This is a genomic window from Pseudohongiella sp. (assembly GCF_040877505.1).
Taxonomy (GTDB): Bacteria; Pseudomonadota; Gammaproteobacteria; order Pseudomonadales; family Pseudohongiellaceae; genus Pseudohongiella.
In genome coordinates this window covers 115,344-173,014 of sequence record NZ_JBBDNQ010000032.1, presented here as the reverse complement: position 1 = coordinate 173,014, position 57,671 = coordinate 115,344, and the positions used below count along the sequence as shown (strand labels likewise).

Sequence of the window (57,671 nt, the reverse complement as noted above, 5' to 3'; positions counted from 1 at the left end):
CGGCTACTACAACGAAGTTGATAAATTCCCGGTCTTCACCGTGAAAAAAATCACCCATCGCAAAGACCCGATTTATCACAGCACCTACACCGGCCGGCCGCCGGATGAACCTGCGATGCTGGGTGTAGCACTCAACGAAGTTTTTGTGCCGTTACTGCAAAAGCAGTATCCGGAGATAGTGGATTTCTATCTACCGCCCGAAGGCTGCTCCTATCGGCTGGCCGTTATCAGTATCCGCAAACAATATCCCGGTCATGCCAAGCGCGTGATGATGGGCGCATGGTCATTCCTGCGCCAGTTCATGTATACCAAATTTGTTATTGTCACCGATGACGATGTCGACATCCGCAACTGGCATGATGTGATCTGGGCGATGACCACGCGCATGGATCCGGCGCGTGACACCATCATGATTGAAAACACCCCCATCGATTATCTGGATTTTGCTTCACCGGTCTCCGGGCTGGGCTCAAAAATTGGCATGGATGCGACCAACAAATGGCCGGGGGAAAGTACCCGCGAGTGGGGCACGCCAATTACCATGGATGAAAGCGTAAAGAAAAAAATCGACGACCTGTGGGGTGATCTGGGGCTCTAAGCTCCTTTGCCCCGCTTGGTGCCCCAGCGCATAGGATTCAACCAGCTTAACAAGCTAAACACCAGCTTCAGCACAGCCAGGACCAGCAACATAACCACCAGCAAGGCGAACAGGCTGGTTTCAAAGGTGTAGTTGCCGTAGGCAATCAGAATGTAGCCCGGGTCACGCGCCAGCTGGACAGCCAGAAACACACCAGCAATCAGCGACAGCAGAATCAGAACAAACAATTTTCTCATGCGATTTCTCCGTGCTTTCTCATCACCGGGGCTGCCGGCTGCCAATCGCCAGTTGTCAATCACCCGTTGTCAATCAAGAGCCCGTGCGCTGACATCAGGCGACGACGCGCTTGCCAGCTGCCGAATCAGTTCCGCAGTCGCCGACAGATCTGGTAGTGCCACCTGGAATTCAATACTTTGCAGCGCCTCAATCTCGGCAATCAGCTGACGGCTGCGCTCACTGTCGGACTCGAAATAGCGCTGCAGATTCATGATCGCCTGCGCCAGAATCTGCCGGTAAAGCAATTGATCGCCCTGTAACATCGCCAGTTGCGCCTGCTCCAGTTTCTGCTGCAATTGCTGTTTGAGAATACTTTCCTGCTGTGGCGGCAACATTTCCGATGGCGTCTCCTCCCATTCACGCCAGACAAAGATACTGCGCAGCAATGCCAGCCCCGCATCCATCCAACTGTCTTGAGCGGCAGCATCGGGCGTATGCTGCCACTGCGTCTGTACCTGCTCCTGATAACTTTCCTGCCGCGACCCTGCTACGCTCAGTTGGTCAAGGCTGTCACCCAACATGACAAGTTGCTGTGACAGAGCTGCGCGATCAGGCAAACTGACAGCCTGAAGTGAGCGCAAATCATCAGCCAGATTCTGCCTCGCGGTCTCTACCAGCAAGCCACTCTGATCTGCCAACAGCGAATCGATTGTGCGCAACAGCAAGGCGGCAGAATCAATATCCGATTCCAGCTGCAACTTCTGCTGCGCCAGCCGCATCAGATAATTTGCCTCTGCATTCAGCCAACGCGTGTCACGCTGCTGCAGATTGCCCACTTGCCGCTGAAGCGCCCCGACCAGTGCTTCCACATCACTCAGATCCCTGCTGACCTGTTGCTGCAGACGGTTCATTCTCTGCTGGTCACTCTGTTCCTGTGTGTCCACTTCGGCCAGCGCATCCTGCAGTGCGTCGTTACTCACCCGCAACAACGCAGCCTGTTCAGTCAGATCCGCCTGCAGGGCATCCCGCTCCGCTTCCAGATCCGTCCGCATGTCAGCCATGACCTGTTGCAGGCGAGCATTCTCTTCCTGCACGTCCGCGACCACCCGGGAATACCTGTCCTGTGACAACCATTGCTGGTAGCCCAGCCAGCCGGTAGCACCAGCCAGGGCCAGTACCAACAGGAAAAGCAACCCAATGGCCAGTTTTGCGCCCGTACTGCCGCGTTTGGGAGCAGCATGATTCTTGCGCCCTATTTCATCCAGAACCGTAGCGGTATCTATTTTTTTTCTGTTCTGAAACGGGTCGTCATTTACAAGTGGCTTATCTGTTTCGGACATGGTTTTACCTCAATGACGCAGCAATACCGGCCAGCGCCTCTAATACAGTTTCATCGTCGGCGGCACCGGCATTGCTTACCCGGGTCAAACCAACACTCAAGGCGTACTGACGAATCCGCTCCGAGGGCACCAGCACCGGAATCGAAGCAATGGCAGACGTATCGTTGTGCAAGGCGTGTAACAGCACATCCAGAATCTGGGCACTGGTTATCACGATAACATTGATTTGTTCACGCCTGATCATATTGAGCACCATATCACTGCCATAATCCGGCGTGTGCCGATGGTACAACTCAAGATAGTCCACCGTGGCGCCACGGCTACGCAGGGTTTCCGCGATCAACTCCCGACCACCAACACCCCGGAACAAGGCAATGCGCCGGCCATTGATATCCTGTAATCCCGGCAACGCAAGCAGATGCTCGCTGGTCACTCCCTTATCCGAATACAATACTGGCCAGTCCATAACCAGCAATGCCCTGGCCGTGCCGGGCCCGACGGCGTAAGCTGACAGGCCGGTGGGCAACTGAGGCCACCAGGCGTCAATCCATTCCAGGCCGATACGGGCGGCATTGGTGCTGATAAAAATGGCCGCATGATATTGATCAAGACTCAGAATCCGGTTTTTAATGACTTCGCAGGCATCACGGTCGGTCACCGCTGCAATTTCGATCAGCGGCAATTCACAGACCCGGCCGCCCTGCGCTGAAATCGCCGCCACCAGACCTGCCGATTGCAACTGCGGCCGCGTCAATAACACATTGAGTCCGCCCAGCCGTGCCTGCTCACTCATGCCAGTTCCCGCACCCGTTTCCCGCACCCGTTTCCTGCACCCGTTTCTTGCACCCGTTTCTTGCACCCGTTCAGCAATAGTTTAGCAGCCTGTCAGTTCCCAGACTCCTCATAAAGCGCTTCCAGAATTTCGCCAGCGCCCTGCGCCAGTAAATCCTCTGCCGCTGCGCTGCCCAGCGCTTCTGCATCTTTGCGATGACCGCTGCGCTCGGTACGCAGGATTCGGCTGCCGTCAATGTCACCAACCAGGCCACGGAGATGCAGCTGATCGCCGTCCAACTCAGCATAACAGGCTATCGGCACCTGACAACCACCTTGCAGGCGACGATTCAACGCCCGCTCCGCGACTACCCGATCCGCCGTGTCCTGATGATGCATGTCTGACAACATGGCGATTACCTCGGCGGCGTCTTCACGGCACTCGATGCCCACGGCGCCTTGGCCACCTGCGGGCAATGACAGGTTCTCGGGGATGAACTGCGCGATTCGCTCGTCAAGTTTCAGGCGCAATAATCCGGCGGCGGCCAGCACGATGGCATCGAACTCACCACTGTCCAGTTTACCCAGCCGGGTGCCCACATTGCCGCGAAGACTGCCGATTTGCAGATCGGGCCGCAGGCTCAACAATTGGCACTGCCGGCGCAGGCTGGCTGTGCCGACACGGGCGCCCTGCGGCAATGCGTTGATACTTGCGTAGTGGTTGGATACAAAGGCATCGCGCGGATCTTCGCGTTCGCAGATCACAGGCAGGAACAGACCAGGCGGAAACTCCATGGGCACGTCCTTCATGGAGTGCACGGCGATATCCGCCTCGCCGGACAGCATCGCGGTTTCCAGCTCCTTCACAAACAGCGCTTTGCCACCTATTTTTGCCAGCGGTGTATCCAGTATTTTGTCGCCACGGGTCGCAATCCCTACCAGCTCTACGCGCAAACCGGGGTTCTTCGCCATCAATGCATCGCGCACAAACTCCGCCTGCCACAAAGCCAGCGGGCTACGACGGGTTGCGATGCGGATCAGATCTAGTGCCATAATTCTTCCATTGCCAATTGCCTGGGTAACTCTGAATGATTGCCCGTCATTCTACGCCAAAACCGCCCGGAATGCGCCCCGCCAGCCGCCTGCATGTTATACTGCGCCGCAATCGACAAAGCGGGTATAAGACTATGAGCGAAGACAACAAAGCAGCGAGCACCCTGTGGGGCGGCCGCTTTTCCGAAGCCACCGATGCCTTTGTGCAGCGATTCACCGCCTCGGTCAGCTTTGACCAGCGCATGTACCGACAGGACATCGCTGGCTCGGTTGCGCATGCCCGCATGCTGGAGTCCGCCGGCATCCTGACGGCCGACGAATGCGCGGATATCCTGCAGGGCCTGGCCGGGATCAAAGCTGACATTGAAAGCGGCAACTTCGACTGGTCGGTTGAGCTGGAAGATGTCCACATGAACATCGAATCGGCGTTGACCAAGCGTATCGGCCTGACCGGCAAGAAACTGCACACCGGTCGTTCACGCAATGACCAGGTCGCCACCGACATCCGTCTGTATGTGCGCGACGAAATTGACGTCATCGCCAGTGAACTGACCCGGCTTCAATCGGCACTGCTTGCACTTGCTGAGCGCGAAGCCGACACCATCATGCCCGGTTTTACGCATCTGCAGACCGCGCAACCCATCACCCTGGGCCACCACCTGCTGGCCTGGTACGAAATGCTGGATCGTGATTACAGTCGTCTGCAGGACTGCCGCAAGCGCATGAATATCTCGCCTTTGGGATCGGCCGCGCTGGCCGGCACCAGCTTCCCGATTGATCGGCACTTTACTGCTGAGCAACTGGGTTTTGATGCCCCCAGCCGCAATTCACTGGACTCTGTCAGCGACCGCGACTTTGCCATCGAACTGGCCGCCTGCGGCAGCCTGATCATGACGCACCTGTCGCGCTTCTCTGAAGAGCTGGTGCTGTGGACCTCGGCGCAGTTTGATTTTATCGATTTGCCGGATCGCTTCTGCACCGGCTCATCCATCATGCCGCAAAAAAAGAACCCCGATGTGCCCGAACTGGTACGCGGCAAGACCGGCCGTGTGCACGGCCACCTGATTGCCCTGTTGACGCTGATGAAATCACAGCCACTGGCTTACAACAAGGACAATCAGGAGGACAAGGAGCCATTGTTTGATCTGACTGACACTCTGCGTGACTGCCTGAAGGCCTACGCCGACATGATCCCCGCTTTGCAGGCGAAAAAGGAGAACATGTACCTGGCAGCCAAAAAGGGATACGCCACTGCCACCGATCTGGCAGACTACCTGGTCAAAAAAGGCCTGGCTTTCCGCGACGCCCATGAAATTGTCGGCAAGTCAGTGGCCTACGGCATACAGCAGAAAAAAGATCTGAGTGAGTTGAGCCTGGACGAACTGAAGCAGTTCTCTGATGTGATCGCTGATGACGTGTTCGTGGTGCTGAGCCTGGAAGGCTCTGTGCAGGCCAGGGATCATATTGGCGGCACCGCACCGAAGCAGGTACGCATTGCGGTCAGAAACTGTCGGGAGCTACTACTAAAACGCGGGTAGACGCTGATAGAATCAATGCAGATAGTACCAACGCAGATAAAAATCGACCCTGACCCGGGATTTAAAGACCCGGGTCAGGGTCTGCCCCAATTAAGCCCTGCTGTCGGGAGGTTCCTTCCCCCTGCAACGTCCGATGTTGTAACCAGCCGGGACAAGTTTTACACAAACCGCCACAAGCGCCTATTAGCCAGATGGGTTAGGCCGATCAGGCGTTTTCATGGCATCCTGCAAAGCCTGACGCAAAACATAATAATCTACCGGCTTCACCAGCACGTTGAACCCCGCCTCCCGAATCTCGGCCAGCCTTGCCGATGACACATTGCCTGTCGCAAGCAAGATACGCTGCCTGGGCAGGTATTGCAGGAGGTCACGTGCGATGTCCAGTCCGGTGACCTCGTCGTGCAACATGTCATCAAGCAATACCAGCTCAAATTCATGGTCGCTTGCCATCAGACGCTCCAGTTGTTCCGGGGAGGCAGCACTGACCACGTGACAGCCCCAGGTTCTTAACAGCCCGGTGACAGCATCAAGAATCGCCGGATCATCATCTACCACCAGCGTTCTGACACCCTCCAGATCGCCCTCAGGCTGGTCAGAGCGTGATTGCAACGATTCGTCGCCACCATTTACCACCGCACGTCCGGGCACATGCACACTGAAGGTACTGCCCACACCCGGCTCGGACTTTAACGTCAATTTCATCTCCAGCAAGGCTGCGATGCGTTTGACAATCGCCAATCCCAGCCCCGAACCCTTACCCTTGCTACGGGCCCGGTTGCTCACCTGATAATAGTCGTGGAAGATTCGTTGCTGGTCGTCCGGCGCTATCCCGATACCGGTATCAATCACGGAAATGTTCAAACCCGCACGCTGCAGCCTTGCCTGCACCACCACAGAACCTTTGTCCGTATAGCGCACAGCATTGATAATAAGATTACGGAACATACGCTCCAGTAACAGCATGTCGGAATGGACTGTCACCGGGGAAATGTAAAGGTGCAGATCAATATTCTTTGACTGTGCCTCCGGCATCACGCCATCAACAATATTCTTGAGCAATGCATCAAGTCTGAACTCGGTGTGATCCGCTGTAATCACACCCGCATCAAACTTGGACAGATCCAGCAGACTGTTGAACTGCTCATGCAAAAGACTGCTGGTTTCATCAATCTTGTCGATCAGCTCCCGCGTGCGTTCATCGCCTCCCATATGTCGCAGACTGCCAAGAAACAGAGTCATGGCATGCAGGGGTTGGCGCAGGTCATGGCTTGCTGCAGCCATAAATCGATTTTTCTCTTCATTGGCTTTGCGGGCAACATTCAATGCCTTCTCAATAATCAGTTTATCTTTTTCCAGTTTGACATTCTGCTCACGATTTTCATCACGGATACGAATGGACTCGGCAAAAACCTCAGCGTTGCGGCGTCCGAACTGCATCAACAGAATCATGATGGCCAACATGGCAGCACTGATTTCGATATCCGCCGGGCTGCGAAAAATCGACAAAAATGCGATTCCCTGACCAAGATTGGTCAGCAGCAACAACGGAAAACCCCGATAGTGAATGGATGAATTTATGGTTGTCCCGATGGCATAAATCAGGCTAAGCAGCGTGACCGCAAACACTGCCCGGTCGGAACCCTGAAGACACACCCACCAGTAACCTGAGCCGACGGCGACCGTGCTCAGAAACGAGCTGACGTACAACAGTAATTCGTGGCGATACAGGTCTGCCACCGAGGTGAATTGCAAGCGCCGCTCAACATAACGACAGATCAGAACCCGACTCATTGCCAGTAGCATGATCAGGCTCATCCATATCAGGAGATTTCCTGACGGCACTTCATTCCACAAGCCATAGATGTAAACCAGGCCGCTGCCGAGCACCAGCCACAGCGCCTTGTGCGATTGAAATACACGCACGCGCTGTGACTCCAGCGTCAGGCTCAGCAGTTGCGGGTCCAGTGCCTGCTCATAGCGGGAAAAACCGGTAATGCGATCCAGTACACTCATAACTTCACCCCGGCCCCGTCTTCATTGACGTACCACGCAGAGCCAACCGCTTCGCCATCCGCCCCGAAGGCTTGCAAACGCAGGCGGTTGGCCTGCACCGGATCCAGATCAAGCCGGACAAAATGTTGCTTGTTGTTACTCAGCAGAACCTGCCGTCCGCTGACACTGATCTGTGGCACAGCCATCTGAGTTGCATCATCCGGGTCCTCTGTCGTATGCAATGGCGGTGGTATCGTCAGGGGCACCTCAAAGTCACGATGCCAGTCATAATCATTGATGTTGGCATTGATAAAAGTCATCGGCGCATACAGACCGGAGGCGCAGACCTGAGTCAATCGCACAGACTTTTCGCCCGCAGCGGAGCTGACATTAAGATTAATCTGCGCAAAACATGAAAAATGCGGATCTCCGCACAACCAGATAATTCGTTTCCCCCTTGCGTACTCATGTAGTAACTCAGTGATGACCGACAGGAATTTAGGATAGGCCAGCAGGCTGTCCTGATAAACAGCCGTTGCGGGGTCCGAGCAAACGCTGCGCGGGACAGGTGCCAGTGGCGAACCGGTTGCCAGGAATAACACCGGACTGTCAGTCTGTTCCTGCAGCCATAGCGTGAATCCCTTGATCTGTTCTGCACCCAGCAGCCGCGTCTTTTCGCCGTGGCCATTGTGTCGATGCAGGCGGGTATCAAACACAAAAAATGGGTAACCAGCACTTTCAAAGTTGTACCATAGCCGCAAATTGGCCTCATCGAGCTCTGACTGATGATGCATCTGAAACAGCCAGGCCATACGCCTGGCATAGTCATAGCCCGGTTCAGGAGGACTTCCATCACCGCGCCAGTTGTCACGATACTCATGGTCATCCACCGCAAAATAACTTGGCAGGTGTGACATCAGGCGCTGCGCTGCCGGGCTGCCGAACGCTACACGGTACGGATTCCGGAACTTTTCATAGTACGCTTTGGGATCAAACAGGTCGGCGGTGGCATCGGCATATATCTGGTCACCCAGCAGCACCATGCAGTCGGCGCCACGCAGCGACCCAGAGTCGTTATCCCTGACATGGGCCTCCATGCCATTAAATATCTGCATCGCCTGATTGCGCTCAAAAGGCAGTCCGGGATACAGACAGGAACCTGCCAGCACAGTCAGCACCGGCAGTGGATCAGTGCTCTGACGACGTGTTACCCGCTCGAACCAGGGCAACCCATGCCACGCCAACAGCGCACCCTCGTCAACGGCGTTGCTGCTCAGCCCGGCATAAGTGTCGATGCTCGCCTCGTGTTCGTAGTTCAGACTCAGACGATAAGCCTGTGCAGGCTCCGGATCAAACGCAAAGTCGTACAACCAGAACTCCTGCTGCCAGTTGCGTGGCGAATCTGCATGCGCAAACGCATTTGCGACCTCGGGTTCCGATCTGGCTCCGGGCCTTTTCTGCCAAAGCGGGGTCTGCCGAAGCGGGGTCAGGCGGTCCGGGCACACATGGGCAGAGTGCATGCCAAGTCCGGTCGCAGCCATCGCGGTAAAGTCCTGCGCCTCCACCCAGAGCCGGACCGTGAGCGTCCTGTTTCCGTTGTCATCCTCGCGCACTTGCGGGCGTGAAATGATGGGCCCAGTCAATGGCTCTACAGGAGGCCGGACATGGCTATTGCTGCGGCAACGGCTGGCAAATGCCTCTCGTTGCGCCGGATCGCGGTAGCGCTGCTGATAGACGCTGTGCAAAACATCATCGGCAGCAGCGCAAAAGAAATCATGCAGCCGCGGATACACATCCTGCGCGCCCGTTTTACTGAAAATCATGTCCATATGCCCATAATCATCCAGTACATCAATCCAGATATTCTCGGCTGCGTAGTCCATCGGATCCAGTGTGCCGGTATGGTACTGCCCGGTTCTGGCCCTACGTCGCAGTCGCGTCAGTTTGTCCGCTGATTGCCGCGACGATTCCATATCGAACACGGTGTTGCGGTTGCCGTGCAGAAAATAGGTAGGGAAGGTCCAGTGGCGGTCGAAATTTTCCTCCCGCACATATTCGTTTGCGCCATCATGGTTGGAAAGCAGGCCACGGGTGAGTGAAAAATACACTTGCTGCATGACACCAATGGGCACCGGCCCTATCATGCCCGCGAATTCGTAGCGGGTATCATCACTGATATTGGCATTGTGCCATTGACGCCCCCAGAAAATGGTGTAGCGCGTATAGATTGACTGCGCAAACCCGGGCCCCCGCCAGTCACGATAACCTTTCCACGCAGACCACTGTCGACGTTCATCCGCCGTCATCGCCAGCGCTGCCAGTCTGTCGTAGAGCGTTTCCATCAGTTCGGGTTCACGATAGGGCATTGGCTCAATAATACGGATCGGTTCCAGATCCTTGACCAGGGCCCACATATTGGCCCGCGCACGGTTCTCGCCGGATGTGACCAGCCATGGCGTAACCGCATGCGGCACCAGCGAAGCCAGCATACTGCGCCCGGTTTCCCCGTTGCCGCCGGGCGCAGCCGGACGGTTCAGTTTCCCCGCCAGCACAGCCATGGCGACGGCACCAGCACCGATACAGTGCGAGAAAACATGAATACCTTGCTGATTTTCCTCGTCCACATCTTTGTTAACGGCATCAAACGCTGTACGAATCGCCCAGGGTACATCGTTCAGGGCAATGCTGTCCCAGCTATGCTCTGGCGCAAGCTCGCGAATGTAATTGGCACTGGCACGGTGGTCGTGTATCCACACATCATAGTTATGCGCGAGGAAATATTGCACAAAATTGCACTCAATCGTATCCGTCCAGAACACTCTGCTGCTGTGCGCCAGACCATGGACAAGCAACAATGATTTCCGGGCTGCCGTGTCACCTGTCGACGGTTGATAACGCACCAGACGACTCAGATTGCTGACACCATCAGCTTGCTGCACAGAGTATTCGTGCGTTTCTTTTGGCAGACTTTTCAGTTGGCCGCCTTTGCCGTAATACATGAATTCAGGCGGAGCAAAGAAACGCCCATGCCTGCCCTCGCCTTCCAGCTCATTCCTGGTAGCGAAGTGACGATACGATGGCGCGGCGAATGACCAGAAATGGGTGTGCATGATCATGCGCAGAAAATACATGCCAAGGCCACCGGCGGCGAGCAGGGTTGCAGACGAGTCCGGGGATTTTAGTATCTGCAGCGGCGTGGAACCATGCGTCACCCTGACCGCATCCAGTTCCAGCTCAGCAGACAGTTTTTTATCGGTTGCACTACGGAATTCAACCGGCAACACCATCAGTGCCCGCAGCAGATCCTGTGCTCCCAGACCATATGCCAGCGTCTTGCGCCCGCTGATCCTCAGTCCATTGTCGCCGCTGAACTCATAAACCAGATATCGCCGCTGCGCCTGCAGACCGGCAATACGCCAGAATACCCTGGCCTGGCGATACCAGGGCGCCGTTTTGCCGGCAGCGACCCTGCTCGCGCGTATGCGGTGGGTTCTGGCGGGCAACAGCCAGGCGGCCAGCGAGTCCGGTATTTTGACCAGCGCATCCATGGTTCGGTAATGCAGGTAACGCAGTATGGCACTGGCTGTGCGCCAGGCAACGCTGATCCGCCCCACGGTTTCCGTGTGCCCCAGTGTCACGCGACCCTGCAAATCAAGCAGCGGCGTCAGGTGCTGATCCGCTGAGGTCAATACACCGCCCACGGTATCGGCTGACAGCACCGCCTGCGCCTGCAGCGGTGTTTGTGGTTTCTGCAGCCAGACATCCAGGCTGTTGCTGCCGGAAAACCGGAACCGGGCATCCAGAACCAGCGCCTTGCTGTCTGCAGGCATGGCGATATCCCGCACATGTTTCCTGAAGTAAGACAGCACCTGAGGGGCTGTGCCCGATCTGCGGCTCCAGGGGAAGAAGGAGCGCTTACCATGGTCAAGGTGCAGCACCAGACGCTCTTTGAATTCAGCAGATACTTTCTGTTCGGATGCCACCGGAACAGGGTGCACTGCGCCCGAAGGAAACTTGCGGAAGGGCGCCCTCAGTGCCGGCAATGGCCGCGAGATTACCGCGTCGGGATTGTCACTGAGAATGTCAGCCGCCAGGCGATAACTCAGGGCAGCGATGGTCAGGAATGGATTGGTACCAATTGCGCCAGGCACAATGGCACCATCCAATACATACAGGTCTTCAAAAACGCCGGTTTTCTGCTTTGTGCTGAAAACCTGGCCTCTGGTGTTGACCACACCGTCTGCGATATCGTCTGCCATGGCGCAACCGCCCAGCGGGTGCACTGACAACAATTGCCCGGCAATGTCATCCGCGCCCTCAACAATACCGTCAAAACCCGGCGGCAGCGGCTGCGACAGAATGTTGGGGGAATAAACACCGCCAGCAAAATTTTTTGACTCATTGCTGCGTAGTGTTTGATCCAGGCGTTCAAAATAGTCGGCCTTGCCCGACCGCGCCCAGACCGGTTTCAGGCGATCATGCTCGAACCTCAGGTGACCGCTGCTGTCATCGTGCCCCATCAGCAAAAGCGCCTGACTGTGTTCGGCCAGGGAATCAGAAATGGCCAGGACATCGTGCGTGGCATTGCCCTGATGCCACGCTGACTCGGCGCCGTCGGCAAAGCGGCGCAACAGATTCTGACTGACCAGCAGTTCCTGCCAGACCTGCCGGAGGGGATACGGGATAACGGCATCTTCCAGTGTGAAACACTCGCCGTCAGTTCCGCCCGGCAGAGGCACACTGGCCATACCCATGATGGTGGGCCCCGGCTCGGTAGCCGGGGGTTGCTGGCCCGGAGGCGATGCTACCGGACCAACCGCCGCCGATTGCCCGATACTGAACACCAGGGCATCACCATTGGTGGAGAAGCCGCTGCCCAGCGCAGCTGACAAGCCCAGGTCATGCAGGCCCTGGGAGCGCATCAGGATCTCCGTGCTGCCCAGGGTGCCGGCACCGAGAATCACCTTGTGACACCTGACCATGATCACTTCATCAGGGCTACCTGCGGGCGCGCACATCACCTGCCAGCGGCCATCCTCTGCCCTGGCCAGCGATCTGACGATCACACCGGCATAGATCTCAGCCCCCAGTTGCCTTATCAGGGGCCAGGCATTCATGTTCAAAGAGCCCTTGGCACCTGAATGGCACCCGATCATGCAGTTTCCGCACAAATTACAGGCATCATGATCCGTGCTGTTTGCTGTGGGGCCGTTGAAGTTTACGGTCAGAGGTGCCGCACGGGCCTCAGCATCTAGCGCGGATGCAGTGGCTGACATGGCTCGATAGCGACCGAACGCGGTCGGCTCCGGGTGCCTGTTCACGCCGAGCAGTGTCTCGATTTTTCTGATGGCCGGCTGCAGAGACTCTTCCCAACTGCTATTGCCATCACCCTGCGGCCAGTGCCTGAACGCAGCACTGTCCGGGCGCGCTGCAACATTGGCATTGACCAGCGAGGTACCTCCCAGGCCACGCCCTGTGATCGTGACAACGCCCTCGCCGGCACGCACATCCCAGAGCGCATTCGTATTGACATCGTTGAGGCCGGTATATCCCGGCATGTCTGCCATCGATTTCGGAAAATCATCGGGTAGATATTCAGCTCCCCGTTCAAATATCCATACTGCCTTCCTGTCAGCCTGCGCCAGGTCTGCCTGGGCCTCCATCAGCGCCAGGGACGCCATGGCGGCGCCGTAGCCGGAACCAACGACCAGAACATCAGTTTCCAGAAAGAAGTTCTGTTGCTGCTCTTTGGCAAGAAAGGGATACCTGTGCTCGGCCAGCAGTGACTCAATCGGCCTGGACAGCCAGCTGGTCACGACAGCTGAGCCTCACTGTATTGTGCGAGATGGCCCGGTTGAATACCGAGTTTGGCGGCTGCGTAGACCGCTTCGGTCCGGTTTTGCACACCCAGCGTCCTGAAGGCCACAGACAGATGGGCCTTAACAGTGTGGTCGGAAATGTCAAGTTCTTTGGCAATGACCTTGTTGGACTTGCCCTGGACGGCTTTCATCAGCACCTCGAACTGGCGCCGCGACAGGCGCATGGGCATGTCGCCGTCACTCCCCGCCTGACCGGCAGCCGGTGCGCTTGTTGCTGGCAGCGGCCCAAGTGCGATGCGGGGCAGGTAGGTGCCTCCGGCCAGCACCAGTTTCAACGCGGCAATCAGCTCTTCGCGTGAAGACGACTTGGGAATAAAACCGGCAGCACCATGTTCTACCAGGCTCCGGATGATGCGCGCATCTTCCTCTCCCGACAACACCACCAGGGTGGCGGCTTCGAAGCGCTGGCGACATTTTTCCAACGCTTCCAGACCATTGACGCCGGGCATGTAGTAGTCAAGCAGGACCAGATCAATCGGCGCATCGTCGTCGGCAAAATCAAGCGCCGCCTCCAGGCTGCCCGCTTCAAAATACTGCACCTTGTCATCCAGCACCGGCAACAGGTATTTAAGCCCCTCGCGAAACAGGTCATGATCGTCGATCAGCAATATGCGCACGTGCGCTCTCCTTTCCATCATCGCTATACACCCTGTGCGCCCAAGAATACCCTTGAAATCGTTTTCAAGTAACCCTGAATGTCTCATATCAGAGACCATCCGGCGACTAGCCGGTTGGCTAGGTCGGGGCCCGATCAATGGCCAGGCCAGGGCCAGACAAGGGCCAGGCACGGAACATCGCTCAAGGAAATTAGCCGCCCCCGCCCGAACACGTTATAATCGGCGGAAATTCAACCATCCAGGCCACCAAGCACGGGATCACCATCCCGGAACTTCGGCATTACGGAATAGCAACAGTGCAGCGATCAGCCATTATTGTCATGACAAGCATCCTGATCTGCGGATTGAGCGCCTGCGGCCAGAAAGGGCCATTGCAGCGCCCTGAGTCCGGGCAGCTTACCGGTCAGAGTTATGCCACCCACTTCATGCCATCAGGACAATATGAATCCATTTTATTACCAGAACAACGAGCTGTTTGCTGAACAGGTAGCCCTGAAGGATGTCGCTGCTGAATTCGGTACACCCTGTTATGTTTATTCCAGGGCTGCACTGGAACACAACCTGCTCGCCTATGAAAATGCCCTGGCCGACACGCCCCACCTGACCTGTTTTGCTGTCAAAGCCAACTCCAACCTGGCGGTCCTGAACGTGCTGGCTCGCCTGGGTGCGGGATTTGATATTGTTTCTGGCGGCGAACTGACGCGTGTGCTGACAGCCGGCGGCAAGGCCGGACAAATCATTTTCTCCGGCCTGGGCAAAACCGAAGCAGAAATCGAGCAGGCGCTCAAAGCAGGTATTCTGTGTTTCAACATTGAATCAGAACCCGAGCTTGACCGCATCAACACCGTGGCGGCCCGCCTGGGCGTGAAGGCACCGGTGTCAGTCCGGGTCAATCCGGATGTCGATGCAGGCACCCATCCCTACATCTCAACGGGCCTGAAAGAAAACAAGTTCGGCATCGATATCAACCGGGCATTCGCCGTTTATGAGCGTGCCGCGAGCATGGCCAACATTCGCATTACCGGTGTTGACTGCCACATCGGCTCCCAGCTGACCGCCATTGACCCGTATCTGGATGCGATCGATCGCGTGCTGCAGTTGGTCGACCAGCTGGCCGCCGCCGGCATCACCCTGGAGCATTTTGACATGGGTGGTGGCCTGGGTGTTGTCTATGACAAGGAAACACCGCCATCGCCACAATTGTTGATCGAAGCCGTTAAACGCAAGATGGCCGGCAGAGACCTTGTGTTGATGCTGGAACCCGGCCGCTCCATTGCGGCCAATGCGGGCATATTTTTGACCCGGGTCGAGTACCTGAAACACACCGAACACAAGAATTTTGCCATCATTGACGGCGCCATGAACGACTTATTGCGCCCAGCGCTGTATGGCGCCTGGCAGGAGATTGTGCCGGTCTCTACAGCACAGGCAGATATTCAACCTGAACACTTGTATGATGTGGTTGGGCCGGTATGCGAATCGGGTGATTTTCTGGGCAAGGAACGCAGGTTGAAAATCGCGACCGGGGATCTGCTTGCAGTGCGCTCCGCGGGCGCTTACGGCTTTGTCATGAGTTCCAACTACAACACGCGCAACCGGGCTGCCGAAGTCATGATTGATGGCGACAGGGCAACGCTGGTGCGCCAGCGGGAAACCATAAGTTACCAGCTCAGTCTGGAAAGCACACTGGCAAACTGATGAATACAGATCCAATACAAGACCAGCCGCTACGCGTCAGTTTTACCAAGATGCATGGCCTGGGCAATGATTTCATGGTGATCGACCAGATTTCTCATCCGGTTGAATTGACCCCGGCGCAAATAAGGCAACTGGGCGATCGTCATCGCGGCGTGGGTTTTGACCAGCTGCTGATCATCGCACCACCAACGCGGCCCGATGCAGACTTCAGCTACCGCATATTCAACGCGGATGGCAGTGAAGTAGAGCATTGCGGCAATGGCGCGCGCTGCTTTGCGCGCTATGTGCTCAAGCGTGGCCTGATCGCCCGCAGCCCGATCCGCGTACAGACAACCAACCGCCTGCTGGAGCTTCATATCAACGACCAGGATCTGGTCAGTGTCGACATGGGCGAGCCGGATTTCTCGCCTGCCGCGCTGCCCTTTACCACCGGATCACAGTCGGGGCCCTATCAGATTGAGACCGAACAGCACGGAACTGTGTCGTTTCAGGCGGTTTCCATGGGCAATCCGCATATCGTGCTGACAACGAGCGATTGTGACACAGCGCCGGTAGGCTCTCTGGGGCCCCTGCTGTGCACACACGCCGCGTTCCCGCAGGGGGTCAATGTTGGTTTCATGCAGATCATCGATCGCGACACCATTCGCCTGCGCGTGTTTGAACGAGGCGCCGGAGAAACCGAAGCCTGCGGCACCGGCGCTTGCGCGGCGGTAGTTTGCGGCATTGAAGCCGGCAAGCTCAATGCGCGTGTCCGCACCTTGCTGACCGGCGGCGAACTGACAATAGAGTGGGCCGGGACCGGCAAGCCGGTTACCATGACGGGGCCGGCCACCGCCGTATTCGAAGGCACCGTATGCATCTGAACACCGACCAGCACACGAATACCGAATCACCAATGAGGCACAATGCATGAGCAGTGACGTTTCTTCCGCTAAAAAGGCAAGCACTCAGGCCGGGCCATCAACAACGCTGTCTGCAGACGATGTCGCCAGCTACCTTAAAGCACACCCGGATTTTTTCGCCGACCGCGATAGCCTGCTTGCCGAACTTACCGTACCGCATGAAAGCGGCCAGGCCATCTCGCTGCTGGAACGTCAGGTTAAAATTTTACGTGACCGCAGCATCGAATCAAGACATACGCTGAATGGCCTGCTGGAAAATGCGCGCTACAATGACCAGCTGTTCAGTGTCACACGCAACCTGATTCTCACGCTGCTGGAAGAGGACGATCTTGCGCAACTGGCGACAGTCACTGAGTCAAGTCTGTCCACACAACCGGGCATTGATGCCTGCCGACTGATTGTTGTTGACACCGGCGACGTCGCCAGCGAACTGCAGAATCGGTTCCCGTCATTGCTGCGCAGCAAACATGTACTGACGCAGGCCCTGGACAAGGACGCGTCGTCACTGTTGTTCCCGGGCACTACCCCTTCGTTGCGATCAGCGGCACTGTGCCCGGTGACTCACCACCACAGCCTGCTGGCAGTGCTGGCTATCGGCAACCACGCACAGGATTATTTCACTGACGATCTTGATACCCTGTTCCTGGATTTTATTGCCGAATTTCTGGGCGCGCTGATCAGCCAGTTGTCAAAAAACCAGAAATGACATGACTCAAAATGACAGTAAAGTAACTTTGCAGTAAACCCACACCCCGGACGTCCGGTACAGACAAGCGACTTTACTATGTTGTTCCGAACTCGCTCAATACTGCAGTTGACTATCCTGGGTTTTCTCGCAGTGACTGCGCTGTTGATTTCGGCGCTGGTAATCAGTGTTCAACAACTGGACTCGCTGACGACCTCCGGGCAACAAACGGTCAATCAATCTGCCAATGCCATGCGCGCCAGCCGCGAGATCATTGAGTACAGCGGCGCACTGGAACGAAGCGCACGTCAGTTTCTGGTCTTGCGAGACCCGGCACTTCTCGAAGTATACGATGACCGCCGAGAAGAGCTGCACGATACTCTGCTGCAACTGCTCGCGCTGGGCAATGACCCGGCCATACAGGATCAGGCCGGGTTACTGCAGAACATAGAACTGCAAGCCTACAGCGAACTTAACGTTGCCACCTCAGAGACCGATTTCGAATATCCTCAGTTGCTGGAGACGGCTTACGAGCTGACGCGACTGACGTCAGCATGGGTTGACGCCAGGGCAGCCCAACTGCGTGTGCAGACCGCTGAAAGCCAACGGGCGCTCAACATCCGGACGCTGCTGCTGGTCTGTACCGCTTTGTTGCTGGCTGTGCTGTTTGTCGCGCTGATCACCCGCCCGCTGCAACAACTGGACAAAGCAATCAGAGACCTGGGGCGCGGCGCCTATGAAGAGAGCATTCAAATTGGCGGCCCTACTGACCTGCAGCTACTGGGGGCACGGCTTGACTGGCTGCGGGATCGACTGCAGAAACTTGAGCAGCAACGCAGCGAGTTTTTACGGCATGTGTCGCACGAACTGAAAACACCTTTGGCAGCCATGCAGGAAAGTACCGCCTTGATGGCTGACGGCATATCCGGCCCGGTCAATGAGGAACAGAAAACCCTGATCGCCATACTCAGCAATAATTGCCAGCGCCTGCTCAACCTTATCGAAGGCCTGCTGCGCCACAACGCCGACAGCTTCGCGGTGGTTGATGCACCGCCGGAAACAATCAGACTGACCGATATGGTAAGTGACATCGCCCGGACCCATCGGGCGTCAGCCACCAGCGCTGATATAAAAATCGAAACCCAACTGGACAATGTTGCCGTTAATGGCAACAAGGAAACCATACGCGTCATCGTGGATAATCTGCTGAGCAATGCGGTCAAATTTTCCCCCCGGGGCGGCACCGTAAGCATTACCCTGGCTCGCGACGAAGAATTTGTTCATATTGACATCGAAGATGACGGCCCCGGCGTCCAGGAGCCTGAACTGGACAAAATCTTTGCCCCCTTCTTCCAGGGCAGCGCCCAGGCTCGCGAGCACTATCCCAGCACCGGGCTGGGCCTTGCCATTGCACGCGACTACGCAGAACAAGCGGGTGGTAATCTTAAGGTGATAGACTGTAAGAAAGGACAAGGAGCCTGTTTCAGGCTGTCCCTGCCAAGACGCTAATACAAGGAAATTGACGCATGATGCGTATTCTCTACATTTCAGCTCTGACAGCCCTGCTGGCTTCATGTCAGGGTTTAAATCTGTCACCCGGCAGCCGTGACGAAGTGACTCGTGTCATTGATTACCACCAGTCTCTGCAAGAACAGAATGACACCGACCTGCTCGTCGAAGCCGACCAGCTCAGAGAGGAGCTGATGCGGAACCCGGATGACGCTGCCGTTACCCGCCTGCAACTGTTGTTGCTGGAGACACAGCTACAGGCACGGGAGCTGCGACGGACCCTGGAGGCCCAGTCACAGCAGATTCAGGCGCTCAATACACAAATTGAGGCGCTGACAGCCATTGAGCAACAGATCAATCGCCGGGGCCAGCTGCAGGAGATCGACAATGACTGACAAACCCAGAATCCTGCTGGTCGACGACGACCAGGACCTGCTGCATCTGATCCGGATGCGGCTGCAGGCCAATGGCATGGACGTCAACGCAGTCGACTCCGCGCAAAAGGCAGTCAGTGAGCTTGGTCGTTACCGTCCGCACGTTGTCATCACCGATTTGCGCATGCCGGGCATGGACGGAATGGCACTGTTCGAATCCATTCAGGCGCGCTTTCTGCAATTGCCGGTGATCATCCTCACCGCCCACGGAACTATCCCCGATGCCGTCGCCGCGGTGCAGCAGGGCGTTTTCAGTTATCTGGTCAAGCCGTTTGATGCGGCCATATTGCTGGACAAGGTCAGGCAGGCACTCAACCAGAGCAGCCCACAGGATGAACAGGACACTGAGGACGGTGAGAGCTGGCGTCAGGATATCGTGTCCTGCAGCCAGAGCATGGAAATACTGCTGCAGCAGGCCAGAGCTGCGGCACGGACCGACGTCAGTGTTTTGATCCAGAGTGAAACCGGCACCGGCAAGGAACTGCTGGCCAAAGCCATCCATCGGGCCAGCAATCGTCGCGAGGCCGCATTCATGACGCTGAATTGCGCCGCGATACCGGAAACCCTGCTGGAATCCGAACTGTTCGGCCACGCTGCCGGCGCGTTTACCGGGGCCGGCAAAGCCACTGATGGTCTGTTCAAGGCCGCAGACAAGGGCACTGTTTTTCTGGACGAGATTGGTGATATGCCACTCAGCGCACAGGCCAAACTGTTGCGCGTACTGGAGCAGGGTGAAGTCAGACCGGTCGGTTCCACTGAGACCATCACGGTGGATGTTCGCATCCTGTCGGCAACGCATCACGATCTGCACGAAAAAGTGCGCGAAGGCAGTTTCCGCGAAGACCTGTTCTACAGGCTGAATGTGATCACGCTGGAACAACCGCCGCTGGCCGACAGGCGTGAAGACATCCCGTTGCTGGCAAACCATTTTGCCCAGCAGTTGAGCGAACGCCATAACCGTGACGGCGGCGTGCGGTTTGCGCCCGATGCCATGGAGCTCATGGTCAGCGCCCCGTGGCCTGGCAATGTCAGACAATTGCTCAATGTGGTGGAACAATGCGTTGTGCTGAGTCCGCAAAGCCTGATCCCGCGCCAGCTGGTCGAGCGAGCCCTGCGCTTCAAACCGGAAAAACTGCTGAATATGAACGACGCCAGAGAGCAGTTTGAGCATGACTACCTGATCCGCCTGCTCAATCTGGCAGAAGGCAATATTGCTCTGGCGGCCCGACTTGCCGAGCGCAATCGCAGTGAGTTCTACAACCTTCTGCGTCGGCATGACCTGGATCCGGCACAGTTCCGCAAAACCCCGGAATAGCGCTTACGACCTGATGCCGAGGCCAGGTGTCGGGTCAGACCAACACCTGCATGTCTGTAAAATCAATAACTTGGTGATTAGTCGCACATTGTGTCTGTCAGCCCCGACAGTCTCGGCCTGCCCGTGCGCCACTATAAATTTCAAGCAATTGATTTTATTGTATTTTATAAATTGGCACGGAAGCTGCAAGCTCCTGGTCAGTGAAACAACCCACCGTTGTTTCCCCCGCTTTAAACCCGCAAGGAGTCTGCTAAGGCTCACAGCCCAGGATGCATTGGAAAGGACCTGTACCTACACTTTCCTTACAAGTCCGGCTGTTTTAACCCCCGGAAGACCGGGGGTTTTTTTTGCCCGGCTTTTGGGCCTGTCGATAACACACGCAACACAGTGACCGCACGACTTCACCCCGACAGCCATAACTCGGTACAATGCGCCACTTGATCAAGACTCACGGCAATCTAAAGGATGACCACCATTAAACGCAACGATGCCGCGCCGCTGGTTTCCATCATCTGCCGCACCATGCACCGCAACAGCCTGCACGATACCCTGCGATCGGTGCTGAACCAGACCTGGCCTGCGTTGGAACTGGTGCTGGTGGATGCCGCTGATGTCGGGGCTGCGGTGCTGGCTAAATCCGCCGTTGCAATTTCGGATGCCGGCCATGTATCGCTGAACATCGTAAACACCGGCGCTGCACTGAACCGCCCCCAGGCTGCCAATGCCGGCCTGGAAGCTGCCAAGGGCAGCTATCTGCTGTTTCTGGATGACGACGACTGGATTGCCGGCGAACACATCAGCCGCTTGATGGCGCAGTTGCAGAACCATAACAGGGACCACGGCAACGACCATTCTGACTGCCTGGTGATTTACAGTGCAACCCGGAAAACCGATGCTGACGGCGGGCTGCTTGATGACATTATCGCTGTGCCCTTTGATCACACCAGGCTTCGCCGCGACAATTTCATTCCCATTCATTCGGCCCTGTTCTCTGCCGCCCTGCGCGACAACGGCTGTCGTTTCGATGAATCACTGGCGGTCTATGAGGACTGGGACTTCTGGCTGCAGTGCGCCGAGCACACTGACTTTCTGCTGGACAACCATGTCGGCGCCTTCTATCGCATGGGCGGCGATTCGGAGACCATGCTTGCCGAGCACCAGGCCCGCTATCAGAGCGGCCACCCGATGGCAGAGGCTCGCGCAAAGCTGCTGGATAAATGGAAATCACGCTGGACCGGTGCCCAATGGAACGCGGTTCTTGGTCTGATTGACCAGACGCCACTGGTACAATCGCTCCACCAGGACCTGAAACTTGCGCACCAGGCGCTTAACAAAAACCAGCAAGCGCTGGCCGAGCTGCAGAATCAGCACGCGCAACTGCAAGCGTCCTGGCGGCAGTTGTCTGACGATCATCAGGCCACCGTCGAAGACTTCCAGAATCTGCAAGCCGCCCATATCGAGCTTAACCTGGCACACCAGGCGCTGGACCAGGGCGTCAAGGAAATCCTGTCGTCATTCTCCTGGCGTGTTACTGCGCCCTACCGCTGGACCCGCCGACGGATCACTGATGCCCTGACCGGGGCACTGCTCAACTATCGACGGCAGCGTACCAAAACCGGGGTCCCCGGCGCACAGGGCAACACCCCTTTGCAGAGTGGCCCATTGCAGTGTGGAATTGTCAGCCCGGACAGCGACAACCTGACCTTCAGCACCACAATGACAGTGCAGGCCTGGGCCTGGTCGCCCCATTCACTGTTGGCGATTGAGTTACGGATCGACGGTAAACATTACCAGAACATCGAACCACTGCCGCATCACGCAGCCCTGGAAGACGCGCAACGAATCGGTTTCGCCCGTGCCCTGGACACTGATGAACTCAGCCCGGGCGAGCACGTTATCGCCCTGATCTGTACTGACAACAACGGCCACCGCACGGAATGTCACCGTCGCTTTGTATACCGGCAGCCACAGGCCCTGTATTCACGCTGGCGCCAGAACCAGGTCACCGCACCGCAGGTAAACAAACAACCCCGAATCGATTTTCAGCTCTTGCTGCGTGTCACGGACACCAGCGACCAGTCCACCCATGCGTTGCTGGCCACGCTGGACAGCCTGACAGCACAAGAGCTGACGCAACTGCCGCATGTACTCTGGCGTTGCTGCATTATCTGCGCGCCAGCGATGCATGAGGCCGTGCATGAGCTGATATCAGCGCACGCAGGTTCGAAGCGGCTACGGCTAATTGGCGACCCGGCCGAGTTCACGCCAACGCCCGGCAACGATGCAGGACTCAGCAGCCTCGTTGCTCTGCTGCAGGCCGGTGACATACTGCATCCTGACTGCCTGGCTAACGTGGCGACAAACTGGCAGCCAGCGACCCGACTGCTGTACACCGATCACGATCACCAGGACGTCTCCGGCAGATTTTCGAATCCGTGGTTCACCTTCGCCTGGTCACCCGAACTGTTACTCAGTCAGAACTATATTGGTGGCGTTTACTTTATCAGGGCAGACGATTTACCGACGCTGGCATTGGCCTCCCCGGCATGGCGCTACGACTGCCTGCTGCAACTGCGCGAGCAAATTGAATTTACGCAAGTACAACGTATTGCCCGGGTACTGTGGAGCGACAGTGTCTCCGGCACCAACAACAAGACAATACAGCAGGCAGAGATTGACGTGCTGCGAACCTACTCGGCAGAGCGCGGCATGACAATCGAAACTCCCTGGCCTGAGGCCAGCGGTATCCGGCACGCGCATCGCCCCCTGCCTGCACAGGCGCCCGGCGTGTCCGTTATCATCCCCACCACCGGCAATATGCGCTTTCTCAAGCCTTGCCTGGACACGCTGGCGACCACAGACTACCCGGATATGGAAATCATCATCCTGGATAACAGTCGCGGCAAACACCCCGACGGTATCGAATATGCCCGACAGGCCGGCGCAGTTGTTGTTGATTGCGACGAAAATTTTAACTGGTCCCGCCTGAACAACAAGGGCGTGGACCACAGTTCCGGCGACATACTCCTGTTCCTGAACGATGATATAGAAATAGTACAGACTGACTGGCTGCAGGAACTGGTCAGGCAGGTATTGCAGGATGATGTGGGCACCGTGGGCTGCCGGTTGCTGTACCCGAATGGTGCGCTCCAGCATGGCGGCGTTTTTCTGGTGGATCACGGCGGCGGCGCGCGCCACCTTTTCCACAAGCAGTTGCCCGGCGCTGGCATCTATCAGCAACTGGACAAGTGCGTCAGGGAGGTGTCAGCCAGCACCGGCGCCTGCCTGATGATTCGCCGTGACCGCTTCGAAGAACTGGGACGTTTTGACGAAGGCCTGTCGATAGTCGGCAACGATATCGATTTGTGCCTGCGCTGCCTGGAAGCCGGCCTGCGCAATATCTGGACGCCGCACAGCTCGCTGATTCATCACGAAAGTGTGAGTCGGCAAAGCAAACCCATCGGCAAAGATGAGAAGACCATGTGGCGGCGCTGGGGCCAGCGTTTCAGGAGCGGCGACCCCTACTACAATCCATCTCTGAGCCTGCTGCGGGAGGACTGTGCACTTGCCGCACAAACCGTGGCATCCAGCACAACAGCAAGCACAAGCGAAGACAAAAAGCATGGCGTCAATCTGATTGCCTATATCCGCGCCAGCATGGGCGTGGGCGAAGCGGCGCGCGGCAATGCTTCGGCCCTGCAAGCCTCCGGACAACCCTTCGGCATCATTAACTACGAACGCGGCAACCCGTCGCGTATGGATAACCTGCGCTGGCAGCACAAGGAAATGGCCAGTCCACAGTTTGATATCAATCTTGTGCATATCAATGCCGATCACCTGCCGGTCGTGATGAACGATCTGGGCCGGCCCTGGTTCCGGGATCGCTACAATATTGGTTTCTGGGCCTGGGAAATGCCGGAGTTCCCCGATAAATGGTTAGCCAGTTTTGATTTGCTGGACGAAATATGGGTGCCCTCAACCTATGTGAACCAGGCAATCGCTGCCAAATCACCGGTGCCGGTTATCACCATACCGCATGTCATTGATCTGGATATGGCCGGTGCGCAGCGCTATCCACGGGATCATTTCGGCATCAACGCGGAAGCCTTCGTTTTCATCAGTATGTTCGATACGCACAGTGTCGCCCAGCGCAAGAATCCGTTCGCGTCCATTCTGGCATTTCAACAGGCGTTTGCAGCTGACGACAATACTGTTCAACTCGTCATCAAGGTCAATAATGCCGACGATGCCAGCACAACTGTCGTTCGCAACTGTATTGGCGAGCATAAAAACATACTGATACTGTCGCAGCATTTTGATCGCGCGCAGGTAGACTCCCTGATCAATAGCTGTGACTGCTACGTGTCCCTGCACCATGCCGAAGGTTTCGGGCTGGGCCCCGCCGAAGCCATGGCATTGGGCAAGGTTGCATTACTGACCGACTGGTCCGGCAATACCGAATACATGACCAGCGATAACTGCGTCCCCATTCGCTACAGCCTGAAGAAGCTCGGCAAAGACTATGGCCCTTATGAGGCACACCAGCACTGGGCAGTGGCGGATATCGCACACGCGGCCAGCGAAATGCGAGACCTGGCCGGAAACCCTGAACGCGCAGCGGCTATCGGGAAACGCGCGAAACTGACCATTGAGAATACGCTCTCAGCACAGGCAATAGGGTCGCGCATGCGCGACCGCCTGCAGAGTATCAAGCGCATACAAACGAACCGGAAGAAAAGGAAGCTATCATGAGTTCTCAGGCACAAACAGCAGGCTTTTTGTCGCAAGACCAGATCGACAAATTTCACAAGGACGGTTATGTCATTGCGGACTTTGGTTTTTCACCCGACGACATAGAAGCACTGAAGGCCACTCTGCACCCCTGCTACAACCCTGAACACCTGAAAGCACCCAGCTACGGCGCGCGCATTCAGGACGCGTGGAAATTTGTGCGCGAAGCTCATACGCTGGCGACGAACGCCAATGTGTTATCCGCTCTGGAGCAACTTTATGGGCGGCCACCGCTGCCGTTTCAGACCCTGAACTTCCCGGTCGGAACGCAGCAACGAACGCACTCCGACACCATACACTTCAACAGCCAGCCAGCGGGATTCATGGCCGGCGTCTGGGTCGCGCTGGAAGATATTGACGACGACAACGGGCCGCTGGAATATTACCCGGGCTCGCACCTGCTGCCGGAAATCACCATGCAGGACGCCGGGCTTGAAGCGGGATACGAGAACTACGGCGCATATGAAGATTTTATCGCGCAACACGTCAGTAAATCGGGTATCTCTCCATCGTACGGTTTGATGCCCAAGGGTCACGCCCTTATCTGGCACGCCAACCTGCTCCACGGTGGCTCACAACAAAAAGACTCCCGGCGTACGCGTCACTCCCAGGTCACTCACTACTTTTTTGAAGACTGCCAGTACTATACCCCCATGCACAGTAAACCCGGCAAACCGGCCTTCCGCCATCCGGAATGGATCAAGCCGGGCGAATGGAAGCCGGTAGAACATGCCGATGTTGCTGCCCTGGAAAAAATGTCACCGCTGGCGCGAAAAATTGCCGCCCTGCGCAGACGCCTGGGGTTCTGAACGGTTCACTGAAAATACTGGCCGGGATTGCTGCGCAATAGCCTCAGAGCAGGCGCAGCAATCTGAACAGGCCACGTTGCCACCACAATCCGGCGTTTGGTAATGCAATGATGCGACGACAGACAAATCGCTGTAAGGCCGAAATTTCATTGCCGTGACGACGAACAAATGCATCAGCTTGCGCCGCAATTTCCGCGAATGCTTTCTGCGTCTCCGCGGACTGCGTCGTCATCATTAACTTGCTTATGAATTCATGAGTCAGCACCGGGCTGGTATACGCCTTTGCACCAATGGTATTGCTGTCATGCTGACGGTAATCAGCCAGTGCCTGATCCAGGTACACACGCCTGCCAAAGGCGCTTGCAATCAGAGATAACCACCAGTCATGCATGACGGCAGCAGCCGGCACCGGCAAGGCTTTTTCTATCAACGCCCGGTTCATCATGGCGGTACACCCCGTCAGGGTATTGCTCAGCAGCTGAGCCGGCAGGGACGCGCGGGCCGGTCGCAGACCCTGATATGCCATCAGTGATTCCGCAATAACATGCGCGCTGGCATCCACCACTCGCAGATCACTGTGCACGAGCACGGGAATCTGTGTGTCACCACCCTCGATCGCCAACAGCGCGACCAGGGAACGCTCCAGTTTATCTGTGTGCCAGATGTCATCCTGATCGGCGAGCGCAAAATACGAATGCGCCTGTGCCTGCCCTGGCGTCTCGCTGGCGGCATGATGCATCAACGCAGAAAAATTGCCGGCCGCGCCCAGGTTACCCGCCTCGTCATCTATCAGCCGGACAGTCCCGGGAAAGCGCAAGGCGTAGTCTGCCAGTATGGCTTGCGAGCCATCAGAGGAACCATCATCACGGCACAGGATCACGACGCTGGCCACGTCTTTAACATTTCCGGCCCATTGCTGTGCCAGTATTGAATCAATCTGTTGCGAAAGATATCTGGCACCATTATAGACTGGCAACAACACAAAAACCGTGCGGGTCTGATTCATATCAGGTCACCTGAGTCTCGTATTCCGCGCCGTATCTGGTGAAGGTATTCACGTCTTTGTCGCGAACATAACAAAAGCCACAGCGACTTGAGAGCAAAGCGCAGACAGTCTCGCAGCTTCCAGTTTAGCGGCGCATAGTCCTGACGGTAGAGATGCAGACGATTCCGGGTTGAATAATAACTTCGCAGAGGGCTGTGCTGCACCATCCAGCCGGCACGTACCAGCGGATTATTGCTGGCTTCACCAATGGCGTGTAGCAATGTCGCGGAATCGGTTCCGACCAAAGCGAAGCCTTTGGCCCGGGCGCGAAAACACCACTCAAGGTCGATATTGTCAATAAAATAACTTTCTTTCATTTGTCCGATGCTGCCCAGCGCGGCTCTCGAAAACAGGCAGCCTGAGGAGATAAGGAAATCAGCCTGAAACAGATCGGGTATCCCGCCCAGTTGATTGTCCGAGCGCCGCAGCATCCGGAAAAGTCGGAAGGGTGTCTGGCGGGCGTTGACCGGATTCTGCAGGCGCGGCCCCAGTGCCGCCACCGGCAAGGCACTGGCTACTGACGCGCGCTGCCAGGCGTCAAGCATGCCTGCGCAAAAATCATCGGTAAGCGTGCTGTCCTGATCAAACAGAAAAACAAACGGGTAAGTCTTGTCCTGCGCCAGCTGCAATCCGGCATTCATGGCTGCAGCCAGACCTTTGTTTTCATGCCAGCGCTTAAGTGTCACGCGCGCTCTGGCAGCAATTGCTGCATCAAGTGTTTCGGCGTTAGCGGAGCCATTATCGATGACAAAAACATCGCAGGCTTGTGCCGTCAATTGGTCAAGGAGTGCCAGAAGTACATCCATGTCCGGCTGCCATGTCACCACAACGGCGCAGATATCAATATCGCGGCAGGGTGTCGGCGCGCTGTTATCTGTTTCTTCTGCTTCCATGTGTGACTCCGGATGCCGGATGACGGGCCGACGTTGCGGTGTCCGTATCAGGCCGGTGCGTCAACCGCGACCCGAACGGGCACATCAGGCGGGACCGGCAGGCTGGCGACACCGTCACGTCTGAGACGCACCAGATAATACAGGATGGAGGCGACACCCACCATCAGGCCGGCAACGACGCCCGCATCTACCATGCCGCGCCAGGGTTGAGGCAGCATTCGCACAATAAAAACGAAGCAGATTATCATTGTTGTCAATGCAATGGATAATAACCGGCGCCGCGTTGTGGCGTGAATGTAACCCATACAATACAGCGGCGCGAACAGAACATGCAGTGGTCGGGGGTGTCTGGCAAGGTAATCAGCGCGCACCACAACACGCGGCGCAAATGCCAGATGAAAACCTTTGTAACCTTCGGCCCACACCATATACAGGAACCAGACCAACGCCAGCCCCCGCTGCCATATCGCAAGCGAGTAGTCACCCAGCTCCAGCGCAACACCGCCCAGGCGCACGATAGCGAACGTCAGCAACAGCACGATACCGCCGACTCCCCAGATAAATCCGAATGTTCTCACAGACAATAAACTCTCAGATAAGCAGCAAGCGCCCAATGTCGAGCCTTACTGTGATACAAGCAGGCATTATAGCCGCTTTCGTATGCTGACTCCTAGAGCGGATCACCGGTGCGGGTCACCGGGGAATCAAGTGTCAGACCATAGGCCGCCTGACGCCGAATGAGATCTTCCTGGCTGCGCAGCAGTTCCAGCAACAGAACCCGGATGCTGTCCAGATCCTCCTGCCGCCGCAGAAGCTTGCGCAGACGCCTGTTCGTTGCCAGGCACAAGTGCCAGGGATCATTCTCAGCGGCGGGTGATCGTTCATTGACGCCGACCTGTGGTTTGTTCATGCCTGTGCTGCCTCGCCATCGATCGAGGCACTCATACAAGGTATTGATCATGCGCCGGGCATTGCCCGGGGACTGCCAGGCCGCTGCCTGGTCCAGCATGCCACACAAACGGCGATGGGCACGTGGCAAGGCCCTGCGCAGGTCGGCCGAGTCGGCAAACCCCGGTTCAGCCAATATCGTCTGATACACGTCTGACAGCACCAGAACAAAGGATTCAATGCGCTGCACATTCAGTATCCTCGCCCCTTTCAGCAACAGCCGCAGGTCGCGCAGCACATCCTGCGGCACGCTCTGAGTATCTGTCGCAGCCACCGCCATGTGCGGCAGACAATTCAGCTCTGCAGCCAGCACGTGCTGTACTGAATAACCAGCAAAGTCCTGATGCACTGCATCAAGGTCCAGTGTCAACTTCTGCCAGTGCTGTTGTGCCCGAATACCCAGGCGAGCGGCAAGCATCAGACTTTTGTGCAGCATATCGGTGACACTCGCAGCATCCCTTGTATCAACCAGCCCTGCCAGCCGCCGCAGCAGCGCGATAACACTGACTTCGTCTTCGGGGCGCACACCCGATTGCTGCAGACAATGGTTGGCACAGGCATGAAGACTGACTATCAGCACCTGCCAGCGCGCCAGTGACCAGACTTCTGTCGTATCCAGCGGCAGTTTGCCGAATCCGCCGCCGAGCATGCGCAAACTCACCAGCAGCCGATAAAGCCGCAGGCTCACGGCTGACCAGTCCGGGGGAACACCCGGCTTGTTGACTGCCACGACCAGCAACTCGCGCACTGCTGTTGTGTCAATGCCCGGTAACAGTAGCAATGGGCTGACAGCCGATGCGGCGCCGTCACGAGAGCCGTCGCGGGAACCACCATGAGAGCCGTCACGGGAACCACCATGAGAAAGAGAAACACCACCGCTGCCCGCACTGATGGCCGCACCGTCACTCAGAATGGCGGCCTGACGCAGAACCGTGGCCATTTCCTCGGATGTGGCGGCGCTCTGATATCGGCATAGAAACAGTGTTTGGGCCGTCGCCCAGATCAGGCCCTGACAGTTTTCCGCCAAGCGCTGTCTCCGGTGTGGGCACGGGATAGTCGACTTCACGGCAAGCAGGGCGCTGGCCAGCAACTGCAGTTGCCATATCGAATGTCGTAGCTCCGGTGACAAACCCGTGCTCTTGCCCTGCGCCGTTTGCCGGATGGCAATGCACAAACGATCAAACCAGCGGTGGGTTTCACGCCTGAATGCCATGGGTATGTCGGTGCCGCATTGCCCAGGTGTTATCTGCACAGATGCTTCGAATGCATGCAACCAGACCAGCAGCGGCCCGGCAGCCGCCGGAGGCAGACCGGGGGTATCGGCGCCGGTATCCGCCAGAAAACGCGCGGCATTTGCCACCGCCACGCCACAGGCCTGAGCCTGCCGCAGCCACGCCTGCTCCGCTTTCGCGCTGGCAGAAACTACCGTCAGATCGCTAATGGCCGCCCCAGTCTGTTCCACAATCAGCCGCCGCAACACGTGGTCGGGCGAAACCGCCTGCAGGGATTCACGGCAACGCAGCAGGGCCTTGAGCAAATGCCGTTCCCGATGCCGACCGACATCAGACCTGCGCTGCTGCGCGCGCCAGTAACGACACAAAACCTGGCAGTGGTGCCTGGCACTGCCGTCGACCAGAAACCGGCTGACAGCTGCCAGCCGGGCGATCGGTTCGGCCATCAGAGCACCGCCCCCCGATACCCCAAGGCAATGGGCCTGCATATCCCCAAGCATTGCGTCCAGGCATTGCTGAAGCGTTTGCGTCGGCATTTGCCCGAAAACACCTGTGACAATACTCAAGGCCAAGGTCCCGTTGGCTGCGCCTGCCTCGGTGCCTCCCGACCAGTACCCGCAGGTGCTGCCAGCATGTCGTGCACCTGTTGGCGTAACGCATCAAGTCCCTGCGCCCGTGACCATGTGTGGCGGATGCCTCGCGATTGTGCCCAAAGGTGATCCGCTTCATCATCCCTGTCACTGAGCAGGACTACAACGCCACAGCCATGTGCCTGCAACCACGCTGCCAGGCTGAAGCCATTACCCCGATCACGCACCAGTTCAACCAGGGTGAGATCAGGCCGTCTGTTATTGCCTGCCCGCCGCAGCCGTTGATGCACGTCAGTCAGATCTGCGGCCTGTTCGGTGTGGTAACCGCTCGCTTCCAGCACAGCACAAAGAGCCTGTCGGGCCCATACGTGCTCATCCACCACCAGAATACAGGCCGTCACGAGACCGGATCCGGCTGCCGCTGCCTGACCTGTGCCAGGGCGTCCTGCAACTCCGCAAGCCGGAACGGCATCTGCAGGCAGCCATCAGCGCCAGCCAGCTCCGCACGCACCTCATCCAGCAGGGTGTGCTCGTCACCCATAAGAATCACCGTCAAGTGTCTGAAATCAGGGCATTGCCGCAGCAGACTGCAAACCTGCGTACCACTCAATCGAGGCAGAGTGCTGGCCAGCAACAGAAGATCCGGCCGCAGCTCGGGCAGGCGACACAGCACATCAAATCCGTCGTCCGCAGTAAGCACTTCAACGGCCTGCTGCTCCAGCAATCCCGTCAATCGCTCACGCACATGATGCCCGGCATCGGCCAGCAGCACGCGAAATGGCCGCTCCGATGCAGGGCTCAGCGCCTCGGTCTGTGCAATAGCTGTCATGATTGATCCTCCCTGATCAATAGCTGAAAACAAGTCCTGTCCGAGGGTTGTAGCACACGGCGAAGACTGTTGCGCAGAGCAATCATGTTATGATGGTTGCGACCCAAGCAGTAATCCCTGACCAAACGTTGCCGACAGGTGGCGCTTGATTAACAACTCCGGGCAAGAGGCTGAAGCATGCACCTGAAAGTCGGTATCGTGATGGACCCCATCGCAAACATCACCTACAAAAAAGACACCAGTCTGGCGATGCTGGTCGCGGCCCGGGAACGTGGCTGGGAGCTGCATTACATGGAACAGGGTGACCTGTACCTGAGCGGCGATACGGCGATGGGATGGATGCGGCCATTGGACGTAGCCTATAACCCGGACAACTGGTACAGCCTGGGAGACGCTGCCGAACGACCGCTGGCCGATCTCGATGTTATCCTGATGCGCAAGGATCCGCCTTTTGACAGCAACTATGTCTACTCGACCTACCTGCTGGAGCGCGCCGAACAGGCCGGCACCCTGATCGTCAACAAACCGCAGTCCTTGCGCGATTGCAATGAAAAAATGTTTGCCACCCAGTTTCCTCAGTGCTGCCCGCCATTGCTGGTGAGCAGTCGCGCCGACAAGCTCAAGGCCTTCCACAAGGAACATGGTGATGTGATTTTCAAACCACTGGACGGCATGGGCGGCAGTTCCATTTTCCGGATCAAACCGGATGACAGCAATATCAGCGTCATCATTGAAATGCTGACCGCCCACGGGCGCAACCCCATCATGGCCCAGCGTTACATTCCCGAGATCGTCAAAGGTGACAAGCGCATCCTGCTGATAGATGGCGACCCGGTGCCTTACGCGCTGGCACGGGTACCCGCCATTGGCGAAAGTCGTGGCAACCTGGCCGCCGGTGGCAGCGGCATTGCGCAACCCCTGTCCGAGCGCGACAAATGGATCTGTGCCCAGGTGAGAGAAACCGTCCGCGAAAAGGGTCTGCTGTTTGTAGGTCTCGATGTGATCGGTGATTACCTGACTGAAATCAACGTCACCAGCCCGACCTGTATCCGCGAAATCAACGCGGCATACGACCTTGATATCGCCGGCGATCTGATGGACTGCATCGCCGGTAAAGTAAAAACCTGAGCAACGGGAAAAACCTGCTTTGATGGCACCAGACAACATTAACCAGGATACAGGGTTGGCCAAAGAGCGCTTTGGTTTCACCATTTTTCTGTCCGCCTGCCTGCATGTCATCATCATTGCCGGGGTAGGCTTCAGCTTTCTCAGCGAAAGCCGCAGCGTGCCGGCTATTGAAATCACGCTGGCGCAGTACCGCAGCGACATGCCGCCGGAACAGGCGGATTTCATTGCTCAGGAAAATCAGTTGGGCAGCGGCTCGATCGACGACACCGTGGCCCCGGCGACACCGGTAGAATCCCAGTTCCACGATGAACTCATTCAAGAGGTACAACCGGTGCCTTCGCCAGCTGCTTCAGCACAACAGGCTCAGGACAACCGCATCGTCACCAGCACTGACGCCGATGAGTTGCTGCGACAGCAAACGGAGTCTGCTCAGCCCAGCGACAGCCGCGTGATATCCGAGCATTCAACACCACAGGATATCTCGCTGGCCATCGCCAGTCTGCAGGCGCAATTGGATGTTCAGCAACAGGAATACGCCAAACGGCCCCGCCGGTACACAATTACCTCGGCCTCAACGCAGCAAAGGCATGATGCCCTGTACCTGGACAATTGGCGTAAACGCATTGAACTGGTCGGCAACGAACACTACCCGCAACAGGCCCGGCGGGATGGCATTTTTGGCAGTCTGCGCATGCTGGTGGCAATTCGCTCTGATGGCAGTGTGCAGGAGATTCGTGTGCTGCAAGGGTCCGGTCAGCAGGTACTGGACCAGGCGGCGGTAGATATCGTGCGCATGGCTGCACCGTTTGATGAGTTTCCTGCCGAGTTGCGCGGCGAAATTGATCTTCTGGAAATCATACGCACCTGGCGCTTCCGCCCGGGCAACTCCTTCAGCAGTAATTGATGAACCGGTCAAAGCAACGCCGCTTGACGGGCGGCACATTGGACAAACTCACCTGGCAACAACGGGAGCATGCGACGCAATGAGTCTTGAAGCAGACGCTGACAACGTATCTCACAGGGAAAATATCACCGGCAGTGCCAGCTGCCTGGAAAACCATTTCCTGATCGCCATGCCACATCTGCGCGACCCCAATTTTAATGGCTCAGTCACTTATCTGTGGAAACATGACAGCGAGGGCGCGCTTGGCCTGGTTGTGAACCAACCCTCAAAACTGGTGATACCTGACCTGATGGAAGAACTTGGTATCACCATCAAAGATGAGTTTTTGGCACGTGTGCAGCACAGCAGCATTCTGACCGGCGGACCGGTCGAAACAAACAAAGGTTTTATCCTGCACGAAGCGGGCACCGAATGGGACTATACCCTGCCCGTCAATGACGACATCAGCCTGTCCATGTCGCGGGACATTCTGCAGGAAATTGCTGACGGCGGGGGGCCTGCGCGTTACCTGATCACACTGGGCTGCGCAGGCTGGGAGGCCGGCCAGCTTGAACAGGAAATCAGCGACAATGTCTGGCTGACTGTGCCAGCCAACACTGACTTGCTGTTTTCCACCGACTATGACAACAAGGCCGCGGCGGCGGCGGCAATACTCGGTGTCACTATGAGTCAACTGGCCTCCCTGGCGGGTCACTCCTGACAGGACAACACATGGACCGGTATCCGCAAAAGTACATCAAGCCGCTGAAGGCACTGGCCTTCGATTTTGGTACCAAACGTATTGGTGTGGCTTATGGTCAAAGCCTGACCGGTACCGCGCAGGCCATCGGCATTATTCCCGCGCGCGACGGCATTCCGGACTGGACGGCGCTGGACGCTCTGGTGAAAAACTGGCAGCCGGACGTTTTTGTCGTCGGCCTGCCCTTCAATATGGACGACAGTGACAGCGAACTGTTGCTGCGTGCCCGCAAGTTTGGCAAACGTCTGAACGGACGCCTGCACAAACCCTGCTTCGGAGTTGACGAGCGGCTGACCTCGTTTGAAGCACGGGGCGAACTGCTGCGCGGCGAAGCCAGTGGCGCGGTGGATGCGCTGGCCGCGCGCCTGATTCTGGAAGCCTGGTTTGATGGCCTGCCACCGCTGCCCAGCGGCGACGATTGATCAAACCATTCTGAATGTGAGCTGGCCGGCGCCCGCAATGGCAGCATCTACCACATCACCCCTGTTTACTGCGCCTACACCCGCCGGGGTACCGGTGAAAATGATGTCACCGGCCTGCAGCGTATAGTAAGTCGACAGTTCAGCGATAATTTCCTCCACTTTCCAGATCATGTCGGACAGATCACCTTGCTGCTTTTGTTCACCATTCAATGAAAGTGTTATGGCGCCTCTGTCGAGCCAACCACAATCTTCAACAGCCACCAGTTCCGACATGGGCCCCGATGCGTCAAAACCTTTTGCAGTATCCCAGGGGCGCCCCTGTTTCTTGGCTTCCGCCTGCAAATCCCGTCGGGTAAAATCAATCCCGACGCTATAACCGAACACACAATCGCGCGCAGCCGCCACCGTCAGCGAGTGACCGCCGCGATGCAGCGCCACCACCAGTTCAGCTTCATGATGCAAATCACCGGTGCGTGGCGGATAAGGCACTTCCCCCTGGGGAACAAACACCGCTGATGCCGGTTTGCTGAAAAAGAATGGCGCCTCCCGGTCCGGGTCAGCGCCCATCTCTTTGGCGTGTTCGGCATAGTTCCGGCCCACGCAGAAAACCCGGTTCACCGGAAACTGCTGCTCGCGGTCTTTAACGGGCAAACTGACCCTGGGTAATTCAAATATGTATTTCAAGCGTTTTCCTCTCTATTAACCCGCCCTTTTGTTAAAAGCAGCACACTGCAATCGCTGACAGGCCACAAACAGAGTGTCAGATCGGTGCGCCCGGCGGCATCGCCAGTGGTGCCGACATCAGGCTGTCCGCGGCGCTATGGTCAAACCAGTTTTCCAGTTCATCGAGTGCCAGACGATAGTGCCCGCGCCAGTCCTGTTCCTGGACGTCATCAGTGGCATCGTCCAGCCAGCCTTCCAGGTCGCGCAGCGCCAGATTGAGCGCCGCCTTGACCTGGTTGTCGGTATCATCGCTGCGCGCCAGCGCCAGCATGCGATACAGCACCACATTGTTGACGGCCTGCTGCACGCTGCCTGACTGCCCGGACGGACGGTCACCCTGCCAGCTCTGCGATATCAGACGTGACAGCACATCATGCACCGATGGCAATTGCGCGTCGATGCTGTGCAGATTGTTGATACGCGCCAGCCGCTCCGGCTGCAGAATGCCGCTTACGGTATGATCTGCCGCTGTCTCGGCGATGCTGGCAAAATCCAGACCGAGAGCGGTGCGCAATGGAAAGCTTTCCCGGTTGCGGGAATAACCCACGGGTTTGGGCGGAATCAGTGCCAGGATCTCCGGCGGCACGGCCAGTACGTCAGGCGTCAGAGTCTGCATCAATGCATCAAGCGCGCGCATCTGGTCAGCTGCGGCAATTGGTGTGACCTGCTCCGATTCCGCGCTCTCACCATCGTAAACGGAATATTCATAATACATTCCGCCCACCAGTCGGTGCACTGCCTCTACCTGATACCGGTGCAAAAAATACAGAGGCACCAGTATCTCTTCGAGTTCGGCGTAGGGTTGCCCGGCGCGCAGATTCCCGGCACCAAAACGCCCCAACGCTGCCGCACGCACATCCAGCAACCGCTGCAGTTCATTGACCGGGTCAGCGCCATTGTCCCACAGGTGAGCCAGCGGATGGGCGCCGCCGGGCGCACGGCTGTCCCGGTCGGAAATGAAATACAGACCGTTGTCCCTGCTCTCCTGCAACGTCGCTGCCAGACCGACCGCCTCCTCCAGAGGTGTGGCGTATTCGGCATAACCATACTTGATCGCCTGGAAATCCCATTGCCCGAGCCCGACATCGTAAGCGTTCAGGGCATCCAGCACGCCGGTATCGCTTATTTCCAGTGCCGGATGCGGGTAGTCCATGACAGAGGCGCGGGAATTGACACTGGCGGCGAAGTTATGTGCGATACCCAGGGTATGGCCGACCTCGTGCGCAGACAGCTGCCGGATACGCGACAGCGCCAGTTCCTGAATCGCCTCATCAGAACCCTCCTGTGCCAGCCCGATCAGCGCCTGCGCAATGCGGTAGTCCTGCCGTACGCGCAGGGAACCCAGGGTGACCTTGCCCTTGATGATTTCACCGGTACGCGGATCTGTCACACTTGACCCGTAAGACCAGCCTCTGGTTGACCGGTGCACCCACTGAATCACGTTGTAACGAATATCCATGGGGTCGGCATCGTCCGGCAGTATCTCGACCTGAAAGGCATTGTCATAACCAATGGCCTCAAATGCCTCATTCCACCAGCGGGCACCGTCAAGCAGGGCCGTGCGCACCGGCTCCGGTACGCCTGCATCCAGGTAGTACACAATCGGCTCCACCGCTTCACTGCGCGCCGCTTCCGGATTGCGTTTTTCCAGTCGATGCCGGGAAATGAAGCGTTGCGTCATATCTTCATTGATGGGCGCAGCAAAATCTTCGTAACTGCGCGACCAGTACCCTGATTGCGGATGGAATGCCCGCGGCTGGTAATCAGCGTCGGGCAATTGCACAAAGGAGTGATGCTGACGCACGGTTATGCTGTCCGGTGTCGGCGTTACTGATCGCACCCAGGCGCCGGGCTGTGAACCGGCAAATGTGAGTTGCGCTTCGAACTCGGAATTCAGCGGAAAGTTTCGGGTTCTGTCCATGTAGATGGCAGAACGCTGTTTGTCGATGCTGTAGCTGCCCTGTTGACTACGTGCCAGACCACCGGCCACGCCATGCATGTCACTGAGCAGAAAATCCGTCAGATCAATCAGCACACTGTCGCCGTCTGATGCTTCAACCTCAAAACCGGCCAGGATGGACTCGGCAAACGCCTCTTCAACCGACAAGCGTTCTGCCGCGCTGTCCGAGTCAGCCCGATAATCGAGGTTGATATGTTTGAGAAACACTTTGTTGCCATGTCGTTCGAATTTGACCACACGACTGCCGCCGACCTGCCCCCGGTCCAGCCCGATGTCATTGGAGCCGATGCCCGTGGCCAGCGCATTGGCATACAGAAACTCTTCATCCCAGCGATCCACCACCAGCAGGATCTGACCGGTGGCAGCCTGGTAATAGAAATCAAAATACCCCTGCTGCAACTCGGCACCCTCTGTTGCTGCTGCGATAGAGGACGGCGCTTGTGCCCCGGCAGATTGCGCCTGTGCAGTCAGACTGGAACTGCAAAAAAGCATTAACAACGGAAACAATAGGACAGTGGTCATTCCGGACAACGGTTTCATTTCTATTTCCTTACTTGAGGTCAACAATAACAATCAATTCAGGCGAGGTAGCTTCTGAGTTTCGGATTCATGTCGTTGCGTCTTAGCAGTTGCTCCAGCGCCCAGCGATACTGCGCCGGCACATCGCGAAGAAAACGCACCGTATCGCCATCCAATACTACCAGCGGTATACCATCCTGATACAGTACGCGATTGCGGTTGGTACGCGCCAGTTTAACATCCGGCAGAAACAACGGCAGGTTGTTGACCGGGTCAGTGGCCGCCAGGCTGCAGTAAAACGCGTCTTCATAATTCGTGTCACCCGACACTTTGCGGCCACACTCGCGCAGCGGGGCCACGGTATCCGGCAGGGTGAACTGTTCACCGCCCAGGCCCTCAATAAAACGCCCGCCACGCACAGTACCGCGTAACTCGAAACGACGCAGCACCGGCAACAGCTCACGCCAGGCAGCCGCCGCTGATTCCCGCGCAATTATCTGTCGGCTGACCACACCCCAGCGCCGCAGATAGATCATGGCCAGTGCTTCCATCTCCTCACTGTCCAGACTGTCTGCTGGATCAACCGGCGCGATCAGGGACCAGCGCCCGGCCTCCTCGATACTGAAACCGGTGCGACGGGATCGTTGCCGCGAACTGTTGCGCGTTGACGGTTTGCGCGACTCGGGCGTCAGCAATGCACGCAGGCCGGTAAAACTGTCACTGGTCAGCAGACCATTGGCAACCAGCTCGGCCAGTGCCTGCTCCAATTGCGCCGGCAACAAACCCGTGTGCTGACGTATCTCGGCAAAAAAGCTGGCGCCGCGCTGACGCAGATAATCAAACGCCTGCTGCGCGCCAGACGACAGATCCGGTTGCGCCGGGCTGGTGGCCGACAACAGCTGCCATAAAACCATATTCTCCCGCGACGAAACCGTAATCGGCGTGGCTTTGACCGGACCGGAACTGCGCCGGCTGCCGGCACGCACTGCTGTCAATTGCGCCGGCGGCGTGTAGCGACCCCAGACAATACGACCGCTGATACATAACATATCCAGCCAGGTCGGGTCATACATGGCAAGCCGCGCGGGCAATATTTCACCTTCCCACGCCGATGCGGGGGCCGACATGCCGTCAAGCCGCTCCAGGGTGCGCTGCAGCAAAGCCTGGCCTTCGGCCATCGACGGCAATGGCACCGGCCGCGGGGTCAGGGTCTGCTGACGCAGCTCGTGCAGCCCGAACAGGAAACGGGTGTAGGCCTGCAATGACACCGGTTTGATGGCATCGCGGTGCGTATCCAGCGTGTAGCGATGAATACGTTGCAACAGGCGACGCTCACACCACTGCAGCGAATCATCATCAGTGCGCCCGATGCTGTCTCGGGTAAAACGACCCCTGAAGGCGAAGCCTTCTGCCTCAAGTTTCAACAGCGCCTGGTCCAGCAGGCTGCGGGGCAAACCGCTTTGAGCATGCAATTGCGCTACGCTCACCGGCCCGAGCACATCAAGCCGTCTTCGGATCAGTGTTTGCGCAGCCTCCTCGGGTGTCAGCATGACATCAGTCGGGCTCGCTGGCAGTTTCAGTTCAGGCGTAAAGGCCGCCGCCGGATCAATGGCCCTGAACACCGGCACCAGTTCGGCACTCAAAAAATGACCGGCACTCTGCAAGCGACAGGCCCGGCCCTGGCTGACCAGCGTTTCAAACAAGGCGACATGACTCTTTTGTGTCACCTCATCCACCGTCATGAAACCGGCGCAGTAGAGCGCATCGTGCATCTCTTCCGCGTCACGCATCAGTGGCCAGGCTTCTTCGCGCACACGGCTTATCGCGGCTTCATCCAGGCGGCTGTAGGCATCGGTCTCGGCCGGATCCGCCCAGCTGCGGTTGCGAATGGCATTGGTGCGGCGCTCTTCGAACGGCGCGTCATCCAGGAAGGCGTAGGGCCGTGCGTTGATGATTTCCTGGGCAAAGGGTGATGGCTCACGCAGATCCAGCGCCACCAGGTTCAGCGACTTGCTCTCGAACGCGCGCAACAACGCCAGCAACCCTTCAATGTCCATGGCTTCGGTCAGGCAATCATGGATGGTCTGCTGCACCAGCGGGTGATCGGGAATGTCGCGCTTGCCGGTAATGTTTTCCTGGCAGGCCAACTGGTCGGGAAATACCTGGGCCACCAGATCTTCGGCGTCCATGCGCTGGAATTGCGGCGGCACGCGCTTGCCAGAGCGGTTACGCTGAATGGCGAGCGAGCGGGTCGCATTCCAGCGCCAGCGCACCTCAAACATGGGCGCATCCAGCAGCGCCTGCACCAGTACATCGGTCACCGTATTGCTGTGCAGGTAAGCGAACACTTCCTCCAGCGGAAAACTGTGTACCGACCCCAGCGAGATGACAATACTGTCTTCGTTGGCAGCGGCCTGCAGTTCAAAATTGAAGGTGCGGCAAAAGCGTTTGCGCAACGCCAGGCCCCAGGCCTTGTTCAGTCGGCTACCAAAGGGCGCATGTATCACCAGATGCATGTCGCCCACTTCATCAAAAAAACGTTCCATGACAATACTGGTTTGTGTCGGCATCACCTGCAGGGCATTGCGGCCAGCATGCAGATAGTCCACCAGCTGGGTGGCGGCGCCCTGCGGCAGACCCAGTTCCCCGGTCAGCCACAGCACGGCCTGTTGCGGGCCTTCGTCGGTGAGATAGTGATCAATGGTTTCACGCAAGCGCGACACGGCTGACGACAGCTCCTGGCTGCGACCGGCAGCCTCACCGAACCAGAACGGCACAGTTGGTTTCTGGCCGTGAGCGTCACGCACACGCACTTTCAACCCGTCGACGCCCATCATCTGCCAGCTGTGCGAGCCCAGCGTGAAAATATCGCCGGGCAGTGTTTCCAGTGCAAAATCTTCGTTCAGCGTACCCACCACGGTATCATCAGGATCGAGCACCACCTGGTAATCAAACATGTCGGGAATCGCGCCGCCATTGGTCAATGCGGTCAGCCGCGCGCCACGCCGGGCGCTGGCACGCTGATTGATGCGATCCAGGTGTAGCCAGGCGCCCCTGCGACCCAGCCGGGTTGAGTAACCATCACCCAGCATCTGCACAAGATTGTCAAATACTGTGCGCTGCAGGTCACGGTATGGCCAGGCCCGCGTCATCAGAGCAAACAGATCATCAAGCGACTGGGGGGCAGGATCTTCATCCTGTCGCGCTGCCAGTTCCGCTACCAATTGCTGAGAAAGAATGTCCAGTGGCGCCTCTGGCATCAGAATCCTGTCCAGCTCTCCCCGGTGAATGCTGTCCACCAGCGCGGTGCACTCGGCCAGATCATCACGCGTTAACGGAAACAGGATGCCCTTTGGCGTGCCGCCCACTGAGTGACCGCTTCGCCCGACACGCTGCAAAAAAGTGGCGATACTCTTGGGGGAAGCAAACTGCACCACCAGATCGACGGCACCAATATCAATACCCAGTTCCATGGACGCGGTGGCGACCAGCACCTTGAGTTTGCCGGCCTTGAGCTGTTGCTCGGCGCGCAGTCGGTGCTCCTTGCTCATGCTGCCATGGTGAGAGCTGACCAGCCTGGCTTTGGAATTAAGCTCCGCGGCTGACTTGAGCCCCGCGGATGAACTGAGCGCCGCGGCGCTGCCCCCCGCCAGATCGTCGGCCTCCAGGCGCTCGGCCAGCGCCAACGCCAGGCGCTCGGACAAACGCCGTGTGTTGACAAACACCAGGGTAGTCTGGTGACTGTTGATCAACTCCACCAGGCGCTCGTATAACTCGCCCCACACATCATTACTCATCAGTGCAGACAGCGGCGAAGAAGGGACTTCAATACGGATATCCCGCTTGCGATTGTGACCGCTGTCAACAATGACACAGTCGCCAGCAGCGGCCGCGCCGGATAGAGCGGCCGCGCCGGATAGAGAGCCGGCGCCGGTCAGGTAGGAGGCCACCAGCTCAATCGGTTTCTGTGTCGCCGACAGGCCGATACGCTGCACCGGCTGCCCGGTCAACGCCTGCAGGCGCTCCATTGACAGCGCCAGATGCGAGCCACGTTTGTCACCCAGCATGGCGTGAATTTCATCGATAATGACCGAGGTCACCCCGCGCAACATGTTGCGACCGTGCACGCTGGTCAACAACAGATAGAGTGACTCGGGGGTTGTTACCAGTATGTGCGGCGGATTCTTCAGCATTTTCTGCCGTTCGGCCTGCGGTGTATCCCCGGAACGCACGGCAACCCGGATACCGGCCGGGTGACAGCCCTGCAAAAACAGTTCGTCTTCGATGCCCGCCAGCGGCACCTGCAGATTACGCTCTATGTCATTGCTCAGCGCCTTGAGAGGGGACACATACAGGATACGGGTCTGCGCAGGCAGCGGCGCCTGTTGTGCCTCCTGCACCAGCGTATCAATAGCAGCATAGAACGCAGCCAGGGTTTTACCGCTGCCGGTCGGCGCTGCCACCAGGGTGTGACGGCCCTGCCGAATTGTCGGCCACGCCTGCGCCTGGGCGGGTGTAGGCGCGCCCAGATTCTGCTCAAACCAGGCCCGGCACGCGGGATGAAAGGACGACAACGGCATAGGGTCAGTCCGTTAACAGGATTAATCGTGGCAGCTATATCGCAAAATATACGTCATTTATCGCACGAATACAGCACAAACAGTCTGCGGGCGTTGACCAACGGCAATGTTACGGCTAACGTTGGCGTTTGGCGTCACAGCCCAACCATAGGGAAATGTGTTACCCGTGAAATTCCTGTCATCAACCAGTCAGTATTTTGCAGCCTTCTGGCGCGAAAACCGAAAATTCCTGCTGATTCTGGCCAGCATTCTGTGCTTCAAGAGCGCAGTGGCTGATCTCAATTCAATATCCGGTCGGTCCATGCAGCCAACCCTGCTCGACGGCGACAAGGTCTGGGTCAACAAACTGGCCTACGACGTTAAACTGCCCTTTACCGGCATTTCCATGCTCGAGCTGGCTGAGCCCACACGAGGGGATATCGTCATCATCGACTCCGAAGTTGCAGGAAAAAGGCTGGTGAAACGGATTATCGGACAACCCGGCGACACGGTATACATGCGCAACAACCTGCTGGTCGTTAACGACGAAATCATCGATTTCGAAATTCTTGCGGAAAACCGCGAAGGCACCGTTGTTGTTGAGCACCTGTTTGATGAAACCCATCAGGCGCTGCTTTCTGCGGCTGGCACCAACCGGTCAAACCGCAGTTACGGCCCGGCACAGGTGCCAGACGAACACTTTTTTGTGCTCGGTGACAATCGCGACAACAGCGCCGACAGCCGCCTGTACAGCTTCATTCCCCGCGATCAGATTGTAGGACGCTCCAGCTCCGTGGTTTTTTCCATGGACAGTGACCATGCATTTCGTCCACGCAGTGGCCGTTTTATGGCGCAACTGGACTGACACACTGTTAAAACGCCCTGCCAGACAGTAAACTACCCCTCTTTTCCAATGCTGAAACACGCGTCAATACCGCGCCGGGGGATATCTGCCTGTGGGACACCAGACTGCACTGTACGCCAAGCACCTCGAATCAGGTGCTAAAATCGTTGATTTCGGCGGCTGGGACATGCCGATCCAGTATAAATCCCTGATCGAAGAACACACCGCAGTCCGGGAAAAGGCGGGGGTATTCGATGTGTCCCATATGACCATCGTTGATATCAGCGGCCCGGATGCTGAAGCGTGGCTGCGCTACTTGCTGGCCAACGATGTTGCACGACTGAAAGACACAGGTGATGCGCTCTACACCGGCATGCTGAACGAAAACGGCGGTGTCATCGACGACCTGATTGTGTACCGCATGGCCTCGGGCTTCCGTATGGTCGTCAACTGCGCCACGCGGGAAAAAGACCTGGCCTGGATGCAAAGCCAGCAGTCCGGTTTCACCGTAACCCTGACTGAGCAGCCGGAGCTGGCCATACTCGCAGTGCAGGGACCACAGGCCATCGATATCGTGCTGGAGGTAGTCAGCCAGCGCTTTTCAGCAGACGATTCGGCACGCGTGAGTGGTCTGAAAAATTTCAGCAGCGTAGAACTGGATACGTGGTGTATCGCGCGCACAGGCTACACCGGAGAGAACGGCGTTGAAATCATGCTGCCGAATGCGGAAGCCCCGCAGGTATGGGACCAACTGCTGGCTGCCGGGGTTAAACCCATTGGCCTGGGTGCTCGCGACACGTTGCGCCTGGAAGCAGGCATGAACCTGTACGGACACGATATGGATGAAAGCATTTCACCCTTGTCGGCCAATATGGGCTGGACCATTGCCTGGGAGCCCGCCGAGCGTGATTTCATCGGCCGCAAGGCGCTGGAAAAGCAACGCAAGTCAACCGACAAACCAGCCAAGCTGGCGGGGCTGGTGATGGAAGAACGCGGCGTTCTGCGCGAAGGTTTGCGGGTGGAGTGCACACTGAGCAACGGCTCCACCGAGGACGGGATCATTACCAGCGGCACTTTTTCGCCGACATTGAAGCACAGTATTGCACTGGCCAGAATCCCCGCTGACACTCAGCACTGCGCGGTCGACATCCGCGGTAAATTGCTGCCCGTGCGCCTGGTCAAACCGGGTTTTGTGCGCCTGGGCAAAAAAGTTTTTATTTAATTTCAATGCCAAACACCCAATATCCAATGCCAAACACAAGAGGACAGACCCGTGAGCGAATTTCCTGATGATTTGAAATATGCTGCCACCCATGAATGGGTGCGCGTTGAAGAAGACGGCAGTGTGACCATCGGCATTTCCGATCACGCCCAGGAATTGCTGGGTGACATCGTGTTCATTGAACTGCCCGAAGAAGGCGCTGTTGTGACGGCCAAAGACGAGATGAGCGTTGTTGAATCAGTGAAAGCAGCGTCGGACATTTATGCACCGGTCTCGGGTGAGATCATCGCCGTCAATGAAGACCTCACCGATGCCCCGGAAACCATGAATTCATCGCCCTACAGCGATGGATGGCTGTGCCGGATCCTGCCCAGCAACCCGAGTGAAATCGAAGAACTGCTGGATGCGGACACATACGCCGGAATGTGTGAATGAATATAAATACGCCCCTGCGATCCCTGCAAGATAACGACACCTTCATCGGCCGCCACATCGGGCCTGATGAGCAGCAGACCCGGACCATGCTGGCCGCACTCGGTTATGGCTCTTTGAGCGAACTGACGCGCGCCACCGTGCCTGGCAGCATTGCGCTGAACCGTCCGCTGGCGCTCGCCGAACCACGCAGCGAACAACAGGCACTGGATCGCCTCAAACAACTTGCGCAGCAAAATGTCCTGCACCGATCCTATATCGGTCTGGGCTATTACGACACGGTGACGCCACCGGTCATTTTGCGCAATGTGCTTGAGAACCCGGGCTGGTACACGGCATACACGCCCTACCAGCCCGAGATTTCCCAGGGGCGTCTGGAAACCCTGCTGACATACCAGCAGATGGTGCTGGACCTGACCGGCATGGAGCTGGCCAATGCATCGCTGCTGGACGAAGCCACTGCCGCAGCAGAGGCCATGGCGCTCGCCAAACGGGTCAGCAAGGCACGCAGCGCCAACGCATTTTTTGTGGACCAGCGCTGTCTGCCGCAGACCATTGATGTCATCCGCACCCGCGCCGACAGTTTTGGTTTTGAGCTGATTGTCGGTCCGGCAAAAGAGGCAGCTTCGCACCCGGTATTCGGTGCCATCCTGCAATACCCGGATGCTGATGGTCACATTGAAGATCTCACGGACATCATCAAGGCGCTGCAGGCTGACCAGGCCATCGCCTGCGTTGCTGCCGACCTGATGAGTATGGCGCTGCTGACGGCACCCGGGGAAATGGGTGCAGACGTTGTTGTCGGCAACACTCAGCGCTTTGGCGTTCCCATGGGTTTTGGCGGCCCGCACGCCGCCTATTTTGCCACCCGGGATGAATACAAACGCGCCGTACCCGGCCGTATTATCGGCGTTTCCATCGATACCCGCGGCAAGCAGGCCTATCGCATGTCCCTGCAGACCCGGGAGCAGCATATCCGCCGTGAAAAAGCCAACAGCAACATCTGCACAGCCCAGGTACTGTTGGCCAATATCGCTGCCATGTATGCCATGTACCATGGTCCCGAAGGTGTGCGTCGCATCGCGCTGCGCATTCATCGCCTGACCCGGATTCTGGCAAGCGGCCTCTACAAAAAAGGCATCAAAGGCAACACCAGCTTCTTTGATACGCTGACCCTCGAGTTGTCAGCCGATCAGCGCAGCGCCGTGCTTGCGCGCGCAGCCGAACACGGCATCAATCTGCGCACACAAACCGGCGATGCCACCGTTGGCATCAGCCTGGACGAATGCACAACAGTCAGTGACATTGAAGTGCTGTGGCAGGTGATATTGGGCGCCGATGCTGCCGACCTGAGCACTGAGGCAGTCGATGCGGAGTTGAGTGAGCACAACAAGCTGGGCATTCCGGCGGCGCTGCAACGACAATCCTCCTATCTGCAACACCCGATTTTTAATCGTTATCACAACGAAACCGACATGCTGCGCTACCTCAAGCGTATGGAGAACCGCGACCTGTCATTGGCACACGCCATGATTCCCCTGGGCTCGTGTACCATGAAACTGAACGCCACCGCAGAGATGCTGCCCATAACCTGGCCAGCGTTCAGCAAACCGCACCCGTTTGTGCCCCGTGAACAGGTCACCGGTTACGTACAGATGATCCAGGAACTGGAAGCCATGCTGGCCGAGATCTGCGGCTTTGATGCCGTCAGCATGCAGCCCAACTCGGGCGCGCAGGGTGAGTATGCCGGCCTGCTTGCAATTCGCAAGTATCTGGACAGCAAAGGCGAAACACAGCGCAACGTGTGCCTGATCCCAAGCTCGGCGCACGGCACCAACCCGGCCAGTGCACAAATGCTGAGCATGAAGGTCGTGGTGGTCGCCTGCGACAGCAAAGGTAATATCGACGTTGAGGATCTGCGTGCCAAAGCGGAGAAACACAAAGATACGCTGGCCGCGCTGATGATTACCTACCCGTCTACCCACGGCGTCTTTGAAGAAGCCGTGCGCGAGATCTGTCAGATCGTGCATGACCACGGCGGCCAGGTCTATATGGACGGTGCCAATCTCAATGCCCAGGTGGGTGTATCCCGGCCTGGCGACATCGGTGCCGACGTTTCACACGTCAACCTGCACAAGACTTTCTGTATTCCGCATGGCGGCGGCGGCCCGGGCATGGGTCCGATCGGGATAAAACAACATCTGGCGCCTTTTGTATCAAACCACGCTGTGGTCAAACTCGACGGCCCGCAGGCAGGCAACAGTGCCGTGTCCGCCGCACCCTGGGGCAGCGCCAGCATTCTGCCAATCTCCTGGATGTATATCAGCATGATGGGCGCGGCCGGTCTGCTGAAAGCAACCCAGGTTGCCATCCTCAGCGCCAATTACATCGCACACCGGCTCGACGGGCATTATCCGGTTCTGTACACCGGACAGAATGGCCGGGTCGCTCACGAATGCATCATTGATCTCCGGCCGTTAAAGGCAGCGTCCGGCATCACGGAAGAAGACATTGCCAAACGCCTGATGGACTACGGCTTCCATGCACCAACGATGTCATTCCCGGTGCCCGGCACGCTGATGATCGAACCCACTGAAAGCGAACCACTGGAAGAGGTTGACCGTTTCATTGAGGCCATGATCTCGATTCGCCGGGAAATCGCGCGGGTTGAATCCGGGGAACTGGACGCGGACAATAACATGCTCAAGCACGCGCCCCATACCCTGGCCGACATCATGGATGAGAGCTGGGAGCGGCCCTACAGCAAACAGGAAGCTGCGTTCCCGGCCGAAGGTCTGCGCGACAACAAGTTCTGGCCTGCGGTCAATCGCATCGACAATGTGTACGGCGACCGCAATCTGTTCTGTGCCTGCCCGGCCATGGAGTCTTATACCTGACGCGCAGCGCGTGCCGACAGGTTATTTTCAGAGGTTTTATATGGGCCTGACAATGAGGCAACGGATTGCGCAGTGGATTGACAGCCCGATGGTGCAGAATTTCATCATCGGCATCATCATCTTTAACGCCATTACGCTTGGACTGGAAACATCGACCACCATGATGCGGGTTGCCGGTGGTGCTCTGCGCGCAATCGAGCAGATTGTGTTGGTGATCTTTGTTATCGAGATCGCACTCAAGCTGTTTGCGCAGGGCCCACGCTTTTTCCGCAGTGGCTGGAATGTATTCGATTTTGTCATTGTCGGCATTGCGCTGGTGCCGGCCTCAGGCCCGTTCGCCATTCTGCGTGCTTTGCGCATTCTGCGGGTACTGCGCCTGCTGACCAAAATCAAACGCCTGCGCATGATCATCGAATCTTTGCTGGCGGCCTTGCCCAGCATCGGCTGGATCGTGTTTTTACTGGGCATGGTGTTTTATATTTTTGCTGTCATGGGTACGCAGCTATTCTCGGGTGCCTTCCCCGATGACTTCGGCACCCTGGGCCGTACCCTGTACACGCTGTTCCAGGTAATGACCCTGGAAAGCTGGTCAGAGGGCGTATCCCGTCCGGTGATGGCGGTCTATCCCTACGCCTGGGTGTATTTCATCAGTTTTGTTCTGGTGACGGCATTTGTGGTGCTGAACCTGTTTATCGGTATCATCGTCAGTACCATGCAGGAGCGTCACTTCGAAGATGAATCTCTGCGCCAGGCGGAGCAGGACCAGCGTGCCCACAATGAACGTGAAGAGATGCTGCGCCTGATCCGGGAGCTGAACGACAAAGTGGATCGTTTGCAGCGCTGAACGGGTACTTCCTGACACCGGTTTTACCGGCTGCCAACGCTTAACCGGTTTAAAGCCACACCGGTCTTAGAGGAAACCATCCGGCATTTTTGCCTTGCTGCGGGCATCGTCCTTGCTCACCATGCCCGCCTGCACAAGCTCTTTGAGATGCTGATCCAGTGTCCGCATACCCGTATTGGAGCCGGTCTGAATCGCCGAGTACATCTGCGCCACCTTGTCTTCCCGGATCAGGTTACGGATAGCCGGGGTACCCATCATGATTTCAAAAGCAGCCACCCGGCCACCACCAACCTTTTTCAGCAATGCCTGTGACACCACAGCCTGCAATGATTCCGACAACATGGATCGCACCATGCTTTTTTCGCCAGCCGGAAATACATCTATCATCCGGTCAATCGTTTTTGCTGCCGATGTGGTGTGTAGCGTAGCAAATACCAGGTGCCCGGTTTCGGCGGCGGTCAGCGCCAGACGGATAGTTTCCAGGTCACGCAGTTCACCGACCAGAATGATGTCCGGATCTTCGCGCAGCGCCGACCGCAGCGCCTCGTTGAAACCCTTGGTATCCCGGTGCACTTCGCGCTGATTCACCAGACACTTCTTGCTCTTGTGGACAAATTCGATCGGGTCTTCAATCGTCAGAATATGTTCGTAACGAGTGTCGTTGATGTAATCCATCATTGCTGCCAGCGTGGTACTTTTACCCGAGCCCGTGGGCCCGGTCACCACGACGAGGCCACGCGGAAAGCTGGCGATCTGCTCAAACACCTTGCCCATGGCCAGTTGCTCCATCGTCATCACCTCGGCCGGAATGGTGCGGAAGACCGCCGCCGCGCCACGGTTCTGATTAAAGGCATTCACACGGAAGCGCGCCAGACCCGGCATTTCAAAGGAAAAATCGGTCTCGAAAAACTCTTCGAAATCCTTGCGCTGTTTGTCCGTCATGATTTCATATATCAGTGCATGCACGGTCTTGTGATCCAGCTCGGGCCCGTCGATGCGCCTGATGTCACCGTCAACCCGGATCACTGGTGGCATACCCGCCGTCAAATGCAGGTCTGAAGCACCGTTTTGTACGGCAAAAGTCAGTAACTTGCTGATATCCATAGCCACACTCTTTTTTAATATTTGATATTTGCTATTTGTTATTCGCTGTTCGTTCTGAATTGTCGGGCCAACCTTAACCCTTTCACCCAACTATAGCATCCCGGTGCCTGATGACTTCACCGCAAACCAAAAAATTTTCTCATTTTGTGCCAGCAGGGAATAAATCGGTCACTGACATCGTTAAAGGGGTGTCAATCACGAAAAAGGAGATTTTGACAATGGCCAGGATCACAGTTTCAAAGATATTCAAACCATCCATGCTCGCCCTTGCTTGCGCAATGACTATTTCACCGTTGTCGTATGCTCAGGACGAGACCGCCGGCGATACCGACGTGCAGGTCCAGACCAGCGTGTCTGCTGATGTCGAAACCAGCACCAGCATCGCCGCAGAAACCGGTGTTAACGACAACGTTGATGCGTCGATGCAAGAAGATGTCAATGCAGAGGCGGGCGCAGAAGAGGACATCGATCTCAGTCTGTCCGTATCCAACGCGGTTGCCCGGGCTCGTGAAAACGGCGAATCGGTGTCAGAAGCGGCTATCTCTGCTGCGGCTGAAGCTGGTGCCGGCGCTGGCACGGCTGTCGCCCTGGCTGTGCAACGGGCGCGCGAGAATGGCGAATCCGTGGCTGATGCCGCCATTGCCGCCAGCGCTGAATTTTCAGCCCGGGCGCGAAGTGAGGCACGGCAAGGGGTCGCTGAAGTTCAAGGCACTGCCCGGCTGACAGGACGTGTTGCCGCCGATGCAGCACGCGACGCACGCAGCGCCGTTCAGGATAGTGCCCAGGAAACTGTCGGCGCGGAAACCCGGCAGGAACTTCGTGGGGACATTGGCGCTGCCATCAGCGGCGAGGTGACATCAGAAACTGCTCGCACCGTGCGCGACAGTGTTCGTGCAGACGTTGAAGGCAATGTCAGCCAGCAGGTGCGCAGTGAAGTCAGCGGCAACGTGCAGGGAAGTGCACGGGAAAGTGTGCGTGAAAATGTACGCGACACTGTTCGCGACGATGTACGCGGTAACGTAAACTCTGCGGTAGGTGCAGAGGTCGCCGGCGAGGTCAGCAACTCTGTGCGTCAGAATATACGCAACGGCATCACCGGCCAGTAATGGCTGCCGTGCTGCAAGCTGCATCGCCGCTTCAATACAAGGCCGGAATCACACGATTCCGGCCTTTTACAGCAACAACACATATCAGGGGAAGGATATGAAAACCAGACCACGGCAATTCTCTGCCATAACGCCATGCCACAGCGCCACCGCGCTGCTACTGTTGGCAACGAGCATTGGCTCCGGTATCGCAGCGGCACAGACGGACGAGGCGTTCACCTTGTCCGGCTCACTGGAAGCCGGTGCCGAATACAACAGCAACGTCAGCGTAAGCGAACTGGAAAGTGCCACCGGCGAATCTGACACGGCAGGCAACCTGGATGCAGGCATCGACGCCAACTGGCAAGCCTCCGACAGATTGTCCGTAGATGCCGGCTACAGCTACAGCGCCGAGCGCTATCAGGACTTCGACGCCTTCGATCTGGATCTGCATCTACTCTACGGCGACGTCAGCTATGAGTTTGACCAGCTCAGCATCGGCAGCAATTACTATCTTGCCGATGCCCAGCTGGGCGGAGATGATTTCCTGACGCTGAAACAATATTCGTTTTACGCTGGCAAACTGTTAGCCGACCAATGGTTTCTGCGCGGCGCACTGAATTTTGCCGACAAATCATTCGACGACTTTGCCCAACGCAACGCCGACACTGAGGGCCTGAGCCTGGACGCATTCTGGTTCTTCAACCAGGGTCGCAGCACCCTGGTGTTTGGCTTTTCCCATGACGACGAGCAAACGCAGGACCCAGCTTTCTCTTACGCTGCCGATACACTGAGACTGCGCTACACCAACCGTTTCAGCCTGCTGGGCAATGACACCGAGTTCCGTTTGGGCACCCGCTTTCAGGACAGAAATTACCAGGCCGCTACACCCGGGCTGGGGGCCCGGCGCAATGACCGACAGCACGTCACCGACGCCCGCCTGGAAATGTCACTGACAGACTACCTGGCAGTTGCCACACAGATAGAGCGTGGTGACTATCAATCCAATCTGAGCAGCGCAGACTACACCGAGAATCGTGCCTCGGTATCATTAAAACTGACGTTCTAGAACCAGATGTTCTGATCAAGGGTGAAGCAGGCCATGGCCGAATACCGGGTCATGACCTGTGGCACCCAGGTCCGACGCCTGATTTATCAATGCCTCCCTGGCAGCGGAAACACGTTGCGAATCATTGGCCAGTGCACAGGCAAAAAAAGCACTGACGATCGGCGCCGCCATCGACGTGCCTGACTCGCGACCAAAACCGCCGTCGCCACGCGCCGTCGGCACCGAGACACCCAACGCGGTAAAATCCAGGTGTTTGCCCTGAGCAGCCCAACGATACACAGTACGATCATCAGCGACAGCACTCGTTGCAACGACACCCTCGTAGGCTGCCGGATACAATAACCCGGCATGCGGCCCTTCGTTACCAGCCGCTGCTACAATGATTTTATCCTGCGCCAATACTGTCGCCACGGCTCGCTCCAGCAAGCGGTTGGCCGGCCCGGTCAAACTCATGTTTATCACGCGAATATCGTCTTGCGCCAACATCCAGCTGATAGCCTCCAGCAAATGCATGACGGTTGCACCTTGATGATAGGCATCCTGTGAGTACACAACACTGGCATTGTAAAGCGTGGCGTTTGGCAGCAAAGGCGCCAGGTCATAGCCATGTTCCTGACCTCGCCCGATCAATACACCGGCTACCGCTGTACCATGCCCCGAGTGCCTGTCGACCCTGTCCTGCACAAACTCCCGACTGACAAATCCGGAGGTGCTGCCGGTCGGTCTTGCAAATGCAGGGTGATCAATGTTGATCATGGAGTCGATGACGCCGACAGATACAGCATCTTCACACACCGCATTCATCGGCAATGGCAGAGGGGACTTGCCGTCACCGCTATCAGGGCTTGTATCCAGCGCGGCAGATTGTGCAGAATAAACATGGTTGCGATCAATCAGGTCACGCAGGTCGTCAGGCACCAGTTCAAGAATCTGATCGTCGGCGTCCAGATCTGGCGGGACACGAAATTGCAGCAGATAACTTTCTTCAGCAAAGTTGCTGGTCTGCGCCAGGTACTGCATCAGCGCCGGTGCTTCGTTGATCAACCGTGTCCGCTGGGGGCCGGTCAACAGCATGACCCATTCGCGCTCCAGGACACGAATATTCGGCTCGATGGCGATCTCTACGAAGACCTCACCACCGTCTTCATCAGCAATGGGCAAACGGTCAGGCAGATTTGCCATCGGGCTGGGTCCGGGGATGCGATCCAGCGCCTGACGAGCGGCATCCGGCAACCTCAGCGCATCGGCAGCGGCGTTGCTGCCGGATCCCTGATCCGGCCTCTGCGACACGCGCTCAAGCTGACCCTGGGTACGCTCCAGCAGTTGCTCCTGCACTCGCGCTGCCTGCCCCCCGCGGACCCGCTCCTGAGCCTGATTCTGTGCCGACCCGGCCTGTCCCTGAACCCGATCGATGGCCTGATCCAGCACCCGGTCAACGGCCTGCTCCTGTGTTCGTTCCGCCGCCTGTTGCTGGCTGCGTTCGGCCGCCTGATCCTGAGCCCGACCAACCGCGCGCTCCACCACCTGATCCGCAACCTGCTCGGCTGTCTGCTCCTGTACGCGACCAGCAGCCTGTTCCTGCACACGGTCCCGGGCCTGCTCCTGAGCGCGCTCGACAGCTCTTTCCTGAGCCTGTTCCGCCTGACGTTCCACCGCATTCTGCACGGCATTTGTCACCGGCTGGGCGGCTGCCACAGCAGACCCGACCAGCAGGCTGGCGCTGAAATTTATAACAAGACCTCTGAATCGCATCGGCTTCCCTGAAAATCAATAACTTATACTTACTTTAACGCAGCAGCAGCAAAAAAAATCCCGCCCCTCGGGAATAAATTAAATTACCATCCGTCAACAGGTTAAGAAAGCAGAAAAGCAAGGCGCTTATGAATGACCAGCTGATGGACATATTGCCCGGACTCAGACGATTCGCCTGGTCGCTGACCCAGTCAGTGCACGATGCAGACGATTTATTGCAGGCAACCGTGGAACGCCTCCTCAAAAAAGGCGTACCTGACGGCGTGGAAGTCGCCAAATGGGCATTCACCATATGTCGCAATCTGTGGATAGACGAATACCGGTCGCGGCGCGTGCGGAAAAGCACGGACATCGACACCGACCTGATCGACGCCGGACAGGTTGATGGTGAAAACGACATACAAGCACAAATGCAATTGCGTCAGGTATTGCAGATCATGCAACAGCTACCTGAGGAACAACGCCTGACACTGACCATGGTTTCGATACAGGGCATGTCTTACATGGATGTTGCGCAGGCACTGGAGATCCCGGTTGGCACGGTCATGAGTCGCCTGGCCAGAGCCCGCAGCAAGCTGTCTGAACTGGTGAAAACCTAGCGTAACCGATTTCCGGCCTCAGGGCTGATGGAGCGATGTGATGAACATAAGTGATGAAAAACTGGGAGCGTTTCTGGATCAGGAACTACCGGAACGGGACATGGAAGCGATCCGCGATGCCATTCAGGACGATGCCGCGCTGGCTGAGCGTCTGGCTGTGCTGGCCAGCGCCGATGCTCTGCTGAAGCGGCATGCGGCCGCCCTGGATGCACGACCGATGCCGGACGCAGTGATGAAACTGCTGCAGCCTGAAAGCACGAAAAATCACGTCGACCAGGCAGCAACAACAGACAATGTCGTCCAGCTGTCGCGCTGGCAAAAAACGCGGCGACAAGCCGGCGGCTGGATCCGTCAGCATGCCGCACTGGCAGCCGGCATTGCGCTGGTCGTCGGATTCATCGGCGGTCAGTTTCTGGACCCGGAAGCCGCCCGCACGCCCGCGACAACAATGCTGGCAAACAACCTGGATGCCACTGTCAGCGATGCACTGGATAATTCACCCAGCGGCGAAACCATCGCTGTATATGACAACGCCAGCCTGCTGAGTCGCTTCAGTTTTGTCGACCAGCAGGCGCGGCATTGCCGACAATTCGTTTTGGAAAGCACTAACAGCACCAGTGAAAATGTCGCCTGTCGCGTCAGTAGCGGCTGGGAACTGGTTGCCAGTGCTCAGGCCACACGTATTTATACCGGAGACTACCAGACTGCCAGTGACAGCTCATTGCTCGACAGCACACTCGACGCCATGATGGCGGGAGCTGCCCTGAGCCTGGAAGAAGAAAACGCATTGATTCAGAACCAATGGCAGTAAGGTAACGGCACCGGTCATTGTTGGTACCCTGATACACGAGCAAAAAGGAGACATCACATGAATAATGTCAACGCAGGCAGCACTTTGGGCAGCACCTTTAGTAACATCTTTGGCAACACCTTTAGCAACACCGTAAGCAAGATCCGGGCAACCCGGTCGGCGCTCACAACAATTGTCGTGCTGGCTGTCAGCCTGCTGACCGCATGCGCATCGCAACCAGACTACCGGGCAGCCGATGGCCGTGGTTATGGTTACACTGATCAGCAGTTGAGTGGTGACCAGTATCGCATCAACTTCAAGGCCCGTGGTGACAACACTGGCCTCGCCATGGACTATGCCATGTTGCGCGCCAGTGAATTGACCATGGAAAACGGATACGACTGGTTTGATATTGCCAGTCGCGACACGCTGGTAGACCGTGAACGCATTGAACCGGGCATGTCCGCCGGGGTTGGCGCCACATACACCACCGTGCAGGACTGCGGGCTGCTCACCTGCCGCACCTATCAGCGCCCGAACCAGCAATACCACACGGGAATGTATCTGGGCGACGAGCGCAGTGAAGTAGAAGTCATCATGGAGATCCGCATGGGCACAGGCATACGACCAAGCGGTGAGCAGATCTACGACGCGCGCGAAGTCTACGAAAACCTCAAACCGACAGCATCATAGCAGCGACCGGCCATGATATGATTGACGATGTTGCCAACAAAGCAGACAGATCATGACCGGATCCTCGCACAACAGTCGTATCGCGGATAATTACCAGCACCTCCTTGCGCGCATCCGGGAGCAGGAAACCCGACACCAGCGCACGCCCGACAGCGTGCTGCTACTGGCGGTCAGCAAAACCCAGGGCGCTGACAAAGTACGCGAAGCCCATGCCGCCGGTGCGCGTCACTTTGGTGAAAACTACGTGCAGGAGGCGCTGGACAAGATCACAGTGCTGGCTCAGCCGCCGCAGGCCCTGGACAACATCACCTGGCATTTCATCGGGCCGATTCAGTCCAACAAAACCCGGGATATAGCCGGTGCATTCGACTGGGTACATAGCGTTGACCGGCAGAAAATAGCACAGCGCCTGAATGATCAGCGCCCCGATCATCTGCCTGCGTTAAACGTATGTGTACAGGTGAACCTGTCAAACGAAGACAGCAAATCCGGTGTGACCCTGAATGAAGCGGTGACGCTTTGCACCAGCATCATCAATCTGCCGCGTTTGCGATTGCGCGGCCTGATGGCAATTCCGGCACCCGGCACTGACTACCAGCAACAACGTGCCGCTTTTCATCCGCTGGCCGAGCTGTTCGAGTCCCTGCAACAGCAATATCCGTCGATGGATACTCTCTCCATCGGCATGAGCGATGATTTTGAAGCAGCCATCGCTGAAGGCTCCACCATGATCCGCATCGGTACCGCCATCTTCGGCGCTCGCGCCTGACAGACAGCGCGATATCAGGCTGCCTTGGACAAACGGACAAGATCAACCAGATCACTGACCGTCTCGACCTGAAACAGGGCATGTTCGGGTATCTCGATGCCGAAATGGACTTCGATTTCAAACACAATCTGTATCATTTTCAGAGAATCTATCATCAGGGATTTCACCGTTGTATCCGCCGCGATTGAACATGCTACCGACTTCGGCTCCAGACACTCGCGCACTATAGCGATGATCTGACTATCCATAACTTGCCTTTCCATAACCTGTCCCTCCATGACACACTACCTCCAACCATTCTTAACCATTTCCGACAAAACACGACCAACCTTGCATCAATCTGCGTTGTTATTTCCCCCGCACCGGCAACAGACGCAACATAAGCGATCCATCTTCCAGCAAGACTGCGCATGCTTTTCTGAGCACCATGCCGCTGACAGACAAGGGCAAGCTGCCCGGCCTGAGCAACAAAACACGATCCAGCTCACACCCGGTTTCAGCCAATACCCTCTCCATCACCTTACTGACCACTCCCTGCCAGCTTTCCGCCAGCTGTCTGGTCGCACATTCCGCCAGCAGCACGGTTTGCCTGCTGTCTTCCGCGTGCAGCACCACGCAACGACTCAAACCTCGCGCCCCGAATACCTGTAGCACAAACGACTCGATATCCTCAGCCTGGAAATCGAATCCATTTTGTGAGAAGCGATGCCGGCATCTGCCCCGGCAGTACAATTCATTATCGCTTTGCAGCAAACGATCACCCGTATCAAACAAGGCCAGGAGACCGGGATCCGGCACCCCCAGGGATAGATAGGCAATGCCATCGATGTCACAGGATTTGAACCCCCGGCGCCCGGAAATAAAACTACAGACAGCAGACAGGCCGTAACATGAAAACAGTTTTTCCGCTGACATTCCGTTACGTTGATACCG

46 protein-coding genes (2 of these 46 cut by a window edge) are annotated in these 57,671 nt (G+C 57.2%); 26 read left to right on the top strand and 20 right to left on the bottom strand.

The genetic code is table 11. From position 1 onward, the window contains the following. Positions 1 to 598, top strand: partial view of a 4-hydroxy-3-polyprenylbenzoate decarboxylase gene (gene ubiD, locus WD071_RS11975; RefSeq protein WP_368048617.1) — the final stretch only. The gene continues 866 nt to the left of window position 1, outside the view; the window shows 598 of its 1,464 coding nt (coding positions 867–1,464); the start codon falls outside the window, past its left edge; the stop codon is at positions 596 to 598. Here ubiD and WD071_RS11970 read toward each other — a convergent pair. From WD071_RS11970 to hemC, 4 genes are all read right to left on the bottom strand, one after another. Next, on the bottom strand, positions 595 to 834 hold the full coding sequence (locus WD071_RS11970; RefSeq protein WP_368048616.1) for a heme biosynthesis HemY N-terminal domain-containing protein: 240 nt from the start codon (positions 832 to 834) through the stop codon (positions 595 to 597). The two genes, ubiD and WD071_RS11970, sit on opposite strands and share 4 nt — an antisense overlap. A gap of 69 nt (positions 835 to 903) precedes the next feature. Beyond that, positions 904 to 2,154 (bottom strand): uroporphyrinogen-III C-methyltransferase, encoded by a 1,251-nt coding sequence (locus WD071_RS11965; RefSeq protein WP_368048615.1) that lies wholly within the window; start codon positions 2,152 to 2,154, stop codon positions 904 to 906. Between the two features lie 4 nt (positions 2,155 to 2,158). Beyond that, the gene (locus WD071_RS11960; protein WP_368048614.1) at positions 2,159 to 2,947 is read right to left on the bottom strand and encodes a uroporphyrinogen-III synthase; all 789 of its coding nucleotides are present in this window, start codon (positions 2,945 to 2,947) and stop codon (positions 2,159 to 2,161) included. A 92-nt stretch (positions 2,948 to 3,039) separates the two neighbouring features. Continuing rightward, positions 3,040 to 3,978 (bottom strand): hydroxymethylbilane synthase, encoded by a 939-nt coding sequence (hemC, locus tag WD071_RS11955; protein WP_368048613.1) that lies wholly within the window; start codon positions 3,976 to 3,978, stop codon positions 3,040 to 3,042. 134 nt (positions 3,979 to 4,112) lie between these two features. Between hemC and argH the strand changes: the two genes are divergently transcribed. Beyond that, positions 4,113 to 5,516 carry an argininosuccinate lyase gene (gene argH, locus WD071_RS11950; RefSeq protein WP_368048612.1) on the top strand — a complete coding sequence of 468 codons (1,404 nt, stop codon included), beginning with the start codon at positions 4,113 to 4,115 and terminating at the stop codon, positions 5,514 to 5,516. A gap of 183 nt (positions 5,517 to 5,699) precedes the next feature. On the opposite strand, the gene WD071_RS11945 is transcribed toward argH, so the two are convergent. From WD071_RS11945 to WD071_RS11935, 3 genes are read right to left on the bottom strand one after another with little or no spacing between them, the layout of a single operon-like run. Further along, positions 5,700 to 7,529 (bottom strand): hybrid sensor histidine kinase/response regulator, encoded by a 1,830-nt coding sequence (locus WD071_RS11945; RefSeq protein ID WP_368048611.1) that lies wholly within the window; start codon positions 7,527 to 7,529, stop codon positions 5,700 to 5,702. Further along, positions 7,526 to 13,324 (bottom strand): GMC family oxidoreductase N-terminal domain-containing protein, encoded by a 5,799-nt coding sequence (locus tag WD071_RS11940; protein WP_368048610.1) that lies wholly within the window; start codon positions 13,322 to 13,324, stop codon positions 7,526 to 7,528. Before WD071_RS11940 ends, WD071_RS11945 begins: the two co-directional genes overlap by 4 nt. Further along, positions 13,321 to 14,004 carry a response regulator gene (locus WD071_RS11935; RefSeq protein ID WP_368048609.1) on the bottom strand — a complete coding sequence of 228 codons (684 nt, stop codon included), beginning with the start codon at positions 14,002 to 14,004 and terminating at the stop codon, positions 13,321 to 13,323. Before WD071_RS11935 ends, WD071_RS11940 begins: the two co-directional genes overlap by 4 nt. A 320-nt stretch (positions 14,005 to 14,324) precedes the next feature. Between WD071_RS11935 and WD071_RS11930 the strand changes: the two genes are divergently transcribed. The 9 genes from WD071_RS11930 to WD071_RS11890 all read left to right on the top strand — a co-directional run bounded on the left by WD071_RS11930 (position 14,325) and on the right by WD071_RS11890 (position 26,147). Next, complete coding sequence (locus WD071_RS11930; protein ID WP_368048665.1) at positions 14,325 to 14,486, top strand: lipoprotein; 162 nt, start codon at positions 14,325 to 14,327, stop codon at positions 14,484 to 14,486. Next, the gene (gene lysA / locus WD071_RS11925; protein ID WP_368048608.1) at positions 14,446 to 15,702 is read left to right on the top strand and encodes a diaminopimelate decarboxylase; all 1,257 of its coding nucleotides are present in this window, start codon (positions 14,446 to 14,448) and stop codon (positions 15,700 to 15,702) included. Before WD071_RS11930 ends, lysA begins: the two co-directional genes overlap by 41 nt. Next, positions 15,702 to 16,565, top strand: coding sequence for a diaminopimelate epimerase (dapF, locus tag WD071_RS11920; RefSeq protein WP_368048607.1), 864 nt, complete (start codon positions 15,702 to 15,704; stop codon positions 16,563 to 16,565). Before lysA ends, dapF begins: the two co-directional genes overlap by 1 nt. 46 nt (positions 16,566 to 16,611) lie before the next feature. Beyond that, positions 16,612 to 17,310 (top strand): DUF484 family protein, encoded by a 699-nt coding sequence (locus WD071_RS11915; protein ID WP_368048606.1) that lies wholly within the window; start codon positions 16,612 to 16,614, stop codon positions 17,308 to 17,310. 78 nt (positions 17,311 to 17,388) lie between these two features. Further along, positions 17,389 to 18,798, top strand: coding sequence for a sensor histidine kinase (locus WD071_RS11910; protein ID WP_368048605.1), 1,410 nt, complete (start codon positions 17,389 to 17,391; stop codon positions 18,796 to 18,798). 17 nt (positions 18,799 to 18,815) lie between these two features. Beyond that, complete coding sequence (locus WD071_RS11905) at positions 18,816 to 19,193, top strand: hypothetical protein (RefSeq protein WP_368048604.1); 378 nt, start codon at positions 18,816 to 18,818, stop codon at positions 19,191 to 19,193. Further along, the gene (locus WD071_RS11900; protein WP_368048603.1) at positions 19,186 to 20,547 is read left to right on the top strand and encodes a sigma 54-interacting transcriptional regulator; all 1,362 of its coding nucleotides are present in this window, start codon (positions 19,186 to 19,188) and stop codon (positions 20,545 to 20,547) included. The genes WD071_RS11905 and WD071_RS11900 overlap by 8 nt, the downstream gene beginning before the upstream one ends. A 465-nt stretch (positions 20,548 to 21,012) precedes the next feature. Continuing rightward, positions 21,013 to 25,299: a glycosyltransferase gene (locus WD071_RS11895; RefSeq protein ID WP_368048602.1), complete on the top strand. Its 4,287-nt coding sequence runs from the start codon at positions 21,013 to 21,015 to the stop codon at positions 25,297 to 25,299. Beyond that, positions 25,296 to 26,147, top strand: a complete 852-nt coding sequence (locus WD071_RS11890; protein WP_368048601.1) for a phytanoyl-CoA dioxygenase family protein — start codon at positions 25,296 to 25,298, stop codon at positions 26,145 to 26,147. Before WD071_RS11895 ends, WD071_RS11890 begins: the two co-directional genes overlap by 4 nt. A gap of 43 nt (positions 26,148 to 26,190) precedes the next feature. Here the strand turns inward: WD071_RS11890 and WD071_RS11885 are convergent, their stop codons facing one another. The 6 genes from WD071_RS11885 to WD071_RS11860 all read right to left on the bottom strand — a co-directional run bounded on the left by WD071_RS11885 (position 26,191) and on the right by WD071_RS11860 (position 31,684). After that, a complete protein-coding gene (locus WD071_RS11885; RefSeq protein ID WP_368048600.1) occupies positions 26,191 to 27,153 on the bottom strand; it encodes a glycosyltransferase family 2 protein in 963 nt (320 codons plus the stop codon). After that, positions 27,150 to 28,085, bottom strand: coding sequence for a glycosyltransferase family 2 protein (locus WD071_RS11880; RefSeq protein ID WP_368048599.1), 936 nt, complete (start codon positions 28,083 to 28,085; stop codon positions 27,150 to 27,152). The genes WD071_RS11885 and WD071_RS11880 overlap by 4 nt, the downstream gene beginning before the upstream one ends. A 47-nt stretch (positions 28,086 to 28,132) precedes the next feature. Further along, on the bottom strand, positions 28,133 to 28,663 hold the full coding sequence (locus tag WD071_RS11875) for a hypothetical protein (protein WP_368048598.1): 531 nt from the start codon (positions 28,661 to 28,663) through the stop codon (positions 28,133 to 28,135). Positions 28,664 to 28,755: 92 nt separating this feature from the next. Further along, on the bottom strand, positions 28,756 to 30,801 hold the full coding sequence (locus WD071_RS11870; RefSeq protein ID WP_368048597.1) for a hypothetical protein: 2,046 nt from the start codon (positions 30,799 to 30,801) through the stop codon (positions 28,756 to 28,758). Positions 30,802 to 30,827: 26 nt separating this feature from the next. After that, positions 30,828 to 31,256: a response regulator gene (locus WD071_RS11865; protein ID WP_368048596.1), complete on the bottom strand. Its 429-nt coding sequence runs from the start codon at positions 31,254 to 31,256 to the stop codon at positions 30,828 to 30,830. Beyond that, on the bottom strand, positions 31,253 to 31,684 hold the full coding sequence (locus tag WD071_RS11860; protein ID WP_368048595.1) for a PleD family two-component system response regulator: 432 nt from the start codon (positions 31,682 to 31,684) through the stop codon (positions 31,253 to 31,255). Before WD071_RS11860 ends, WD071_RS11865 begins: the two co-directional genes overlap by 4 nt. 177 nt (positions 31,685 to 31,861) lie before the next feature. Here WD071_RS11860 and gshB point away from each other — a divergent pair, with 177 nt between their 5' ends. The 4 genes from gshB to ruvX all read left to right on the top strand — a co-directional run bounded on the left by gshB (position 31,862) and on the right by ruvX (position 34,877). Next, positions 31,862 to 32,812 (top strand): glutathione synthase, encoded by a 951-nt coding sequence (gshB, locus tag WD071_RS11855; RefSeq protein WP_368048594.1) that lies wholly within the window; start codon positions 31,862 to 31,864, stop codon positions 32,810 to 32,812. A 22-nt stretch (positions 32,813 to 32,834) separates the two neighbouring features. Continuing rightward, positions 32,835 to 33,716: an energy transducer TonB gene (locus WD071_RS11850; protein WP_368048593.1), complete on the top strand. Its 882-nt coding sequence runs from the start codon at positions 32,835 to 32,837 to the stop codon at positions 33,714 to 33,716. 79 nt (positions 33,717 to 33,795) lie between these two features. Then, complete coding sequence (locus tag WD071_RS11845; protein WP_368048592.1) at positions 33,796 to 34,416, top strand: YqgE/AlgH family protein; 621 nt, start codon at positions 33,796 to 33,798, stop codon at positions 34,414 to 34,416. A gap of 11 nt (positions 34,417 to 34,427) precedes the next feature. Further along, the gene (gene ruvX / locus WD071_RS11840) at positions 34,428 to 34,877 is read left to right on the top strand and encodes a Holliday junction resolvase RuvX (protein ID WP_368048591.1); all 450 of its coding nucleotides are present in this window, start codon (positions 34,428 to 34,430) and stop codon (positions 34,875 to 34,877) included. Here ruvX and WD071_RS11835 read toward each other — a convergent pair whose 3' ends face one another. The 3 genes from WD071_RS11835 to WD071_RS11825 all read right to left on the bottom strand — a co-directional run bounded on the left by WD071_RS11835 (position 34,878) and on the right by WD071_RS11825 (position 42,659). Further along, positions 34,878 to 35,561 carry a fumarylacetoacetate hydrolase family protein gene (locus WD071_RS11835; protein WP_368048590.1) on the bottom strand — a complete coding sequence of 228 codons (684 nt, stop codon included), beginning with the start codon at positions 35,559 to 35,561 and terminating at the stop codon, positions 34,878 to 34,880. A gap of 76 nt (positions 35,562 to 35,637) precedes the next feature. Further along, on the bottom strand, positions 35,638 to 38,100 hold the full coding sequence (locus WD071_RS11830; protein WP_368048589.1) for a zinc-dependent metalloprotease: 2,463 nt from the start codon (positions 38,098 to 38,100) through the stop codon (positions 35,638 to 35,640). A 38-nt stretch (positions 38,101 to 38,138) separates the two neighbouring features. Continuing rightward, positions 38,139 to 42,659: a crosslink repair DNA glycosylase YcaQ family protein gene (locus WD071_RS11825; RefSeq protein ID WP_368048588.1), complete on the bottom strand. Its 4,521-nt coding sequence runs from the start codon at positions 42,657 to 42,659 to the stop codon at positions 38,139 to 38,141. Between the two features lie 166 nt (positions 42,660 to 42,825). On the opposite strand from WD071_RS11825, the gene lepB reads away from it, so the two are divergent. The 5 genes from lepB to WD071_RS11800 all read left to right on the top strand — a co-directional run bounded on the left by lepB (position 42,826) and on the right by WD071_RS11800 (position 48,877). Then, complete coding sequence (gene lepB / locus WD071_RS11820) at positions 42,826 to 43,503, top strand: signal peptidase I (protein WP_368048587.1); 678 nt, start codon at positions 42,826 to 42,828, stop codon at positions 43,501 to 43,503. Positions 43,504 to 43,594: 91 nt separating this feature from the next. Further along, positions 43,595 to 44,704, top strand: a complete 1,110-nt coding sequence (gene gcvT / locus WD071_RS11815) for a glycine cleavage system aminomethyltransferase GcvT (protein WP_368048586.1) — start codon at positions 43,595 to 43,597, stop codon at positions 44,702 to 44,704. Between the two features lie 51 nt (positions 44,705 to 44,755). Then, complete coding sequence (gcvH, locus tag WD071_RS11810; RefSeq protein WP_368048585.1) at positions 44,756 to 45,139, top strand: glycine cleavage system protein GcvH; 384 nt, start codon at positions 44,756 to 44,758, stop codon at positions 45,137 to 45,139. Next, a complete protein-coding gene (gcvP, locus tag WD071_RS11805; protein ID WP_368048584.1) occupies positions 45,136 to 48,033 on the top strand; it encodes an aminomethyl-transferring glycine dehydrogenase in 2,898 nt (965 codons plus the stop codon). Before gcvH ends, gcvP begins: the two co-directional genes overlap by 4 nt. A 52-nt stretch (positions 48,034 to 48,085) precedes the next feature. Continuing rightward, positions 48,086 to 48,877 carry an ion transporter gene (locus WD071_RS11800; RefSeq protein ID WP_368048583.1) on the top strand — a complete coding sequence of 264 codons (792 nt, stop codon included), beginning with the start codon at positions 48,086 to 48,088 and terminating at the stop codon, positions 48,875 to 48,877. Between the two features lie 66 nt (positions 48,878 to 48,943). Here the strand turns inward: WD071_RS11800 and WD071_RS11795 are convergent, their stop codons facing one another. Beyond that, positions 48,944 to 49,981, bottom strand: a complete 1,038-nt coding sequence (locus tag WD071_RS11795) for a type IV pilus twitching motility protein PilT (protein WP_368048582.1) — start codon at positions 49,979 to 49,981, stop codon at positions 48,944 to 48,946. Positions 49,982 to 50,199: 218 nt separating this feature from the next. Between WD071_RS11795 and WD071_RS11790 the strand changes: the two genes are divergently transcribed. Together WD071_RS11790 and WD071_RS11785 are read left to right on the top strand one after the other, a co-directional pair. Next, positions 50,200 to 51,087: a hypothetical protein gene (locus WD071_RS11790; protein ID WP_368048581.1), complete on the top strand. Its 888-nt coding sequence runs from the start codon at positions 50,200 to 50,202 to the stop codon at positions 51,085 to 51,087. Positions 51,088 to 51,184: 97 nt separating this feature from the next. Continuing rightward, positions 51,185 to 52,135 carry a surface lipoprotein assembly modifier gene (locus WD071_RS11785; protein ID WP_368048580.1) on the top strand — a complete coding sequence of 317 codons (951 nt, stop codon included), beginning with the start codon at positions 51,185 to 51,187 and terminating at the stop codon, positions 52,133 to 52,135. A gap of 15 nt (positions 52,136 to 52,150) precedes the next feature. Here the strand turns inward: WD071_RS11785 and WD071_RS11780 are convergent, their stop codons facing one another. Then, on the bottom strand, positions 52,151 to 53,887 hold the full coding sequence (locus tag WD071_RS11780; protein ID WP_368048579.1) for a S8 family serine peptidase: 1,737 nt from the start codon (positions 53,885 to 53,887) through the stop codon (positions 52,151 to 52,153). A gap of 128 nt (positions 53,888 to 54,015) precedes the next feature. Between WD071_RS11780 and WD071_RS11775 the strand changes: the two genes are divergently transcribed. The 4 genes from WD071_RS11775 to WD071_RS11760 are packed head-to-tail and all read left to right on the top strand — an operon-like array spanning position 54,016 to position 56,738. Then, positions 54,016 to 54,486 carry an RNA polymerase sigma factor gene (locus tag WD071_RS11775; protein ID WP_368048578.1) on the top strand — a complete coding sequence of 157 codons (471 nt, stop codon included), beginning with the start codon at positions 54,016 to 54,018 and terminating at the stop codon, positions 54,484 to 54,486. A 40-nt stretch (positions 54,487 to 54,526) separates the two neighbouring features. Next, the gene (locus tag WD071_RS11770; RefSeq protein ID WP_368048577.1) at positions 54,527 to 55,297 is read left to right on the top strand and encodes a hypothetical protein; all 771 of its coding nucleotides are present in this window, start codon (positions 54,527 to 54,529) and stop codon (positions 55,295 to 55,297) included. Between the two features lie 57 nt (positions 55,298 to 55,354). After that, on the top strand, positions 55,355 to 55,969 hold the full coding sequence (locus WD071_RS11765) for a hypothetical protein (protein ID WP_368048576.1): 615 nt from the start codon (positions 55,355 to 55,357) through the stop codon (positions 55,967 to 55,969). Positions 55,970 to 56,021: 52 nt separating this feature from the next. Beyond that, entirely contained in the window at positions 56,022 to 56,738 is a 717-nt protein-coding gene (locus WD071_RS11760; protein WP_368048575.1) for a YggS family pyridoxal phosphate-dependent enzyme, read from the top strand. A gap of 14 nt (positions 56,739 to 56,752) precedes the next feature. On the opposite strand, the gene WD071_RS11755 is transcribed toward WD071_RS11760, so the two are convergent. Continuing rightward, positions 56,753 to 57,001, bottom strand: coding sequence for an acyl carrier protein (locus tag WD071_RS11755; RefSeq protein ID WP_368048574.1), 249 nt, complete (start codon positions 56,999 to 57,001; stop codon positions 56,753 to 56,755). 85 nt (positions 57,002 to 57,086) lie between these two features. Further along, on the bottom strand, positions 57,087 to 57,671 hold the 3' end of the coding sequence (locus WD071_RS11750; protein WP_368048573.1) for an AMP-binding protein. The gene runs 927 nt beyond the window's last position; 585 of the gene's 1,512 nt are visible here — the last part of the coding sequence; the start codon falls outside the window, past its right edge; it ends in the stop codon at positions 57,087 to 57,089.

What these genes read in the sequence shown, in the direction of transcription:
- WD071_RS11970 (WP_368048616.1), bottom strand. Translation starts at nt 834, where the DNA reads ATGAGAAAATTGTTTGTTCTGATTCTGCTGTCGCTGATTGCTGGTGTG.
- WD071_RS11965 (WP_368048615.1), bottom strand. Translation starts at nt 2,154, where the DNA reads ATGTCCGAAACAGATAAGCCACTTGTAAATGACGACCCGTTTCAGAAC.
- WD071_RS11960 (WP_368048614.1), bottom strand. Translation starts at nt 2,947, where the DNA reads ATGAGTGAGCAGGCACGGCTGGGCGGACTCAATGTGTTATTGACGCGG.
- hemC (WP_368048613.1), bottom strand. Translation starts at nt 3,978, where the DNA reads ATGGCACTAGATCTGATCCGCATCGCAACCCGTCGTAGCCCGCTGGCT.
- argH (WP_368048612.1), top strand. Translation starts at nt 4,113, where the DNA reads ATGAGCGAAGACAACAAAGCAGCGAGCACCCTGTGGGGCGGCCGCTTT.
- WD071_RS11945 (WP_368048611.1), bottom strand. Translation starts at nt 7,529, where the DNA reads ATGAGTGTACTGGATCGCATTACCGGTTTTTCCCGCTATGAGCAGGCA.
- WD071_RS11930 (WP_368048665.1), top strand. Translation starts at nt 14,325, where the DNA reads ATGACAAGCATCCTGATCTGCGGATTGAGCGCCTGCGGCCAGAAAGGG.
- lysA (WP_368048608.1), top strand. Translation starts at nt 14,446, where the DNA reads ATGAATCCATTTTATTACCAGAACAACGAGCTGTTTGCTGAACAGGTA.
- dapF (WP_368048607.1), top strand. Translation starts at nt 15,702, where the DNA reads ATGAATACAGATCCAATACAAGACCAGCCGCTACGCGTCAGTTTTACC.
- WD071_RS11915 (WP_368048606.1), top strand. Translation starts at nt 16,612, where the DNA reads ATGAGCAGTGACGTTTCTTCCGCTAAAAAGGCAAGCACTCAGGCCGGG.
- WD071_RS11910 (WP_368048605.1), top strand. Translation starts at nt 17,389, where the DNA reads ATGTTGTTCCGAACTCGCTCAATACTGCAGTTGACTATCCTGGGTTTT.
- WD071_RS11905 (WP_368048604.1), top strand. Translation starts at nt 18,816, where the DNA reads ATGATGCGTATTCTCTACATTTCAGCTCTGACAGCCCTGCTGGCTTCA.
- WD071_RS11900 (WP_368048603.1), top strand. Translation starts at nt 19,186, where the DNA reads ATGACTGACAAACCCAGAATCCTGCTGGTCGACGACGACCAGGACCTG.
- WD071_RS11895 (WP_368048602.1), top strand. Translation starts at nt 21,013, where the DNA reads ATGACCACCATTAAACGCAACGATGCCGCGCCGCTGGTTTCCATCATC.
- WD071_RS11890 (WP_368048601.1), top strand. Translation starts at nt 25,296, where the DNA reads ATGAGTTCTCAGGCACAAACAGCAGGCTTTTTGTCGCAAGACCAGATC.
- WD071_RS11885 (WP_368048600.1), bottom strand. Translation starts at nt 27,153, where the DNA reads ATGAATCAGACCCGCACGGTTTTTGTGTTGTTGCCAGTCTATAATGGT.
- WD071_RS11880 (WP_368048599.1), bottom strand. Translation starts at nt 28,085, where the DNA reads ATGGAAGCAGAAGAAACAGATAACAGCGCGCCGACACCCTGCCGCGAT.
- WD071_RS11870 (WP_368048597.1), bottom strand. Translation starts at nt 30,801, where the DNA reads ATGCCGACGCAAACGCTTCAGCAATGCCTGGACGCAATGCTTGGGGAT.
- WD071_RS11860 (WP_368048595.1), bottom strand. Translation starts at nt 31,684, where the DNA reads ATGACAGCTATTGCACAGACCGAGGCGCTGAGCCCTGCATCGGAGCGG.
- gshB (WP_368048594.1), top strand. Translation starts at nt 31,862, where the DNA reads ATGCACCTGAAAGTCGGTATCGTGATGGACCCCATCGCAAACATCACC.
- WD071_RS11850 (WP_368048593.1), top strand. Translation starts at nt 32,835, where the DNA reads ATGGCACCAGACAACATTAACCAGGATACAGGGTTGGCCAAAGAGCGC.
- WD071_RS11845 (WP_368048592.1), top strand. Translation starts at nt 33,796, where the DNA reads ATGAGTCTTGAAGCAGACGCTGACAACGTATCTCACAGGGAAAATATC.
- ruvX (WP_368048591.1), top strand. Translation starts at nt 34,428, where the DNA reads ATGGACCGGTATCCGCAAAAGTACATCAAGCCGCTGAAGGCACTGGCC.
- WD071_RS11830 (WP_368048589.1), bottom strand. Translation starts at nt 38,100, where the DNA reads ATGAAACCGTTGTCCGGAATGACCACTGTCCTATTGTTTCCGTTGTTA.
- WD071_RS11825 (WP_368048588.1), bottom strand. Translation starts at nt 42,659, where the DNA reads ATGCCGTTGTCGTCCTTTCATCCCGCGTGCCGGGCCTGGTTTGAGCAG.
- gcvP (WP_368048584.1), top strand. Translation starts at nt 45,136, where the DNA reads ATGAATATAAATACGCCCCTGCGATCCCTGCAAGATAACGACACCTTC.
- WD071_RS11800 (WP_368048583.1), top strand. Translation starts at nt 48,086, where the DNA reads ATGAGGCAACGGATTGCGCAGTGGATTGACAGCCCGATGGTGCAGAAT.
- WD071_RS11795 (WP_368048582.1), bottom strand. Translation starts at nt 49,981, where the DNA reads ATGGATATCAGCAAGTTACTGACTTTTGCCGTACAAAACGGTGCTTCA.
- WD071_RS11790 (WP_368048581.1), top strand. Translation starts at nt 50,200, where the DNA reads ATGGCCAGGATCACAGTTTCAAAGATATTCAAACCATCCATGCTCGCC.
- WD071_RS11785 (WP_368048580.1), top strand. Translation starts at nt 51,185, where the DNA reads ATGAAAACCAGACCACGGCAATTCTCTGCCATAACGCCATGCCACAGC.
- WD071_RS11780 (WP_368048579.1), bottom strand. Translation starts at nt 53,887, where the DNA reads ATGCGATTCAGAGGTCTTGTTATAAATTTCAGCGCCAGCCTGCTGGTC.
- WD071_RS11775 (WP_368048578.1), top strand. Translation starts at nt 54,016, where the DNA reads ATGAATGACCAGCTGATGGACATATTGCCCGGACTCAGACGATTCGCC.
- WD071_RS11770 (WP_368048577.1), top strand. Translation starts at nt 54,527, where the DNA reads ATGAACATAAGTGATGAAAAACTGGGAGCGTTTCTGGATCAGGAACTA.
- WD071_RS11765 (WP_368048576.1), top strand. Translation starts at nt 55,355, where the DNA reads ATGAATAATGTCAACGCAGGCAGCACTTTGGGCAGCACCTTTAGTAAC.
- WD071_RS11760 (WP_368048575.1), top strand. Translation starts at nt 56,022, where the DNA reads ATGACCGGATCCTCGCACAACAGTCGTATCGCGGATAATTACCAGCAC.
- WD071_RS11755 (WP_368048574.1), bottom strand. Translation starts at nt 57,001, where the DNA reads ATGGAAAGGCAAGTTATGGATAGTCAGATCATCGCTATAGTGCGCGAG.